The organism is Mesorhizobium japonicum MAFF 303099 (assembly GCF_000009625.1).
Taxonomy (GTDB): domain Bacteria; phylum Pseudomonadota; class Alphaproteobacteria; order Rhizobiales; family Rhizobiaceae; genus Mesorhizobium; species Mesorhizobium japonicum.
Window position 1 is genome coordinate 4,554,198 of record NC_002678.2, and the last position, 57,159, is coordinate 4,611,356.

The following is a 57,159-nucleotide window of genomic DNA, read 5'->3' on the forward strand; positions in this document are numbered from 1 at the left end:
TCATTGTCGCCCCCGCGACCTACAACTAAATTGTCGGTACCCTATACTTCCATAGCTATTCTAAGCGGCCCACCAATTGGGCAGCAATAGCAGCATAGATATGAGAGCACCAGTCAAGCCCCGTACGATTTCACCCACCTTCCTCCGACATGCACAAAAGCTGTGAGGAAGAGCCATGGATCGCAATTTCGCCTGATGCGTGTCCCGTCTTCGTCGATGATCAGTTGCGAGCGGTAGCCGTCGAACTTGACTTCGTGAATCCAGCCGTCGCCTTCCGGCGGATGGTCGACCAGGGTCGGCATCAAGGGCGCGACAAACCTCAAACGCATGCACGGAACTCGGACAGACCGCCATTAAATAAGATTGAGCTAAAATAGTTCCAGAACCGCGGCGGCTTGTTCGGCCGAGAATGAAGAACGACCCCCAAGCGCGTGCAGCGTTGCGCCTGATCAGAGCCACGGTAGAAGAACACTGCCCGCCCGGCGTGCTGCCCAGTGAGGAGCCGTCAATGCCATCTATGGCCCGGGCCCGATGGACGAGGCAGAGGCGATCGCAGACGCGATCGTCGGCACGGTCAATGGATTGCAGATTCAGACGGCAATCAAGCCGCCGGCGCCGAGCATCAAGGCATAGCTGAAAAGACGAGGGCGTCACGGTACCGCGCCTGAAACGAAAATGCCCGCCACTGAGGAAGCAGTGACGGGCTCTTGTTCATGCCAGCCCGGTTGATGAGACATTACCGAGCAACACCCGATCGAACTGCACGTTAACGCCGAGCGATCAGCAGGCAGAGCTGGCGCAGATCCCGGTCATAGGTGCCCTCGCTGCTCAGAACGTCGACGCAACGCTTCTTCATGCGCGCCACTTTGCTGTCGGACATCTGAGCCACGATACCCGGCAGGCCGAGACTGCTCGGGTTCGGGGGATTGCTCAGGTTGGACGGATTTGACGGATTGCTGGGATTGATTCCGTCCACGCCGGCACCTACGCCGATGCCGCTTGTGCCGGAAGCACCGAGGAAGCCGGCGGTGATGCCGCCTGAGCCGCCTACATTGGCGCCAGCGCCAGCATTGATGCCGCTTCTATCGCCCACGGAAGCGCCGAGCCTGGCGGTGATGACGCCTGAGCCGCCCACATTGGCGCCGGCGCCAGCATTGATGCCGCTGCTGTCGCCCACGGAAGCGCCGAGCCCGGCGCTGACGCCATTGGAGCCGCCTATATTGGCGCCGGCGCCGGCATTGATGCCGCCGGAGCCGCCGACCGAAGCACCGAGGCCGGCGTTGATGCCGCCGCTGCCACCGGCTGAAGCGCCAACGCCGGCATTAACGCCGCCACTACCTCCAATAGAGGCGCCAGCTCCTACGCCGATCCCGGCAGCTGTCACCGGCAGCGACAATGAGATAAGGAATGCGCTGCTAGCCAGAGCCCTGGCGAAAGTTGTCACGAACGACTTCATGATACTCTCCTGTTGCGTTGCCTCACCAGCCAATATTAGCTGTGCCTCAAGTAACGCACCGACCTGCTTATCGGGTTCTTAACAGGATGATTTCGTTGGCGAAATGGCTTCCGATTTGTCAAAGCCATCTAGACGACTTTAAACAAATGGGAGCGGCATGCTCATCGGACAAGCGTCCGCCTTTTGTAGCGGCTCCAACCTAGGCGAAGGCTCTTTCTTGCCGCTTCAAGGCCGCCGAGGTCCGGACGGCGGTCCAGGAAGCATGTTGTTTTCGGCTAGACCGTCCAGCAGCCAGATGACAGCCTTGGCATCTTCCGACTTGCAGGAATAGTACCGCCAAGTGCCTTCCGCGCGGCATTCGACGATCCCTTGTTCAACCAGAAGGGTTAGATGCTGGCACATGGCCGAATGGCTGAGATCCAGCAGGTCGGCTAGGTCGCTCACCGTTCTTTCACCGTCTATCAGATGAACGGTGGCCAACAGGCGCTTGGCATTCCCCAAGGCAGTGAGAAATCGTGTCGCGATCGCGACCTGTTCTCGAAAAGTGAGGCGCTTAGCCGGCCGCCGTAGAGCCAGGTCGGCCTGAATTTCCGCCAGTCGTTGTCTGAGATAAGAAGCCATGGCGATGGTTCCGGTGTGCAGGCGGCGCAAAATGGCTGTGGTGAGTTTTTTAGTCAAGCAGATGCTAAAAAAGCCTCCACTCTGAGGGGGAGCAGCGAGCCCTTACGTTCGTCCGACCTGGTCAACGCGCTGGCAGCGCTGAAGCAGTCCGGCGTGCACCCATGTACGCTCGACGTACTGCCGGACGGCACGCACTGCCGGCACTTTATGCTGTATAGAGCCACCCGGGAGTGACTTGGCAATGCCTTCCTGAAGATCGTGCCAAGCGACAGCGAAAGGATGTGTCTTGGCTAAACGTCGGAAATGCTCCGGGAGACCTTTGGCTGTCGCGTAATCAACATAGCCTCGGGTGAGCCTGGCGAATATCGGCTCTGACACGAGGCTTCTTAGCGACGCGGCGCATGAGGCTAGATTATCGAATGTGATTCGGTTTGATTGGATCTCTACGATGGTCATTTGGACCCAAACCGTGAGCGCGAGCTGTAAAAACCTCTGTAAAAACGCTGATTATCAGCATTCTCCAAATCAGGCGCAAACGCTTGGGCACAAGCTGGAGCGGGTAGCGGGAATCGAACCCGCGCGTTCAGCTTGGGAAGCTGACAGGCTACCATTACATCATACCCGCGCGTGTCCTCGTTACCATGAGGTCCGGCCTTCGGGCAATCGCAAAGCGATCCCTCGAACAAACGCTTTCGCGCCTCCCTCGGCGCTGGCCGCGATTGCTATTTTGCCTTGGCGACTTTGTTGCTGGCGGCAAAGCTTGGCCAGTATTTCGAGATGGCGAGCGTCGCGCCGGCGGACGAGAAATGGCCGTAGTCGAAGTAGAGGAACTGCCTGGTGCCGGCGTCAGCATAGGAGCAGCCGGCCGCGTCGCACAGGTAGGCCAGCGGGTCGATGAAAGTTGCCCCTTGGACGAATGGCAGCACCTGCTTGTTGATGTCCGGATCCATGGCCATCGGCCAGGATGTGTTCGCGACGTGCTCCCGTTTTGCGAAGAAAGCGATTTTCTGGACGTCGGCGATGAACTCCGGAGACTGGCCGATGACATAGACCTTGACGCCCATGTCGCGCAGCCGGTCGACTGTCTTCTGCAGGCCGTCGAAACCCCTTGCCTGGTAGTCGGTCCACCGGCCGCTCAGGATCACCGCCTGGATGTTGGCATCGTGGATGATCGACAACGCCCGCTCGTTGAAACGCGTGCAGGCCGGCCGGGCGTATGAGAAGTAGCTCAGATTGGGCGGGCAGCCGGCATAGGTATACTGGATGACGTTGGCCTGGATTTTCTGCGCATTGGCTTCCAGCCCCGACACGTAGTGCGCGGCGAAGGAATCGCCCCACAGCAGGACATTGGTGGGAAAGCCATGCGTTCGGGTGCAGTCGGCGAGGTTCCAGTTCTCGATCCGGCTCGCGCCCTCGTTGAAACAGACGCCGTTGCGCCAGTCACCCACCAGGACCCGTTCCGTCGAGAAGTCCGGGAACCGTTGCGGAAACCCCTTGCCCAGCGCGCCGGCCAAGCCGCCGACGCACAGCAGGGCGATCGCCGTCGCCGAGAAGGCGAAGATGGGCAAAGGGGCGGTGAAGGCCCGCTTCTGGCGAAAGGGCTGCTCGACATATTTCCACGAGAACGTCGCCAGCGCGACGCTGGCCACGATCATCGCCAGGATCGTCGGCACGCCGATGGCCTTGAGCGAGAGATAGTGGACGAACGAATTGATCGGCCAGTGAACGAGGTAGAGCGAATAGGAGATAAGGCCGATCCACACCAGCGGTGTCAGCCGCAACACCTGCGTGGCGACGGGGACCGGCCTGTCCGCATGGGGCTGGCCAGCATAGATGAGCAGCGCCGTTCCGATGCAGGGAAACAGGGCATTGTAGCCCGGAAAGGGATCGCTCTCCGAAATCGTCACGAAGCCGAAGGCGATCAGGCCAAAACCGGCCAGCCCGATCAGTTCAGTCAGCGGACGGCTGGCAAGCGCCGGCGGCTTTCTCAGCATCAGCATTGCGCCCAGCGCCAGTTCCCAGATGCGCGTCGGCAAAAGGTAGAAGCCGGCGGTCGGCGCCAGCGTGGTTGCCATGACCGCCAGCGCAAAACTGCCTATGGCAATTGGCAGCAATATCGTCAGCCAGCGCTTCGAGGCGTATCGGTAGATCAGATACACGAGGACCGGTGCGAAGATATAATACTGCTCCTCGACCGAAAGCGACCATGTGTGCAGCAGCGGTCGCAGTTCCGCGTCGATGGAGAAATAGTTGGTCGTTTTCCAGAAATAGATGTTCGACCAGAAGGTCGAGGCCGCAATTACGCTCAGGCTGTACTCGTGGAGATCCGACGGCAGGAGGATGAACCAGGCGGCGATACTGGCGAGCAGGATGACGAAGGTCAGCGCCGGCAGGATGCGCCGCGCTCGGCGCCAGTAAAAGCGGCCGATCGAGAACTGGCCGCGCTCGAGATCGTCGAGCAGGCTGCCGCTGATCAGATAGCCCGATATGACGAAGAAGATATCGACACCGGTGAAACCGCCGGGAATGGCCGATACGCCGAAGTGGAAGAGCACGACGGGCAGCACCGCAACGGCCCGCAAGCCATCAATATCGCGCCTGTAGTTCATTCGGCGGGTCCGTGGGCCGTGGCCCTTAGCAGCCGTGCGGCGGAACCTGACATGCTCCTCATGCGGCGATGTCCCCGTCGTTCGAAAAATCGTGGCTCGTGGGTTTCACGAGTGCTCTGCAACACAAGTTTGCTGCACTGCAACATCCGTGTCAAGCCGGATGCCAGACCTTCGAACACTGATGAAACCGGTTTCGTCCGGACGCTGTAAATCAGGCGCCGGGAGGCAGGTAGATCACGGCGTCGTCGTCCGCATAGGCTCGCTTCCAGCCCAACTCCGCGAAGAAGGGGATGCGGGTATCGTCGGCCGTCAGGAGTGCCCAGCCGATGGCGTATTTCTTCAACTGGGCCTCGAGCAGCGGTTTTCCGTCGCTGCGTCCCGTCGCGTCTTCGGCCTTCGTGAAGCCGCCCAGGAACAACTGGTCCGTCCTGCCGTCGACATAGGTCTTGATGCCGTGGAAAATCAGCGTGCCGCCGAAATTATAGGAATTCAGCACATTGCCGGAAAGCTGGTGATCCCTTGCGTATGCGAGGGCGCCGCTGGCCGCCGTCTTCGGGCTCGGCGCAACCTGGTAGGCACTTCCGAGGATGAAGACCGCACCGACCAGCAGGACAGCCATTGCGCCGCAGATCGCGTAAAACCGGCTGGCGAAGAGTTTTTCCAGTCCGTCACGCTTTTCCGCCAGCCACGTCGTGGTTGAGACCGAGGGGTATTGCCGGGCGACCTCGACCGCGACCACCAGGGGGATCAGCAGGAAAGGCAGATATACAAACCGCAGATGGGTGAGATAGACATGCAAGGCGAAGATGATGAACACCGCCTTGGCCCAGCCGATCCGCAGCCTTGATACCAAAAGTCCAAATAGCGCCAACAGCATTACCGCTTCCTGGAAGATCTGCTCCTGCGCGTTGAACGCCCGCCACTCCAGGATGAGCGGCACCGCCTCGTTGCCATAGGCCACTGTGAACGTCGCCAGGATGGCTTTCACCCCATAGGGATGCATCAGGCTGACCACCGGGCAGAGCAGGCCGAAAGCAACCCATTTTGCCAGGAGAGCGGGTTTCGACAGACCCGAGCGCGCCAGGAGGTCGAGCCCGGCAAAGGCAGCGATGACGAAGCTCAGGGTGAATGTGGCATGAAGGTTGGCCCACAAGACCACAAGCACCAGCAGCCACAAAGGCGGGGCTCTCTCGTCTTGCGCGGCGCGAAACAGCATTGCCGTCCAGACGACGACGATCGGCAAGGTGAAGACGTGTGGACGAGCCGTATAGATCGGGGCGATCAGCAAAGCCGCGGCGAAGGCCAGCGCTATCGCCAGTGTTGGCTTCAGCCATGCGCTGAGGAACCATCCCGTCAGGAAGACCGTCAGGCTGACCGTGGCGATGATCAGTGTGACGACGCCATTCCAGCCGCCGGCACGGTAGGCGAGGGCCAGAAAGACCTGCCCCAGCCATTCCTTGGCGATCCAGGGCTGACCGGCGAACGTATAGGAATAGGGGTCGACGACGGGAAACGTCCGGTTTTCCAGAAAGTCCAGTCCGACCTTCACTTGCCACCAACTGTCGGGATCCTGAAGCATCGCGCTGGCACTGGTGGCAAGCCAATAGGCCATCAGGCAGGCGCAGAGAAGGCAAAGTATCAGCCTGCTGCGCTGCGCCTCCCCGAGCGACGGCGTCGCCGTCGCGATTGCAGCGGCCTGGTTCATGTCACGGCTCCAGGTGACGGTGTCGCCTTCGCGATTGCGATTGCGATTAGGCCGGCAGACATGGCGGCGCCAAAGCGCAGCATCCGCGAGAGATCAGACGGAAGAGCCGACCGCATCCTGCCCATGCCGTTCCCGTTGCATCCGCCCGACCTCAACCACGCGCGGCTCTCTTTGCCATCTCCTGCAGGCGATGGACGGGCAGGTCGCTGTCCTTGGCCGGCTGGTCGCGCGAAACGATTTCGTTGACGAAGTAGAGCGGCCGCCGCTTCGTCTCCATGTACATGCGGCCGAGATACTCGCCGAAGATGCCGAGCACCAGAAGCTGGACACTGCCCAGGATCAGCATGATCGCGGCAAGGCTCGTCCAGCCGGGCACCACGTTGCCCCTGGACCATTCAAGCAGCGTATAGCCGAGCACGACCAGGCCGAGCAGACCGAACATCATCCCCAGCAGCGAGGCAAACCGCAGCGGCACGATCGAAAAGCTGGTCATCGCGTCGACCGCCAGAAGAATCATCTTCCTCAGCGGATAGTGGGTGGTGCCGGCAAAGCGCCGGTGCCTCTCATAGGGGAAGGCGACCTGCCTGAGCCCGATCCAGCTCACCATGCCGCGAATGAACCTGTAGCGTTCGGGCATCGCGTTCAGATGGTCGAGGGCCCGGCGACTCATCAGCCGGAAGTCTCCGGAGTCCGGTGCGATCTCGACATCGACCATCCGGCCGAGCAGGCGGTAGAACATCGAGGCGGAAGCCAGCTTGAACCAGCCTTCGCCGTCGCGCTTGACCCTCTGTCCGTAGACGACATCGAAGCCTTCATCCATCTTTGCCATCATCGCGCCGAGCAGTTCGGGCGGATCCTGGAGGTCGGCGTCGAGAATGAGGATGCGCTCGCCGCGGCAGAACTCCAGCCCCGCGCTCAAGGCGATCTGGTGGCCATAGTTGCGGGCAAGGTCGATGGCGACCACATGGTCGTCCTTTTCGGCCAGTTCGAAAATGGCCTCGCGGGTGCCGTCGGTCGCCCCGTCGATGACAAGCACGATCTCGTAGAAAGGGCTTTGCTCGAGGCATACGGCGCTGACGCGTCGATGAAGCTCGGCCACGCCGTCGCGCTCATTGTAGCATGGCACGACGACCGACAGCTTGACCGCGCGGTGCGCGCCGATTTTTCCCGTTCCCACCAAAGCCTGGCTCCCGCTCTTGCAATGGCAATAGCGGCAATTGGTTAGAAAACAGATAAGCCGGGGATCGACATGGGCTTCGGCCGGCCGACGCCATGGGCTCGGCAGGTCAAGAACGCACCGGCAACTCCATGCGGATGCGGGCACCGCGCCATGAACCCGTCAGGATCCGGATGGTGCCGTCATGCAGCAACGCGATCTGCCGGGCGAGATTCAGTCCCAGCCCCGCGCCGCGCGACTGCGGCTGCAAGCGGTAGAAGGGCTCGAAGACGTTCTCGCGCTCTTCCGCGGGAATGCCCGGCCCTTCGTCGCGTACCTCGATGCCACCGGTCCCGTCGATGGCGATCGTGATCGTGCCGCTGCCGCCGCCGTGCTCGATCGCGTTGCGCACGAGGTTGGCGAGCGCCCGCTCGATCTGCAGGACATTGATCTCTACTCGGGCCTTGTTTGGCGACGGCTCGAAGGCAAGGTCATAGCCAGCCTCGATGGCGAGCGGTGCGAAGTCGGCCGCCACCCGGCTGACGAGATCGCCGAGATCGACGAGCTGGCGCTGGTCCGACGGGCGGTCGAGCAACTGATGGTCGAGCAGTTGCTGGGCAAGATGCGACAGGCGTTCGATGTCTTGCAGCAGCCGCGCGCTCTGCGGCTCCTGCGTCAAGAGTTCGGCGCGCGTACGAAGGATGGCGATCGGCGTGCGCAGTTCATGCGCCGCGTCGGTAAGGAAGCGGTTGTGGCGGTCATAGCCCTGGGCGAGGCGGGCAAGCGCCTCGTTGAAGGCATGCACGAGCGGCGCGATTTCCTGCGGCACCTGCTTGACCGGCAGTTGCATGGCGCGGGTGCCGATGTCGATACGCGCCGCCTGGCGGACCGTTTCGACAAGGCCGGCGAAGGAGCGGCGCACCACGGCTGGCGTCGTCACCAGCGTCGTCGTGCCCATGACGAGAATGATGGGCAAAAGCAGGATCGCGATGACGAGCGCGAGCGCTGGCAGGGCGCGCTCCCAGTTCCTGCTGCCGTCCGGGTTGCGGGCGACTTCGACGGTGGCCGAGATGTTGATCTCGAGGCCATCTGTCTGTTGGCGCGACGACTGTGTCGCGGCGATGATCTGCACCGTGCCGGCCTTGGTCGAGGCGTTTTCGATATAGGCTTCCGGCCGCATGTCCTTGTCGGAGAATCCGATCGTGGCGTGATCGGCCCCGTCAAGCAGCTCGCCGAAGCTCTTGGTGTAGATGTCGGGTATGTTGCCGGCATGGACGCTCTCGCCCCTGCCATCGCGAACAATGTACCAGACATTGGGGAAGCTCTCGCGAAACGCGGTGAGTTCTTCCGTTTCACGCACGATCAGCCTGCCGTCCTTGTCCCGGTCGACCGCATCCTTGACGGCCGCGACGGCGGCCTCATTGTCGATCAGCAGGCGCGGATTGGCGATCCAAAGGGCTGCCGCGCAAAGCACGATGAAGATGAGCAGCGTCGCCGCCTGCAGCAGGATCAGCCGCCGGACCAGGATCCATTGCAGCGAGCCTGTGCGGACCTTCTTCTTCACGAGACCGCCCGCAGGAGATAGCCGAGGTTGCGGATCGCCCGGATCTCGATGCCGGCGGCGACATCGTCGAGCTTGCGACGCAGCCGCGAAATATGCGCATCGAGCGCATTGGAGCCGATCTCGTCGTCGAGGGCATAGACGGCCTCTTCCAGCGCGCTGCGCATGATGGTTCGGCCCGGCCGGCGGATCAGCGTTTCAAGCACCAGCCTTTCGCGCCGCGGCAAATCGAGCGCCTGGTCCTCGATCAGCGCCTCGCGATGGCGGAAATCATAGGTGAGGCGACCAACCATCGTCTGGTTGGCGCGCGAGGTGAACGAGCGCCGGTGCAAGGCATGGAGCCGCGCGACGAGTTCCACCGTGGCGAAGGGCTTGACCATGTAGTCGTCGGCGCCGGCATCGAGCCCGGCGACCCGGTCGTCCAACCCGCTCATCGCCGTCAGTGCGATGACAGGCACATCCAGATGCAAGGCACGCAGGCGCGGTATGAGGCTGAGACCGTCGCCATCCGGCAGCCGGCGGTCCAGCACCACCGCGTCGTGATAGCCCAGGCGGGCCATCGCCTCGGCATCGGCCAATGTCGCGGCATGGTCGACGATGATGTCCATACGCTCGAGCGCGGCCTTCAGCACGGAGGCCATTTCCGGTTCGTCCTCGATCAACAGGACGCGCATGAATAGTCTCCTTTATCCGCGGCCGGTCGGGGTCTGCGGCCGCGGCAATTCATTCGCATTCCAGCTTTGGCTGGCGGAAATTGGTGATGAACCACCGACCGCCGGAAGCGTGGGCATAGAATGTGTAGAAGCATTCCTGACGCTCGATATAGCCGGGCGTCTCGTTCTCTTCATAGACGGTTCCGTGTTTTGTCTCGCGAACCTCGCCGCTCGATGTCCCGGAAACCGCCGACGTCGACACCTTGCGCCACTGATAGGCGCGCTCGCCCTGGCCAAGATCGACGATCGCTGTGGGCGGACCATAATCGAGAACGACCGATTCGACCGGCTGCCCGACATAATTCTTCATGATGTCGGAGGCACAGCCCGTGAGCGCGATTGCGATGAAAACGACCTTCGAGGCCCGTGTCAGGAGGCTGGCGCCATGCGTGGACATATCGGAACAGATTCCCATGATGAAAAATTCACGCGCGGACCTAGATCGCGAAGGCGGACCTAGATCGCGAAGATTGCATCGACATTGCAGCGCGGCGGGGAAAGCGGGCCATTGCGGAAAAGCTGGCAATCCTGTGCGGTGCAAATCGAGACACCGGATTGCGCGATGCCCAGCGGCGTCGCGCAATCCGGGTTCGCCCATTCTAGAACCGGTAATTGATGCCGGCCTTCAGTTCATGGCTGCCGATCGTCGTCTTCGACGTGCCAAGAGCCGATGTCGTCTCGACGCCGAGGGTGCGGACATAGTCGTACTCGACCTTGGCGGACAGCCCGCCGGCAAAGCCCTGCTCGATGCCGGCGCCCAGGAGGTAGCCGACCTTCCATCCGTCGGCGCTGCTGACGTTGTCGCCCTTGTCGAACTTGGTAAGGGCGACGCCGCCGGTGCCAAACAGCAGCGTCTGGTCGAAGCTCAATCCTGCCTTGGCCTTGGCGGCACCGCGCCATTTCTCCTTGATCTTGCCGCCTTGGACGTCGTGTTCGGCGCCGCCCAGATAGGAGCCTTCGATCTCGGCGCCGAGAACGGTGGGACCCATCTGCTGGTTGTAGCCGGCCTGGACGCCGCCGCTGAAGCCATTGCGGCCTGCAAACGGGTTCGGCATTCCGGTGAACGCCGTGCCGCCATGGACGCCGACATAGGCGCCGCTCCACTGGAAGGCGGGCGGGTCGTTGTAGGTGGGTGAGAGGTCGGCGGCCATCGCCGGCCCGAGAAGGCAAAAGGCGAGGCCAGCCGCCGTCACGACGATCTTTACTCGAGAGGACACAGCATTACTCCAACACAAACGCGCATCCAGCAATCGACACGCAGGTTAACTCTCGGGGAGCTTGGCCGTTAGGGCGGCCGGGCTCCGGTTTGGTGTCTTTCAGGGACGACTGCACGGTCCTGGAACTGGCGTTCGCGAGCTGTGGTAGGGGTTGGAGCGGCGCGCAACCAGCCACCTGAAAGACGCCGACTGGCTCGCAGGTGAAAATTGCACGCACATTGCGCAAAATTGGAGAATGACGATTTTGTGCTTTATTTTCAACAAATTAAAATGATCTTGTTTACCCATATTTAAGAATTGCAAGCCGTCTGAAGCTTGGCGTCTCGATCACCTGTTCCAGGCTTTCCCGGGCACAACCGCGCTTGATGGATGGCCGCCAAGCACGTATCTCTGGGCCATGCCTGTGTGTCCGGGCATCTCAATCGGGAGACGACCTTGTCCGCACTGACGCGCTTTCTCGGCGACTCGCCGCTCAGGGTGATCCTGAAGCTGCTGGTGGTGTCGTTCCTCGTCGGCCTTGTCATGAATGCCTTCGGCTGGTCGCCGATGGATGTCTTCTACGGCATCCAGAAGTTCTTCATCGACCTCTGGAACCTGGGCTTCCACGCCATCGACCGATTCCTCGGCTACATTCTGCTAGGTGCCGCGATCGTCGTGCCGGCTTTCATCCTGCTCAGGATCGCCAACTATCGGAAGTGACTTTTAGAGCAATCTAGGCGTAGGTCGAGGCGACCTCGAACAGGATGGCGTGGCGCGACGCAAGCGCCGGTACGTCCGTGGAGTAGCCGCCGCCGATGACGCCGCAGACTGGAATGCCCAGCGCACGAAAATGGCCGATGACCATTTCGTCGCGGGCGCGCAGACCGCCATTGGAAAGCGCCAGCCTGCCAAGCCGGTCCTCGGCATGGACGTCGACGCCGGCATTGTAGAAGACGATGTCCCAGCGCGCCCGGGCCGACAGTTCCGGCAGGATCGTGGCCAGCCTCCGGAGATAGGCGGCATCGCCCGTGCCGTCGGGAAGCGCGATGTCGAGATCGGAGGCGATCTTGCGCACGGGATAGTTGCGCTCGCCATGCATGGAGAAGGTGAACACACCTGGCTCGTCGCTTAGAATGTCCGCGGTACCGTCGCCCTGATGCACGTCGAGATCGACGACCAGGATGTTTTGCGCGGCACCCTCGTCGAGCAGCACCAGCGAGGCGACGGCAACGTCGTTGAAGGTGCAGAAGCCGGCGCCTTGCGCGCGCCGCGCATGATGGCTGCCGCCGGCGGTGTTGCAGGCGATACCATGGCGCAAGGCGAGCCGCGCCGCCAGTATCGTGCCGCCGGTGGCAAGCTGCGCACGCAGCGAAACGCGCGGGCCGACCGGAAAGCCGATCTCGCGTTCGATTTTTTCAGGCACCGAACAACTGATGACCTGATCGACATAGTCGGCCGCATGGGCAAGCTTCAGCCATGATGCCGGTGCCGGCTCCGTAGTGTTGAGCGCGTCAGGACTGGCCAGGCCGCGTGCGCGCAACGCCTCCATCAGCAGCGGGTATTTGCTCATCGGGAAGCGATGGTTGGTGGCAAAGCCGGCGTCGTAGTCGGGGTGGTGGACGATCTGCAGGGGCATGAACGGGATCCGGCGGCTTCGCGCCAGACCGGGATTTCGGTTGGCCATCGCGGGAAGAATGATTGCACGGTGGCCGGAAAATGGGGCACATCGGCTGTACGATCAAGCCGCAAATCAGCAAGGCAGCAATCCCTTGGACAAGGGTGCAACTCCAGTCGACGCCAGATCTTTTGTCGTCACCAACCGCTCCGTGCTCGCCATAGCGGTGCCGATGACGCTCGCCTATCTGACCACGCCGATGCTCGGCCTGGTCGACACGGCTGTTGTCGGCCAGTTCGGCGACGCGGCTCTTCTCGGCGGCCTTGCGGCGGGCGCGCTTGTTTTCGACGTCGTCTTCACCAGCTTCAATTTCCTGCGTTCGGGCACCACCGGCCTCGTCGCCCAGGCTTTCGGGCGTGGCGACACGCTCGAGGAACAGGCGGTGTTCTGGCGCGCCGTGCTGATCGCGGTCGTTGCCGGTATCGTGCTGGCCGCACTTTCGCCGCTGATCGCCATCGGCGGCCAGTGGTTCATGGGCGCCGAACCGCGTGTCAGCGAGGCGATGGGCGTCTACATCAGGATCAGGCTACTTGCCGCACCGTTCTCGCTGATCAACTACGCCATTCTCGGCTACGTCCTGGGCCGTGGCGAGGGCGGGCTCGGCCTTGTGCTGCAACTGGTGCTCAACGGCATCAACATCGCGCTCTGCTTCCTGCTTGGCCTTGAGCTTGGCTGGGGCGTTGCCGGCGTCGCCTGGGCGACCGTCACGGGCGAATTCCTGGCCATGCTGCTGGGTCTCGCCATCGTGGTTCGCCGCTTCCGCGCGACCCCGCCCTTGCCGCGCCATCGGCTGCTCGACATGGCCGCCTTCCTGCGCATGCTGTCGCTCAATCGCGACATCATGATCCGCTCGTTCTCGCTGCTTGCCGCTTTCGCACTGTTCACCCGCCAGGGCGCGCAGTTCGGCACGGTGACGCTGGCTGCCAATGCGGTGTTGATGAACTTCTTCCTGGTCGCCGGCTATTTCCTCGACGGTTTTGCCACCGCGGCCGAACAGCTCGCGGGCCGCGCCGTCGGCGCGCGCGCCGAACAGCCCTTCCGGCAGGCGGTGCGGCTGACCCTGTTCTGGGGATTAGGGCTGGCCGGCGCCGCGACCCTGGTGCTCTTGTCGGCAGGCGCCAATCTGGTCGCCATCGTCACGACGTCGCAAGAGGTGCGCTCCGTGGCCGACATCTATTTGCCTTGGGCGGCGTTCACCGCGCTGAGCGGCGTGCTGGCGTTCCAGATGGATGGCGTCTTCATCGGCGCGACCTGGTCGCGCGACATGCGCAACATGATGTTGCTGTCGTTCCTGGTCTTTGCCGTCGCGCTGCTGACGTTGGCGCCTGCCTTCGGCAATCACGGCCTGTGGGCGGCGCTGCACGTTTTCCTGCTGGCGCGCGGCTTCAGCCTGCTGACGATTTTGCGGCTGCGGGTGCGGACGGCGTTCAGCTGAGTGGCTTGGACGCCCACCGATCGAGGTGGCTGTCGCGCAATTCGCCAATGGACTTCAGTCGCTCCGTCTCGCAAAAGCGTGCCATGCCGGCGACGATACGGCCCGGCAGCGCAGGCCCGGCATAGATCATGCCGGTGTAGAGCTGCACCAGATCGGCCCCGGCGCGGATTTTCTCCAGCGCGGTCTCCGCGGAGTCGACGCCGCCGACCCCGATAATGGCTATGCCCGGGCCAAGCAGCTTGCGCATCTTCGCCAACACGATGGTCGAGCGTTCGAACAGCGGTTTTCCCGAAAGCCCGCCGGTCTCACGTCCGACGTCGCCGCTGCGCAGCGGTGGCCGCGAAATGGTGGTGTTGGAGACGATGATGCCGTCGATCCGCTTTTCAACGACCTCGGCGGCGATGTCCTCCAGCTCGGCCTCGACCAGATCCGGCGCGATCTTGAGGAAGATGGGCGGCTGGGTTGCGGCTGACGCACGCGCAGCCATGACACGCGACAAAAGTTCGCCGAGCTGCTCGCGCGCCTGCATGTTGCGCAGGCCAGGCGTGTTGGGCGAGGAGATGTTGACGGTCAAATAGCTGGCGTGGCGCGCGAAGCGGCCGACACCGCGCTCATAGTCGCCGATGCGATCGGCGCTGTCCTTGTTGGCACCGATGTTGACGCCGACAATGCCGGGGCGCCCCTTGCGCGCGGCAAGGCGTTTTTCAGCCGCCGCATGGCCTTCATTGTTGAAACCCAGCCGGTTGATCACCGCTTCATCCGCCGTTAGCCGGAAGATGCGCGGCTTCGGGTTGCCGGCCTGCGGCAGCGGCGTGACCGTGCCGACCTCGGCAAAGCCGAAGCCGAGGCCGAGCAGTGCGTCGGGCACCTCGGCGTCCTTGTCATAGCCGGCCGCCATGCCGAGCGGGTTGGGGAAATCGAGACCGCAGAGGCTGACCTTCAGCCTGATGTCGCGCACCGCCCGCGTGCCGGCCGGCAGGCCGCAGCGCAGCGCCGCGATCGACAGGCCGTGCGCGGTTTCCGGATCGAAGGCAAACAGCAGCTTCTGGCCGAGTCGGTCGAGCACGCTCATTGCCCCTCCAGCGGCGGGAACTGATGTGCGCCATCGGCACCGAGCGGCAGCGGCCGCACCCACTTCACGGCTTTCAAGTCCAGCACCCCGTAAAGATGCGGAAACAGCGCGTCGCCGCGCGAGATCTCGTATTTCAGGCCATCACCCAGGCTGGCGTCGTCGATGGCGACCAGCAGAAGATCCGTCTGGCCGGAAAAATGCTTTGCCGCGGTTTCTCGGACCTGCGCTGCCGTGGAGAAATGGATGAAGCCGTCGGCGACGTCGATCGGCGCGTCGGTGAAGCGGCCGCTGGCTTCGGCCTCGCGCCAAAGCGCCTGCGGGGTTATCTTGTAGATAAACTGAGACATGGTTGCGCTATAGTCCGAACCAGTCGTGCGGGGAAGGCCACGCCAAGGGTGTTCCCCATTTCCGGCGTAAACATGCGATATTTCAGGCCTTGGCCATGGAGGACAACATGCGTCTGCAACACATCTTGCTCCCCGCCGCGCTGGTTTCACTGGTTGCGGTATCAGCTTATTCGGAAGAAACCGATCGCTACCGGCTGGAAAAATCCACCAACGGCTATGTCCGCATGGACACGCAGACCGGTGCGATGTCGATCTGCGAGGAACGCTCGGGCCAGCTCGTCTGCAAGGTGGCGGCCGACGAACGCGCCGCTTTCCAGGACGAAATCGACCGCCTGCAAACCTCGATGAAGGCAATGGACGAGCGCGTCACCAAGCTGGAGAATTCGCTCTCCGCCCGCCTCGAATCGAAACTGCCGAGCGAAGAGGATTTCAACAAGACGATGAGCTACATGGAGCGCTTCCTCAGGGGCTTCATGGGAATCGTCAAGGATATGGACAAGGATAATGGCGGCGGCGCCCAGCTCAATTCGCAGAAGACCTGAGCTTCCTACAGCGCCGCGCGTCTTTTTGGACGCGCAAAGGACGCTGTAGCACTTTGATCTTGCGAAGTAGCGAAAACGCGGTGCGCTGGTTTTGCCGCTTGAAAACAGCGCGCGGCCTCTCATAATCGTCCGGCTGGTCCCGAAAAGCTTAAAAATCATCGACGGGATTCGGGGAGGAACATTTGCCGTCAGGCTATTCTTTCGTCATCGCCGACGATCACCCGCTGTTTCGCGGTGCGCTGCGCGAGGCGCTTGCCGGCATAGGCAATGTCGCCGCCATCCACGAGGCCGGCGATTTCGAAAGCGCCAAGGCGCTGGTCGTGGCCAATGAGGATGTCGATCTGGTACTGCTCGATTTGTCGATGCCGGGTGCCAGCGGCCTCTCCGGCCTGATCTCGCTGCGCGGCATCCATCCTGCGGTGCCGCTCATCGTGGTCTCGGCGCATGACGATCCGGCGACCATCCGGCGCGCCCTCGATCTCGGCGCATCCGGTTTCATCTCCAAATCGGCCAGCATGGAGGAGATCCGCAACGCCGTGCAATTGGTGCTGGCCGGCGACATCGCGGCGCCCGTCGGCGTCGATCTCGGCGTCGAGCGCGATCCTGAAATATCGGACCTGATCAAGCGGCTGCAGGCACTGACGCCGCAGCAGACGCGCGTACTCGGCATGCTGGCCGAAGGTCTGCTCAACAAGCAGATCGCCTATGAGCTCGGCGTCTCCGAGGCGACCATCAAGGCGCATGTCTCGGCCATCCTGCAGAAGCTCGGCGTCGACAGCCGCACCCAGGCGGTGATCCTTCTGTCCAAGATCGGCACCGACCCGTTGCAGGCCAACGGCTGAGTGCCTGCGTCGCCCGTTCAATCGGGACACTGAACCTCTGTCTGCACCCTCCGGGCGTTGAAGCTCACAAAGCTGATGGCGGCCATGATCCAGACGCCGATGCCGCCGTAGAGCATCACCCAGCCAAAGCCGTTGCGCAGCGCATTGTGGACAACGGAATCAGCAAGACGGGGGCTGGGATTTCCGGCCGCGATCCCGTCGGCGAAGAGACGCAGCTGGCTGGCGTCGAGGTCGGGCAGCGCTGTGCTCAGATGCGCCAGCACGCCGCCTGCCAAGATGAAGCCCATCACCGCTATGTTCACCGCCAGCGAAACCATGCGGGCGCTCATGTCGATGCCCGACGCCATGCCTGCCCGGTCACTCGAAACGGAGCCTGTCGTCGTGTTGGTGACGGGCGTGTTGGTGATGCCAAGGCCGGCTCCGGCGATCAGGCAGCCGGGCAACATCGTCAGCCAGTCCGGCCGCGCGGCGGCGCTGCCGAACTTCATCAGGATGAAACCGACACCGATGACGGCGAGCCCGGCCGGAATGATGATGCCGGGCTGGTAGCGCAGCGAAAGCCGCTCCGCGAGGGGCGGCATGACGAGCGTCGGCAGCGTGTAGGCAAGCAAGGCAAGACCGGTGGAGATGCTGTCATAGCCCAGTCCGGCATGGAACCAGATCGGCAGGTAGATCATGAACGGCCAATAGGAGAGGTTCATCGCCGCCGAGCCGACGATGGCGCCGGAAAAGGGCCGGATCCGGAAGACCGAGAAGTCGAACATTGGCCGCTTGCTGATCCGCTCGGCGATGAGGAAGGCGATGAAGCTCGCGATCGACACGCCGAGGATCGTCAGCGCGACCGGGCTGGCGAAGCCGAGATCCGGTCCCTGTGTGATGTAGAAGACCAGGCAGAATACCGACGGCGACAGCGTCACGATGCCCGCCAGGTCGAGCTTGCCCGCCTCCGGGTCCTTCGATTCATGGACGCCGGTCCACGCCAGCACGAACGCCACGGCCGCCGCCGGCCCGTGGATGAGGAACACCCATTCCCAGCTCGATGCCGCGACTATGCCACCGCCGATGATGGGTCCGAAGCCGAGGCCGACACCGAAGATGACGCCCCACCAGCCCCAGGCGACGGCGCGCTCACGCCCTTCCCTGAATTCGTGTGACAGTACGGCGAGCTGGCAGATCAGCACCGCGCCGCCGCTCAAACCCTGCAGGAACCTGGCGACGATCAAGGTCGATACATCGTCAGCCAAGCCGCAGATCAGCGATGTCAGGCCGAAGGCGGCGATGGAGATCAGGAAGACGCGCTTGCGTCCGTAGCGGTCCGCGATGGTGCCGACTGCCATCAGCACTGTGGTGACCGCGATCGTGTAGGCGTTCATCACCCATTGCAATTGCCTGAAGTCGGCGTGCAGCTCTTGCTCCAATGTCGGCAGGATGGTGGGAACGCTCGAAATCTCCAGCCCGAACATCAGGCATGCCAGGCAGGCGGCAGACAGAACGACGATGCCTCGACGGGTCAGGGCAGTGGGCATGATTCAACCTTTCGATCTGTAGACGGCACCGGCAGGCCCGCAAGGGCGGCTCGCTTGTGCTGACGTGACCACGGTAGGTGAGGCTTGATCATTTTGGAATTGCATGGTTGGCTATTTCAGAGACAACAAAACGAGATAACTGACATGACGCTGGACGTAGATGCGGTGAAAGCTTTCGTCGCCGTCGCCGAGTTGCGCAGTTTTACGCGCGCGGCTGAGGCGCTTGGCAGCACGCAAGGGGCAATCAGCGTCAAGCTGAAGCGGCTGGAGGATCGGATGGGGCAGAGGCTGATCGAGCGGACGCCGCGACTGGTGCGCCTTTCAGCGCGTGGTGCGGTGTTCCTCGACCCGGCGCGCGAGCTGCTCGCTGCGCACGACCGTGCCGTCGCCAGTCTCGCCGCTGTTCGCCGCCACTTTCGGCTGGGCATTGCCACCCATGTCGGCGGCGCCGAAGTGCCGACCTTGCTGGCGCGCCTCAATGCGCATGATCCGGCCTTGACCATCGAGGTGCGGCTCGACGATACGCGCGAGTTGATCGCTGCGTTCGATCGCGGCGACCTCGATGCCGCGATCGTCCGGCGCGAGGACGACCGCCGCGACGGCGAGGTACTGGCGCCCGAACATTTCGGCTGGTACGCCACGCCGGATTTCGTCTACCGCGCCGGCGAGCCACTGCGGCTGGCGGCATCCGCGCCTTCCTGCAGCATCCGCGACGTCATCACCGGCACGCTCGATGCGGTTGGAATACCGTGGACGCAGGTTTTCCTGGGCTGCGGCTCCTTTGCCGTTGCCGAGGCCGTTTCCGCCGGCCTGGCCGTCGGGGCCTTCTCGTCTCGCCTGGTTCCGCCCGGCACCATGGAGGTCAGCCGTAAATTCGGCCTGCCGCCGCTGCCGGCGTCGGAGATCATGCTCTTGTCGACGCTCTCGGACGCTCAATCGCGCGATGCATTGCGCACCCTTACCATGGCGTTTCGCGAGCATCGTCCGTTGGCGGGGGCCAACGGCGCGAAACCCCGGTTCCGCAATTCGCAGATGGTGGACAGCCCCGTCTGAGGCTGTCGACCCGCGTCTGTGCGATGACGCCGAATCTCAGCGATAGTTTTCGACGGCTGAGCGCAGTTGCGGCGTGGCATCATTCTCGGTCGGCCGCAAAGGGCGCCGCGCCCGGCCGATAGCGACGCCAAGGCCGAGCGATGCGATCGCCACCAGTGGAATGCCGGCGATCCAGGGCAGGCGCGGTGCTAGAGCGTAGAGCGCTGTGCCGATCGATGGCCCCAGTGAGTCCTTGAGGTCGACCGCCACCGACGAGGCCGCCATGTAGGAAGCGCGCCGTGCGGGCGGCGCCAGCGCATTGACGGCGGTCGGCACCAGCGGTCCGACCAGCATCTGCGCGATCGAGCACAGGCTGACCGCTCCGATCAGCGCCACCATCGCCGGCGAGGCGGCAAGCAGCGCAAAGGCGAAGATCGTCGCTAGGCCGGCACCGACTGTCAGCCACAGCGCCGATCGTGACTCGACCATGCGGCTGACCAGCATCTGCAAGCCGACCGTCAAGGCGGCGGCGTAGGCGAACAACGCGCCGACGCCGGATGGCGTCAGCGTCCCGGCATCCTGCGCGTAAAGTGGGATCACCGCCTCGATCCAGTTGCCGGCGACCTCGAACAGCACGACCCAGAGCAGCAGCTTCGCCAGCCGGCCGTCGCGGAACGCCGGCAGCAGCGCGGACAGGCCTTCCTCTTCGTCGTCCTCACCGTCGGGAAGATCGTCGCCGGCGGCGCGGCCAATGCCGATCGTCTCGTTCAGGGCGAAGAGCATCACGATGCCGCCCAGCACGAGCATCGTACCGCCGGCAAGAAACGCGCTGCGCAGCGACACGAGCGCAAGCAGGGCGCCGCAGGCCGGTCCGAGAATCTGCCCGGCGCTTGAACTCACGCGCGCCAGGCTGAACCAGCGCGGATGGGCGGATGGCGGGGTCACGTCGGCGATCGCGGTCAAAATCGTCGGATGAAGCACCGATTCGCACATGCCGGTCGCAAGCAGAACGATCGCGGTAATGGCGACGCCATGCACGAAGAACAGGCCCAGGAAGCCGGCGCCGACGCCGATCGACGAGACAATCAGCACCGGCCGCCGGCCGATCCGGTCGGCGATGCCGCCGATCAGCGGCGCCGCCAGCAGTTCACCGCCGGCATAGCAGCCGAACAGCAGGCCGATCGCGCCGACGGGAATGCCCGCCTCGCTGCTCGCCCAGAGCGGAAAGAAAGGCATCAGCGCGCCATCGGCGAAACCGGCGCAGAAGAAGAGCAGAAGCCCCAACAGGGCTGGGCGCGGGGCTGCGCGCCAGGAGGAAAGAAGCGTGTTGATCATGGCGTCACCTACGCATGGAGGCCCGACTGTCGTCGACGGCCCGGAGATTGCGCGTTGGTTGACGTAAACGCCTACGGTCGCCCGGAGCGACATGGAGATTTCAGCCGCATGGTTGAATCCCATGCGGCGATGGGACTGTTCAGCCGAGCCGCACGGACAGTTCGACGTCCTCGCCAAAGGGCGTCGACATGTAGCCCGACGCCGGCGAGCGCACCCGTTCCAGATATTCGGGCGAGAAATCGGCATTGTCGGCGATGACCAGCGCGCCTGGCCTGAGCCGGCTCTCGACCAGGCTGAGGATCTCCGGATAGATCGCCTTGGCGCCGTCGAGCAGCAAGAGGTCGATCGTTTCGGGCAGGTCGGCGCTCAGCGTTTCAAGTGCGTCTCCCTCGCGGATCCCCACCAGGTCGATGAGGCCGCCCTCGGTCAGATTGGCCTTGGCCCGCGTCACCTTTGAAGGCTCGAATTCGGTGGTGATCAGGCGGCCGCCGCCATTGTCCCTGAGTGCGGCGGCAAGATAGAGCGTCGAGATGCCGAACGAGGTGCCGAATTCGATGATGATGCGCGCGCCGCTGCTGCGCGCCAGCATGTAGAGCAGTGTGCCGGTCTCCGGCGAGATCGCCAGCCAGAGGTCCTTCAGCCGTCCATAGAAATCGACATATTCGGTCTTGCTGTTGAGCAGGCGCGCCCGCTCCTCGTGCGAGAGTGCGGCCACCGCCGGACTGGTCGCGGCATTGGCTTCTTCGTACAGGCGGGCGAGCAGGGGGGCCAGCGGGGCATCGGTCAGCGTCGTCATGAAGTCTCCGGTCGAAATGGCTGCGTGCTTGTGTTGTGCCGAAAAATACGAATAATCCTTCAGGTTTCCAATTCGCATTACCGAGACGGGACATGACCGGACGCTCAAGCCCTTTGATTTCCTCACGAAAACAGCCCAAACAGGCTCGTGCCACGGACCTTGTCGCGGCGATTTTGCAAGCGGCTGTTCAGGTTTTGGAGACGGAGGGCGCACAGCGTTTCACCACCACGCGCGTGGCGGAAAAGGCCGGGGTCAGCGTCGGCTCGCTCTACCAGTATTTCCCCAACAAGGCGGCACTGCTGTTCCGGTTGCAGAGCGACGAATGGCAGCAGACGACCGACCTGCTGTGCCGTATTCTCCAGGAGGTCGAGAAGCCACCCCTCGAACGGCTGCGCATCCTGGTGCATGCCTTTGTCCGCTCCGAATGTGAAGAAGCGGCAGTGCGTGGCGCGCTCGACGACGCTGCGCCGCTTTATCGGGACGCGCCCGAGGCGCAAGAGGCGAGGGCTTCGGCGGAGCGAACGGTCGAGATATTCATGCGCGAGACACTGCCCCAGGCCGAGGATGCCACCCGAGCCTTGGCCGGCGAACTCGTCATGACGATGCTTAGTGCGGCGGGACGGGATTTTTCGGCAAGTCCGCGAATACCGGCGGAGATCGAGACCTATTCCGACGCGATAGCAGACATGTTCTGTGCCTACCTCAGGAGCCTGGGGCACAGGGCCTGAGATCGCCAGCTGTGGCCGGCCGGCCCGTTGGTGTCACTCGGCGGCAGATGCGAGCGGCCTGACCCTGGCCATCATCGAGCGCAGCACCGCCGGTTTCAGCGGCTTGTTGATCACCGCAATATCGAGCCCAGCTGCTGCCGCCCGCACCTCGTTGGACCGGTCGGCGGTGACCAGCACGGCGGCCAGGTCGTCGCCATGGGTCGCACGCAGTCGCGCGATGATGTCGAGACCGGTTTCGCCGTCGAGATGGTAGTCGGCAAGCACGATGTCCGGGCGATGTAACGCGGCGTTCTCCAGATCCCGTGAGCCGGATACAGTGTCGACCTTGCATCCCCAGCCTTCGAGCAACAGCCGCATGCCCTCGAGGATGCGGGCATCATTGTCGATACAGAGCACATGCAGCCCGGCGAGCGAAGCCACGGCACGCGCGGGAGCCTTGGTTTCGACCTCGCGTCGCGGCTCCTGCACCGCCGCGACGGGCAGGATGACGGAAAAGCGCGTGCCCTTGCCCGGATTAGAGAAGATGCGGATTTCCAGGCGCAGCACCCGGGCGATGCGGTCGACGATGGAGAGCCCGAGGCCGAGCCCTTCGGCTTCGCGCGCGCCTTCATCCAGCCGGGTGAATTCATGGAAGACCGTGTTCAGCTTCTCGCCGGCAATGCCGATGCCGGTATCGATGACCTGGATCTCCGCCAGTTCGCCGCGCCGCCGCACACCGACCAGGATGCGGCCCCTGCGCGTGTACTTGATGGCGTTGGAAACGAGGTTCTGGATCAGCCGGCGCAGCAGATTGCGGTCGGTCACGACCGTCAGCGAGGACGGCATGATCGTCAGGCCGAGCTTTTTCTCGGCGGCCATCGGGCGAAAATCATTGCCGATCTGGCGCAGCAATCCGTCGAGGTTGAAGGCGGTATCGTCCGGCTTCATCGCCCCGGCATCGAGGCGCGAGATGTCGAGCACGGCGCCGAGGATCGTCTCGACCGATTCCAGCGAGGATTCGATGTTGACCGCCGCCTTGCCGGCCGGCCCCTTGCCGGCCTTCTCGATCAGCGACGAGCAATAGAGCCGGGCAGCGTTCAGCGGTTGCAGGATGTCGTGGCCGGCTGCGGCGAGGAAGCGCGTCTTGCCGAGATTGGCCTCCTCGGCCAGCATCTGCGCCTGCGCCAACTCCTCGTTGACCCGGGTCAACTCCTCGTTGACGCTAGTCAACTCGATGGTGCGGGTTTTGACGCGCTGCTCTAGCGATTCATTGGCGCGCTTTAGCGCCAGATCCTGCTCGACGCGTCCGGAAATGTCGGCATAGGTGGCGACGATGCCGCCATCCGGCATCGGATTGGAGCGCAGCTCCAGGATGCGGCCGCTGGTCTTCAGTTCCATCTGCCAGGGACTGACGAAGCTGGTCAGCCGGTTGAGCATCGTCACCCGCTGGTCGGCGGGGATGTCGCCGCGCTCGGCGAGATGGCGCAGGATCTGATCGAGCGAGACGCCGACCTGGCCCATCTCGTCGGGCAGGTCGAACAGCGCCCGGTACTGGCGGTTCCAGCAGATCAGCCGGAAATCGCGGTCGAAGACGGTGATGCCTTGCTCCATCTGATCGAGCGCGATCTGCAGCAGGTCGCGGTTGTGCTGCAGCGCCTCGGTGGCGTCGTCGAGCAGGCGGAAGGCATCGCGGGATTCGCGGTCATGGCGCCGGAACAGCAGCGACAGGATCAGCCGCGCCGAGGAGGAGCCGACGGCGCTGGCCAAAAGCTGCTCGGAGAAGCGGATGACGTCCATGCTCGCCTGCTCCTTGCCGTGCAGCGAGGCGCCGTTGGTCTTCTCGAACGATTGGAAGGAGCGCTCGGTGCGCTCGACGCCGAGGTAGCGCGCGATCGTGTCCTTGAGGTCGTTGACGGTGATGGCGGTGCGGAAGCGGCGCAGGCTCGGCATCGGACCGGCGTCGCGTGGCACGAAGATCGACGCCTGGATGCGCTCCAGCGGCACCGACGCGCGCGACAGCGAGCCAAGCACGAAAAACAGCGTGTTGATCGACAGGCTCCACAACACGCCGTGGTTCAGCGGTTCGGCCACCGTGCCGAATAGGGCTTGCGGGCGCAGCGCCTCGAAGCCGAAGAGCCCGTGCACGACGATGTCGGTGTCGGGCGCGACAAGCGAGGGCAGGAGCAGCGTGTAGCTCCAGACGAGGATGCCGGCGACCATGCCGAGTGCGGCACCCCGGCCATTGGCGCCGCGCCAGATCAGCCCGCCGATCAGCGCCGGCGCGAACTGCGCGATGGCGGCGAAGGACATCAGGCCGATCGACGACAACCGCGCGCTGTTGGTGCTTTCGCGATAGTAGAGGAAGGCGATGAACAACAGGATGAAGATCGCCCCGCGCCGCACATTGAGAATGAGCGTCGACCAGTCCTCGTTCTCTGAGGTCGAGGTCTTGAGCAGGCGGCGCACGAACAGCGGAATGACGAGGTCGTTGGAGATCATGATCGAGAGCGCCACACTTTCCACGATCACCATGGCGGTAGCCGCCGACAGCCCGCCGATGAAGGCCGCCATGGCGAGCAAATCGTGGCCGCTGAACAGAGGCAGCGACAGCACGTAGAGATCGCTGCTGGTGCCGGTGCCGACCAGCGACAGGCCGGCAAAGGCGATCGGCAGCACGAACAGGTTGATGGCCACGAGATAGAGCGGAAACACCCAGGTCGCGGTGCGCAGTTCGGCCTCGCCGCGGTTCTCGACGATGGTGACGTAGAACTGCCGCGGCAGCATGATGATGGCAAAGCCGCTCAGGCAAGTCAGCACCAGCCAGGTGGCAAGCGAGGTGTTGTAGCCCATCGCTTGGCGCACCTGTGCGTTCTCGGCCAGCTTTGCGAACATGTCGCCCGGACCGCCGAAGATCAGGAAGGTGACCATCAGGCCGATCGCCAAGAAGGCGGCGAGCTTGACCACGGTTTCGACCGCCACTGCCAGAACCAGCCCGTCCTGATGTTCGGTGGCGTCGGCATGGCGGGTGCCGAACAGCACCGCAAACAAGGCCAGCAGCATAGCGACGACCAGCGAGATGTCGCTGACGAACGGATCGAAGGACGGCGGCGATCCCGTATAGTGCTCGACCATCAGGCTGACCGAGCCGGATATCGCCTTCAGCTGCAGCGCGATATAGGGCACCGCCCCGATCGTGGCGATCAGCGTGGCGATCGCCGCGACGGTGAAGCTTTTGCCGTAGCGCGCGCCGAGGAAGTCGGCGATCGAGGTGATCTTCTCGGTCTTGGCCAGCCGCACGATGCGGTTGAGCAGCGGAAAGCCGAACACGAACACCAGCACCGGGCCGGTATAGATGCCGAGGAATTCGAGGCCGCGCTCGGAGGAGAGCCCGACCGAGCCGAAGAAGGTCCACGAGGTGCAGTAGATGGCCAGGCTCAGCGCATAGATGAACGGCCGCGCACGACCGGGCCCGGAGACGGCCGAGCGGCGGTCGCCCAGGCTGGCGATGGCGAACAGCAGCGTCACATAGGCGATCGCGATGATGACGATGAACAAGCCTTGCACGCCTGGAATTTCCTCCTTTGCCGTCTTTTTATCCGGCTTATCCGAACGCAATCACAGCTTGAGCCCCATGTCCATTGCGGCTTTGGCAGCATGTGCGGTGCAAGATTCAGGAGGAAGTTCGCATTGCCGTACCGGAAGGAGAAAGCGGTTGCTTTCTCCTTTTTGCCCATGTTGCAACTTCAGGTTTTTGTTATGTTGTCGCCGCATCGATGCCGCAAGGACGGAACGGCAGCGCGGCGGGTCATGACAAGGAGGGTCGAATGCTGAAAGAATTCCAGGAATTCATTTCCAAGGGTAACGTGATGGACCTTGCGGTCGGCGTCATCATCGGCGCGGCCTTCGGCAAGATCGTCACTTCGCTGGTCGACGACGTCATCATGCCAATCTTCGGTGCGATTTTCGGCGGTCTGGATTTCAATAACTATTACATAGGGCTGTCCTCGGCCGTCAACGCTACCTCCCTCGCTGAGGCCAAGAAACAAGGCGCTGTTTTTGCCTATGGCAGCTTTATCACCGCAGTGCTGAACTTCCTCATTCTCGCTTTCATCATCTTCCTGATGGTCAAGGCGGTGAACAATCTGCGCCGGCGGCTTGAGCGCGAGAAGCCGGCTGCCCCGGCCGCACCACCCCCCGCCGATGTCGCGCTCCTCACCGAAATCCGCGATCTGCTCGCCAAGCGATAATTCAGCCAGCCATTGCTGGACCAAAACCCCGGTCGTTCGCGGCTGGGGTTTTCTGTTTTCGTATCTGGTAAGAGCGGCAAGCCTAGAGCAATTCCAGGAAAAGTGTGAAACGGTTTTCCGTCCGGAATTGCGTTAAAATAGAGAGTTAGAGCGGTTTGCCGTTTCCGTGAAACGGTGAACTGCTCTAAGGGAAAACGGATTTGTCCATGAGCCTGATCGATAGCTTTCGCGCCGAAGCCCGTGCCGCACCGGAAAGCGGCATTGTCGCCGTCGTCAACTACGGCCGCCTGCGCGAGGGCCTGATCCCGCTCTGGGCCGGCGAGGGCGACCTGCCGACACCCGCCTTCATCACCGATGCCGCGTCGAAGGCGCTGGCCGGCGGCGAGACGTTCTACACCTGGCAGAGGGGCATCCCCGACCTCAGGCAGGCGCTGGCACGCTACTACGCCAGGCACTTTGGTAAGACCTTCCCGGAGGAACAATTCATCGTCACCGGATCCGGCATGCATGCCATCCAGATGTCGCTTACCGCGCTGGCCGGCGCCGGCGACGAGGTGATCTATCTGTCGCCGGCCTGGCCGAATTTCGACGCCGCCGCCGCCCTCTCAGGAGCCGTTCCGGTGCCGGTCACGCTCGATCATTCCGGCAATGGCTGGTCCTGCGACGTCGAGAAGATCGCCGCGGCGATCACGCCGCGCACCAGGGCACTGTTCATCAACACGCCGTCGAACCCGACCGGCTGGACCGCCGATCACGAGACCTTGCAAGCGATCCTCGACCTCGCGCGGGCCAAAAACGTCTGGATCATCGCCGACGAGATCTATTCGCTGTTCCACTATGGCCATGGCCGCGCGCCGTCCTTCCTCGACATCGCGACGGAGGAAGACCGCATCCTGTTCGTCAACTCCTTTTCCAAGAACTGGGCGATGACCGGCTGGCGCGTCGGCTGGATCAAGACGCATCCGAGCCTGCAGCAGGTGTTCGAGAACCTGATCCAATATTCGAATTCCGGCGTTGCCCAGTTCATGCAGCGCGGCGCGGTCGCGGCCCTTGACGAGGGCGATGGGTTCGTCGCCGAGCAGGTGGAGCGGGCGAGAAAAGCGCGCGATCTGGTTTGCGGCATTCTCGGCGCCACTGGCCGCGCGCGCTTTACCGTGCCGCAGGGCGCCTTCTATCTGTTCTTCACCGTCGACGGTATCACCGATTCCCGTACCGCCGCCTTCGACATCGTCGACAAGGCCAATGTCGGCCTGGCGCCCGGCACCGCCTTCGGCCCCGGCGGCGAAGCCTTCCTGCGGCTGTGCTTCCACCGCCGCCTCGATCAGCTCGAAGAAGCGGCGCACCGGCTGGCGAAATGGATGAAGAGCATTTGAGCCGCCGAAGCCCGATTTGAAAATCGCTCCGGCGAGTCAGCTGGCGTGGGTGTCGAGAACCGGAGCGCAGCGGACATTCAAGTCCGTGAGCACGCGCATGACCCCGAAGATCGGGTTCGATCTTCGGAAAGGATCATGCGCCAAATGGAAATTGCTACAGCGTCCTTTGCGCGTCCGATGGACGCGCGGCGCTGTAGAAGCGCAGATACTCGCGTCAGATGGCCGCTGGAGTAGAGTTTCAAACGGGCTTCAGCCGCCTGACTTGGGCACCAGCAATGGAACGATCCGATCGCTCTTGGCCACTGCGGGCCGTCCTGCCGCGCCATAGGGGATGCCGAGGGCGTCCCATGTCTCGACCAGCGCATCCTGTAGTCCCGCGATCAGCGCATCGGAATGGAACGGCGTCGGCGTGATGCGCAGACGCTCGGTGCCGCGCGGCACGGTCGGGTAGTTGATCGGCTGGATGTAGATGCCGTGCACGCCAAGCAGGCGGTCGCTGGCCATCTTGCAAAGCTCCGGGTCACCCACCAGCACCGGCACGATATGGGTTGGCGACTCCATCACCGGCAGGCCGGCCGCCGACAGGATCTGCTTGGTCCGCGCTGCCTGCTGCTGCTGGGCATCGCGCTCGGCCTGCGAGCGCTTGAGATGGCGGATCGAGGTGGTCGCCGCGGCGGCAATCGCCGGCGGCAGCGCCGTGGTGAAGATGAAGCCCGGCGCATAGGAGCGCACCGCGTCGATCACCGCGCTGGTGCCGGTGATGTAGCCGCCCAGCGTGCCGAATGCCTTGGCCAGCGTGCCCTCAATGATGTCGATGCGGTCGGCCAGGCCCTCGCGCTCGGTGATGCCGCCGCCGCGCGGTCCGTACATGCCGACCGCATGGACCTCGTCGATATAGGTCATGGCGTTGTAGCGCTCGGCGAGTTCGACGATCTCCCGGATCGGCGCGATATCGCCGTCCATCGAATAGACGCTTTCGAAGACGATCAGCTTGGCGCGTTCGCGCCCGGCCGCCTGCAGCAGGCTTTCCAGATGCGCGACGTCATTGTGCCGGAAGATCTTCTTCTCGGCGCCCGAGCGGCGCACGCCTTCGATCATCGAGGCGTGGTTCAGTTCGTCCGAGATGATCAGGCAATTGGGCAACAGCCGGGCGATGGTCGAGATCGAGGCTTCGTTGGAGACAAAGCCAGAGGTGAAGACCAGGGCCGCGTCCTTGCCGTGCAGGTCGGCAAGCTCATGTTCGAGCTCGACCAGCGGGTTGGACGTGCCGGAAATGTTGCGAGTGCCGCCGGCGCCCGAGCCCATCTTGCCGGCTGCGTTCTGGAACGCGGCGATGACATCGGGGTGCTGGCCCATGCCGAGATAGTCGTTGGAGCACCAGACGGTGATTTCCTCGGCGCGGCCGTTGGAGCGCCAGATGGCGCGCGGAAACTTGCCCGCGATGCGCTCGAGGTCGGCGAAGACACGATAGCGACGCTCCGCGTGGAGCTGGTCGATCGCTTCTTCGAAGAACCGCTGGTAGTTCATGTCGGCTTCCCAATTTTGCGCGGGATCATAATCATTGGCCTATTGGTCGTCCACCGGGCCGTTTTGGTCAAAATGCCACGCCCCGCACCTGTTCCTAACGATGGCGGATCGTGGCCTATTCCCATTCCACGACACGCACTGTGGATCACTTTTGTTTCAGCACGATGCCACATTTGGTGAACGCCGGTTACCAAGGGTTCTAATGGCCATGCGGCAGGCTTTCCAGTAAGGCGGTGTTTGAGACAGTTTCCGATAAATCTTGAGATGCGAGGATGCGGATGACGGTTTTGGTGACAGGCGGCGCCGGCTATATCGGCAGCCACATGGTCTGGGAATTGCTGGATGCGGGTGAGAGAGTGGTCGTGCTCGACCGCCTTTCCACCGGCTTCGAATGGGCGGTGGCGCCGGAGGCAAAGCTGGTCGTTGGCGATGTCGCCGACAAGGAATTGGTCGGTTCGATCATCAGGGACAATCATGTCGACGCGATCATCCATTTCGCCGGTTCCATCGTGGTCCCCGAATCGGTCGCCGACCCGCTCGCCTACTACGAGAACAACACCTCAAAGACCCGCACGTTGATCGAAACCGCGGTGCGCGAGGGTGTGCCGCATTTCATCTTTTCCTCGACCGCCGCCGTCTATGGCGGCGCTGGGCTGGAGCCGGTGCGCGAGGATGCCCGCCTGGCGCCGGAATCGCCCTATGGCCTGTCCAAGCTGATGAGCGAGTGGATGTTGCGCGATGCCGGCCTCGCGCACGACATCCGCTACACGGCGCTGCGCTATTTCAACGTCGCCGGCGCCGACCCGAAGGGCCGCACCGGCCAGTCGACGCCGGGCGCCACCCATCTCATCAAGGTCGCCTGCGAGACCGCGCTCGGCAAGCGTCCCTTCATGCAGGTGTTCGGTACCGACTATCCGACGCCGGACGGCACCTGCATGCGCGACTACATCCATGTCAGCGACCTGGCAGCCGCGCATCGCCTGGCGCTGCAGCGGCTGCGCGCCGGGGGTACGAGCCTCGTCGCCAATTGCGGCTATAGCCATGGCTATTCGGTGCTTGAGGTGATCGACAGCGTTCGGCGCGCTTTTGGCCGCGATTTCGAGGTGAAGATGGGCGACCGGCGTCCCGGCGATGCGGCAGCGGTGGTCGCCAATTCGGACCTTGCCCGGGCGGAACTCGGTTGGACGCCGCAGCGCGACGATCTCGACCAGATCGTTGCCGACGCACTCGCCTGGGAACGCATCCTGACCAGCAAGAACTCCGCCCGCGGCTGAGCCAAGCCCCGAGGGCTCGCAAGGCACGCGCCGACGCGCTATGGAAGGCATTCGCGGCAGGGCGCTGCGCCGCGAAGAGCTTTTGGGGGATGGCATGAAGATAACGGTGCTCGGCGCCGGCGTTGTCGGTACGGCAGCGGCCTATTACCTGGCCGCCGACGGGCACGAGGTCACCGTGATCGAGCGCCATGCGGCGCCCGCGCGGGGCACCAGCCAATCCAATGCCGGCTTGGTTTCGCCAGGCGACGCCACCGCTTGGGCTTCGCCGGCGGCACTGAAGACGTTCCTGCGCGGGCTCTACAATCATGATCTCGGCATCAAGGTGCGGCTGCGCTTCGATCCCTATTTCCTCGCCTGGAGCCTGCGCTTCCTGCGCCAATGCACGGTGGCCCGCCTGCGCGCCAACAGCCAGGTCAAGCTGCGCCTGGCGCTCTATTCGCGCGACTGCATCAACGCCATCTCGGCCGACACCGGCATCCACTATGACGAGCGCAAGAAAGGCATCCTGTATTTCTTCCGCTCGCAGCACAGCCTCAACACCGGCACCGACAATTACCGCTATCTGGCCGAGCACGGCCTGCCGATCGAGATCGTCGGCCGCGACCGGCTGGTCGAACTCGAGCCGGGCCTTGCCGGGGTGAAGGAAAAGATCGCCGGCGGCGTCTATTCGCCAATCGATCAGACCGGCGATTCCAGACTGTTCGTCGACAATCTCGCCGCCTATGCCAGCGAAAAGCTCGGCGTCAAATTCCTGTTCGGCACCACGGTCGAGGGCCTCGATATCCAAGGCGACCGAGTGCGGGCGGTTATGACCTCGGCCGGACCGGTGACGGGTGACGCCGTCGTCATCTCGATGGGGCCGGAAAGCGGCCTGCTTGGCCGCCGCTACGGCATCGACCTGCCGGTCTATCCGGTGAAGGGCTATACCGCGACCATTCCGCTGGAAGACGAGAGCAAGGGGCCGACCATAGGCGGCGCCGACGAGGACCAGCTGATGGCCTATTCGAGGCTTGGCAACCGGTTGCGGCTGGCTTCGACCGCCGAATTCACCGGCTTCGACCGCACCCATAAGCCAAGCGACTTTACCACCATGTTCAGGACCGCCAGGGATCTTTTCCCCGGCGCCTTCGACGAGAAGAAGGCGGAGCTCTGGGCGGGGCTGCGGCCAATGATGCCGGGCTCCGTGCCGGTCATCGGCCAAGCGCGCTACAAAAACCTCTATCTCGACACCGGCCACGGCCATGTCGGCTGGACCATGGCCTGCGGCTCGGGAAAATTCCTGGCCGACCTCGTTGCCGGCCGCAAGCCCGAGATCGACCCGCAGGGGCTTGTGTACGGGGGGTAGGATGTCAGGACCGCAAGTCGCCATCGACCTTGGCCGCATCGAGCGCAACGCCCGCACCATCGTCGACCGCTGCGCTTTGTCAGGCATCAAGGTGTTCGGCGTCACCAAGGGCATGTGCGGCATGCCGCAAGTGGCGCGCGCCATGTTGCGCGGCGGCGTCGCCGGCATTGCCGAATCGCGTTTCGAAAACATCCGCCGGTTGCGCGACAGCGGCATCAACGCGCCGATCATGCTGCTGCGCAGCCCGCCCATGGCGCGCATCGAGGAGGTGGTGCGCACGGTCGACATCAGCCTGCAGTCGGAGCTCGCCACCATCCGCGAAATCTCTCGCATCGCCGAGCGCATGGGCCGCGTCCACGACATCATGCTGATGATCGACCTTGGCGATCTGCGCGAAGGCATCTGGCCGAACGATCTTATTCCCACGGTCGAGCAGATCCTGCAGTTCAAGGGCGTGCGTATCGCCGGTATCGGCACCAATCTCGGCTGCTTCGGCGCCATCATGCCGACGCCGGAAAATCTCGGGCAACTTGTCGCCCATGCCTACAAGACCGAGCGCCTGTCAGGCAAAAGCCTCGACTGGATCTCGGGCGGTGCCTCGTCGTCGCTGACCTTGCTGCTTGAAGGCAGACTTCCGGCCGGCATCAACAATCTCAGGGTCGGCGAGGCGATCCTGCAAGGCGGTGTGGAGACCTTCCGCGATGTGCCATGGGCCGAACTCGAGCCCGATGCCTGCCGCCTGACCAGCGACATCATCGAGGTCAAGCTGAAGCCGTCGCGGCCGATCGGCGAGTCCGGTTACGACGCCTTCGGCAACCAGCCGGTCTTTCCCGACGAGGGCGACAGGCTGCGTGCCATCGCCAATATCGGCCGCGAGGATGTGCTGGTCGAAGGACTGACGCCGATCGCCAAGGGGATTCGCGTGCTCGGCGCCTCCAGTGACCATCTGCTGCTCGACGTGCAGGACGCCGATCCGCGGCCCGCTGTGGGAGATCGCGTCGCCTTCCGCATGAACTATGGCGCCATGCTGCTGGCGATGACCTCGGAATATGTCGAAAAGGCCCCAATGCACGATGTCGAGGACTTTTACGGCCGCAAGATGGTGTCGATCTCGGCGGAACAGGGGGCTGCCGGCATCCTTGCCCGGGAAGGCACCGGCGCCCGGCTGGAAGCGATGAATTTCGATGTCGTCGAGTTGGCCGATTTCGAGCGGCCGCCATCCGGGTTGATCCGGCTGACTGCTGGCGCCGATCGCCGCGTCGCCCACAATGCGCTGACGGCGACGGCGCGCGCGACGCACTCCTTCGGCCTGATCTGGATCGATTCCATCGCCGCGCTGATGCCGGAAGGCGAACAGGGTATCGACCTGCCGGAAGGCTCCGTGCTGGCCCGGACCCTCGGCCTCGATCACAAGGCCGGCGCGCTGCAGCCGCAGCTGTCGCCGGAAAATGTCGTTATCGTCGGCCTGCGCCATGCCGATCCGGCCGAGGCGCGGGTGCTGAAGGATTCGCGGGTGTCGGCCTTCACCATGACGGATATCGACGCCATGGGCATGCGCGACCTTATGCATGAGGCGATCCGCATCGCCCCGTCGGGCACGCAAGGCTTTCACGTCAGCTATTCACCGACAGCGACCGAATTCGCCGGCTGGGCGGCCGGCTCCGGTGGGCTGACCGTGCGCGAGACGCATCAGGCGATGGAGGCTATCGCACTGTCCGGCGGGCTTTTGTCGATGGACGTTTCGGGGCTGACCGCTGATCTCGAACCGAGGATCGCCACCGACGCCGTCAGCTTCGTCATGTCGGCCTTCGGCAAGCGGATCCTCTGATCAGCCCCGTGCTTCGACCGCCACGCGCCAGGCGTTGGCATAGTCGGCCCAGGCCCGATCGGTCGGCGGCTCTATTCTTTCGCCTTTGCCATACGCCATGACCTGATCGGACGCTAGCAGTGCCGCGCCGATGCTGGTGCCGGTAGTGGCTTCGGAGGCGACGACGGCGCGGCCTGTGCTTGCGGCCAGCATGCCGACAAACAGCTGGTTGCGGGCAAAGGGTCCTTCCACGGTGGTCGGGCCATCGGCGCCTATCAGGTCAAGGCAGGTCGCCGTCATCAGTGCCAGATAGAACGAGACGGCGGCGAAACGCTGGCCATCGTTGATGCTCTCAGCGTCGAGCCATGTCGCGGCCTGATGCGGGAACGGCCCGGACCCTTGCTGTGTCGATGGCAGCAACAATGTCTTTCGCGCCAGTACGGCGCCGATATCGTCTTCGCTCCAAGTCTCCGGCTGGCCTTCCGTCAGCACGGAAAATTCGCGGCCGCCCATGAAACGGGCCGAGGGGAGGGGGTCGCCCAGCGCATTGACATTGACCAGCGTGTCGCGCGCCGCATCCAACGCAATCTCTCTGCCTCCGACCGCCATCGACACGACCCAGGTGCCGGTCGAGACGACCGAGAAGGGTGGCGCGTCCGACAGGAGATGCGGCAGCAGCGAGGCGTTGGAATCGTGCAGGCCGCAGAACACAGGTGTTCGCGCATCAAGGCCTGTTCGCGCGGCAAGCGCGGGCAGGATCGGGCCGAGGCGATTCCTGGCCGGCCGCACCGGTGCCATCAGGCCGCGCCAATCCAACCGATCGACCAGCGACGAAAAGCCAGCAGTCCACGGGTTCCACAGATCGGTGTGGCAACCAAGCGAGGTCACTTCGTTGGCGGCGACGCCGGTCAGGCGCAGCGCCCAGTATTGTGGGTACATCAGGATCGCGGTCGCATGCGCGAACGCGGCCGGAAAGCGCTTCTGCTGCCAGAAGAACTGCGCGCCGAGATTGAGGCCGAGCGGCAGGCGCGGTGTGCCCGTCTCGGCGAAAGGCGGGCGGATTGCGTCATAGTCCGCCGCCAGTCCGTTGGGGCCGTCGAACTCATAGTCGAGCACGGGCAGCACCAGTTCGCCAGAGGCGTCGACCAGCGCACCTGTCGCGCCATGGGTAGTGATCGAGATGGCGTCGATGCGCTGTTCGCAGTTGAGGCCGGCAAGGCTGTCGAGGATGAATGTCCACAGCGACTCGACATCGTGATGTGGGTAGGGCGCTTGCCGCACCGGCGCGTTCGCCATCCGGCGCAACGCCACCTCGCTCGAAGTGGCGAGATCGACCAACGCCACCTTGGCGTTGGTCTTGCCGATGTCGATGACGGCGATGTGGCGCAGAGCACTCATGCCATATGGAACATTGTTTCCAGCGGCACGGCCACCGGCTCATTGTCCGGCCCGGTTTCCATGATGTCGGCCATGTCTGCCCACCAGCGCTGCATCACCGGTTGCTTCGGCAATTCGGCCATGCCGTGATGATCGCGCCGCCACAGCACGCCGAACAGGATGTTGGTCTCTTCGTCGAGATGGATCGAGTAGTCGGACACGCCGGCCTGCTTCAAGAGCGAGACCAGCGACGGCCAGATCTCGTCATGGCGCTTCTTGTACTCGGCCTTCATACCCGGCTTGAGCTTCATCTTGAACGCGTATTTCTCAGGCATCAACGTCCTCCGCGCAGCCGCCGCCAGACGATCGGCAGGGCGATGACGATGATCAGCAGCAGGCCGATGAAGATCGACATGACGATGCCCGGCACGTTGAGCAGGCCAAGGCCGAAGGTCACCAGCCCCATGATGAAGGCTGCCAGCACGACGCCGACAATGCTGCCGGCGCCGCCCAGAATGCTGACGCCGCCGAGCACCACCATGGTGATGACTTCCAGCTCATAGCCCTGCGCGATCGACGGCCTCGTCGAGCCGAGCCGTGAGGTGATCAGCACCGAAGCTATGCCTGACATCAGTCCGGTCAGGCAGAAAAGGATGAATTTGATGCGGCCGACGCGCACGCCGGAAAACTGCGCAGCGACCGGATTGTTGCCGATGGCAAAGACGCGGCGGCCGAAACTCGTGCGATGCAGCAGGAACCAGTAGACGACGGCGGCGATGAGGAAGAGCACCAGCTCGAACGAGACCACCCACCAGACATAGCCCTGGCCGAAGAAGGCGAAGCTTTCGGGATAGCCCTTATAGGCCTGGTCGCCAAGGATGATGAAGGCGATGCCGCGGAACAGGCTCATCGTGCCGATGGTGACGACGATCGACGGCAGGCCAAGCCTTGTCACCAAGAGCCCGTTGAAGGCGCCGCAGCCGAGGCCCACCACGATGCCGATCAGCACCAGCACCGGCGTGCCGGCTCCCGCCTGCACCGCCATGCCCATCATGGTCGATGCCAGTGCGATGATGGCGGCCACCGACAGGTCGATCTCGCCCGAAATGATCAGCAGCGCCATGGCAAAGGCGATCAGGCCCTTCTCCGTGAAATTGAAGGTCAGATCCGACAGCGAATAGGGGTCGAGGAAATAGGGCGAGGCGAAGCTGTTGATGGCGAAGATGGCAACGGCCACCACGACCAGCAGCGCCTCCCAGGAAAAGATCGCCGAGCGAAACGGCTTGTCGAGCCGGTCGGGAATGTGGCGCGGGGCAGGGATATCGCTCATGCCGCCTCCGCCTTTCTCAGGATGATGCGACCCTGCTGGCGTTCGCCGCGCGCGTTGAGCACGACGGCCAGGATGATGGCGCTACCCGAAATCGCCATCTGCCAGAAGGGCGAGATGTTGATGACCGGGAGCGCGTTGGAGATGATGCCGAGGAACAGCGCGCCCAGCACCGCGCCGCCGACCGAGCCGATGCCGCCGGCGATCGAAATGCCGCCGATGACGCAGGCGGCGATGATGTTGAGCTCATAGCCGTTGGCGACTTCGACCGAGGCGATGACGTAACGCGAGATCCAGAGATAGCCGGCAAGCCCGCCGATCATGCCGGAGATGCAGAAGACGATGAATTTCGTGCGGCCGACATCGATGCCGGTATAGATTGACGCGGTCGGGTTGACGCCGATGGCATAGATCGAGCGGCCGAGCGCGGTGCGCGTCATCAGCACGAAGAACAGCGCGATGACCAGGATGGCAATCCAGGACAGCACCGGAATGCCGAGGAAGGCGGCGCGCTGGAAGCCGATGAACTCCGGGCTCATCTTGTCGGCATTGACCCAGGCGCCGCCGGACAGGACGAAAGTGGCGCCGCGATAGATGGTCAGCGTGCCCAAAGTCACCACGATCGAAGGAATGTTCAGCCGCCACACCAGAAGGCCGTTGATGGCGCCCAGCGCAAGCCCGACAGCGAGCGCGATGACGATCAACACCGGGATCGGGATCGCCGGGTGTGCCGCGTTCAGCATCGCCACCACCATACCGGTGAAGCAGAGATTAGAGGCCATCGACAGGTCGATCGACCGCGTCAGGATCACCACCATCTGGCCGAGCGCCAGGATCATCAGGATCGAGGTGTCGTTGAACACCTGGCCCAGGTTGCCGGGGTCGGCAAAAGCCGGGAAGCGGGTCGAGATCAGCCCGATCAGCACGATGATAGCCGCGGCCAGCCAGATCTCGCGGTATTTGAGAAAGGCCTTCATGCCGCGATCCCCGCTGCCGTCCGCACCAACGTCTCGGCGTCCAGCCCCTTATTGTCATATGTCGCCGCGACAAGGCCTTCGCGCATAACCACCACCCGGTCGGACATGCCGAGTATCTCCGGCAGTTCCGACGACACCATGATCACCGACAGGCCTTGCGCCACCAGCTCGGCCATGAAGCCGTGCACGGCGGCTTTCGAGCCGATGTCGATGCCCTTGGTCGGCTCGTCCAGGATGATCACCTTGGGCGCGGTCGCCAGCCACTTGGCGATAACGATCTTCTGCTGGTTGCCGCCCGACAGCGTGCCGACATCCTGGCTGAGCGAGGAGGCCCTGAGGTCAAGCCGCTCGGTGTAGGAGCGGGCGAGCGAAAACTCTTCGGCCAGCCGCAGCAAGCCAGACTTGGAGGTACGCTTGAGCGAGGGCAGCGAGACGTTCTGGAAGATCGGCAGGCCGATCACCACGCCCTGCTTGCCGCGCTCTTCCGGCACGTAGACGATGCCGGCTTCGATCGAATCCGCCGCCGATTTCGGCGCTATCGCCTTGCCTTCCAGCGTGATCGTGCCGCCAGAGGTTCGGGTGATGCCCGATATCGCTTGCATCACCTCGCTGCGGCCGGCGCCGACAAGGCCGTAGAAGCCGAGGATCTCGCCCTTGTGCAGCTCGAAGCCGATGTCGTTGAACTCGGTCGGGTGCGACAGGCCGGCGACCGACAGCACCGGCGCGCCGATCTCGGCCTTGCGCTGCGGGAAGATATGATCGACCGAGCGGCCGACCATCATGCGCACGATCTGGCTCTGGCCGGCATCCTTGATCAGGCCTTCGCCAACCACCTCGCCGTCGCGGAACACCGTGTAGCGGTCGGCGATGCGGTAGATCTCGTCGAACTTGTGGCTGATGAACAGGATCGCCTTGCCTTCCTCCTTGAGGAATTCGATGAGCAGGAAAAGCTCCTCGATCTCCTTCATCGAAAGCGCGGCGGTCGGCTCGTCCATGATGACGATCTGGGCGTCGATCGACATGGCGCGGGCGACGGCGACGAGATGCTTGTTGGCGATGCCGAGGTCCTTCAGCCGCGCATCGGCGTCGATATGGCCGGCATGCATGGTGTCGAGCACTTCGCGGGCATTTCCGCGCATCGTGCGCCAGTCGATGGTGCCTAGCCGTGTGCGCGGCGCATGGCCGAGAAAGATATTTTCGGCGACTGTGAGATCGTCGAACAGCACGGTTTCCTGATGGATGGCGGTAACGCCATGGCCGAAGGCGGCATGCGCGCTGGGCAAGGTGACAGCCTGGCCGTCGATGCTGATCGTGCCGGCGTCGGGCTGGTAGATGCCGGTCATGATCTTGACCAGCGTCGACTTGCCGGCGCCGTTCTCGCCGATCAGTGCCGTCACCTGGCCGGGATAGAGCGACAGGCTGACATTGTGCAGCGCGCGCACACCCGGGAAACTCTTGGAGATGCCGGACAGCGTCAGGCGTGGCGTGGAGTCCTGAGGCCCCTCCTTCACCGTGCCGTGCTGGGCTGTCGTGTCCATGGTTCGTATCAAGCCCTGAAACAAGGTCCGTTTAAAGTCGCGGCGGGACGTGAGCCCCGCCGCGACAGCTTGAAAGGTCTCCAGATCAATAGATCTTGGAGAACTTCTCGATGTTGGTCTTGTCGAACTGGAAGGGCGGAGCCATCGCGGCCGAGTTCGAGTCGTCGAGCGTGACCTTGCCGACGCGGCCGATCGACAGCGTCGCACCGGGCTTGGCCTCTTCCTTCTTCACCGCCAGGTCGTGGGCGAGGTAGACGGCCGAGTAGCCGAGGTCGATCGGGTTCCACAGCGCGACCGCCTGGCTGGCGCCGTTGTCGATGAACTTCTTGAACTCGGACGGCAGCGCCAGACCGGTGACATTGACCTTGCCGATCAGCTTCTCGTCGGTGACGACCTGGGCGGCGGCGACGACGCCGACGGTGGTCGGCGCGATGATCGCCTTGAGGTTCGGATAGGACTTCAGCAGGCCCTTGGCTTCGTCGGTGCTCTTGGCCGAATCGTCATCGCCATAGACGGTGGCGACGAGCTTGATCTTGGGGAACTTCTCCGGCAGCACCTTCTTGGCCGCGTCGATCCAGGCGTTTTGGTTGGTCGCGGTCGAGGAGGCCGACAGGATGGCGACATCGCCGCCTTCCGGCAGATAGTCGGCGGCAAGCTTGATGATGGTCTCGCCGATCAGGCCGGTGTCGGACGGGTTGAGATGCAGCTGGCGACCTTCCTTGGCGACACCGGAATCCCAGGAGATGACGGTGATGCCGCGCTCCATGGCCTTCTTCAGCACCGGCACCAGCGCGTCGGCGTCATTGGCCGAAATGGCGATGGCGTTGACCTTTTGCGCGATCAGCGAGTTGACCACTTCGATCTGCGCTTCGGCGGTCGCCTTGGTCGGGCCGGTGTAGATGATGTCGACATCGCCGAGTTCCTTGGCCGCCTCTTCGGCGCCCTTGTTGGCGGCGTCGAAGAAGCCGTTGCCGAGCGACTTCACCACCAGTGCGATCTTGACGTTCTCGGCATAGGCGGCATTCACGAACATGGCGGCCGAGAATGCGGCCGTCACCATCAATTTCTTCAAAAAGCTCATCGCATATCCTCCCTTGAGCGTTGCATTCCATCGCCGCTGCGGGCGTGAGTGTCTCAGGCCTGCAGTGAAGATTCTTCCTTTGCCGTCTTGCGGGCGACGATCAGCGTCACGCCCGCGGTCTCCAACATCTTGGCTTCACGATCCTCGATCCCGTCATCGGTGATGACGGTGGCGATGCGCGACAACCCGCACAGGATCAGGCTGGAGCGCTTGCGGAATTTCGAGGAATCGACCAGCACCACCAGCTCGTCGGCCTGGTCGATCAGCTTCTGCTCCGCCTGGATCAGCAGCGGGTCGCCTTCCATCAGGCCGAGCGGTCCCAACCCTTGCGCGCCCATGAACATGCGGCGCGCATAGAAATTGCGCGTCACGTCATTGTCGAAGGGCGACAGGATGATGTTCTGCTCGCGATAGATGGTGCCGCCCGACAGCATCACCGTGTTCTTCGAGTGCTTGAGCAGATGCTCGGCGATCGGGAACGAATTGGTGAAGATCGGCATGCGCCGCCCAGTCAGGAAATGCACCATCTGGAAAGTGGTGGTGCCACCATTGATGATGATCGGCTCGCCATCCCCGCACAATTCGACCGCTTCCCGGGCGATCGCCCGCTTCTGCGAAGCGTTGATCGTTTCGTTGACGGAAAAGGGCCGGCCGGCCAGGCCGATGAATTGCGGCGGCGAGATCGCCTCGGCGCCACCGCGCACCCGGCGCAGGCGCTTTTGCACGTGCAGAGCCGCGATATCGCGCCGGATCGTCGCCTCGGACGACTCCGTCAGGTCGACCATCTCCTGCACCGTCACCACAGGCTTTTCCTGGACGGCGGACAGAATGATCCTATGACGCTCTTTTTCGTGCATGGTTCCTCCCTGCCTGGCCATCTAGGCACTCAAAACGAGCAGTGTCAATCATTTCCGATCATATAATTTCATTGTGCAGTGCAATATGATCGATCTTGATCGTTTATGATTGACAAGCGAGGCGCTTGCGTAGACATTCCGGGCAAAATGGACTGCGGCTTCTTGCGTCCCAGGGAGGATACCTATGCTCGACAAGCGCTCCGGCTCGCGCCTCGCCAATCTGTGGGATGATGCGAAAGCCAAGGGGATGAGCGATCCCGAGCTTCTGGTCTATCGCTCGAACACGCTGGGTTCCGACAAGCGCGTCACCAACTACGGCGGCGGCAACACGTCCTCCAAGATATGGCAGAAGGATCCACTCAGCGGCGAGACTGTCGAAGTGCTGTGGGTCAAGGGTTCGGGCGGCGACAGCGCCTCGATCAAACTCGACGGCTTCGCCACGCTCTACATGGACAAATTGCGCGCGCTGAAAGGCCTTTATCGCGGCGTCGAGCATGAGGACGAGATGGTGGGATATCTGCCCCACTGCACCTTCAATCTCAATCCGCGCGCGGCCTCGATCGACACGCCGTTGCACGCCTATGTGCCGAAGCCGTTTGTCGACCACATGCATCCCGACGCCATCATCGCGATTGCCGCCGCGAAGGATTCCAGGGCGTTGACAAAAGAAATCTTCGGCGACGCCATCGGCTGGCTGCCGTGGAAGCGGCCAGGCTTCGAGCTTGGCCTATGGCTGGAGAAGTTCTGCCTCGATCACCCCGCCGCCAAGGGCGTCATCCTCGAAAGCCACGGCCTGTTCACTTGGGGCGACACGCCCAAGGAATGCTACGAGACGACGATCTCGGTGATCAACCAGGCGATCGAGTGGTTCGAGCGCCGCTCCGAGGGCCTCGCCATCTTCGGCGGCGAAGTGGTCAAGTCGCTCGATGCCAAGCAACGTCGCGCCATCGCGGCGAAACTGATGCCGAAAATCCGCGGCCTGATCTCGGAAAGGAGCCACAAGCTCGGCCATTTCGACGATTCCGCCGCCGTGCTCGAATTCGTCAACTCCAGGGATTTGCGACCGCTGGCGGCACTCGGCACCTCATGCCCCGACCATTTCCTGCGCACCAAGATACGCCCGCTGGTGATCGAGTTCGACCCGGCAAAGCCTGATGTCGATGCGGTCATTGCGCGCCTCGCCGACGACATCGCCGAATACCGCGTCGGCTACCAGGCCTACTACGACAGCTGCAAGCATCCGGACTCGCCCGCCATCCGCGATCCCAATGCCGTGGTCTATCTGATGCCTGGCGTCGGCATGTTCACCTTCGCCGGCGACAAGGCGACGGCGCGCATCTCGGGCGAGTTCTACGTCAACGCCATCAACGTCATGCGCGGCGCCTCGACTGTCTCGTCCTATGTCGGCCTGCCCGCCCAGGAAGCCTTCGATATCGAATACTGGCTGCTCGAGGATCTCAAGCTGCAGCGCATGCCGAAGCCGAAGTCGCTCGCCGGCCAGATCGCGCTGGTCACCGGCGGCGCCGGCGGCATTGGCCGGGCGACCGCCAATCGCCTGCTGCGCGAAGGCGCCTGCGTGGTGCTGGCCGACATCGACGAGGCTGCACTGGCCACCGCCAATGAGGAACTGGCCAAAACCTATGGCAAGGATTTCGTCCGCCCGGTGGTGATCAACGTCACCTCGGAAGACCAGGTGATCTCGGGCTTTGCCGAGACGGCGGTCGAGTTCGGCGGCATCGACATTCTGGTCTCCAACGCGGGTCTCGCCTCCTCGGCGCCGATCGAGGAGACGACGCTGGCGCTGTGGAACAAGAACATGGACATCTTGTCGACCGGCTATTTCCTGGTCTCGCGGGAAGCGTTCCGGCTGTTCCGGGTGCAGAAGATCGGCGGCAATGTCGTCTTCGTCGCCTCCAAGAACGGCCTTGCCGCGTCGCCGAATGCCGCCGCCTATTGCACGGCCAAGGCCGCCGAGATCCATCTCGCCCGTTGCCTGGCGCTGGAAGGCGCGGAAGCGCAGATCAGGGTCAATGTCGTCAATCCGGACGCCGTGCTGCGCGGCTCCAAGATCTGGACCGGCGAGTGGAAGGAACAGCGCGCCGCCGCCTACAAGATGTCCACGGACGACCTCGAAGAACATTATCGCTCGCGCTCGATGCTGAAGCGCTCGGTCTTCCCGGAAGACATCGCCGAAGCGATCTATTTCTTCGCCTCCGACATGTCGGCCAAGTCGACCGGCAACATCATCAACGTCGACGCCGGCAACGCGCAGAGCTTTACGCGCTGATTTGGAGCGCTTCCCTTCTCCCCGTTTCACGGGGAGAAGGTGGGCCGAAGGGCCGGATGAGGGGCGGCGCCAGCCGAACATATTCTTGGGAGGAACCTGCACTTGTCCGAAACCATCATTTCCGCCGAAGTCGTCGAAAAAAATAACGCCGCCCGCAAGCCCGACCTCGAGCGCGACTACGCCTCGCTCGGCGAGCGTCTCGACCGTCGCGGCATTGCCATCGACGCCATCCGCGCCAAGGTCGAGAAATTTGCGGTCGCCATCCCCTCCTGGGGCGTCGGCACCGGCGGCACGCGCTTTGCCCGCTTTCCCGGCGCCGGCGAGCCGCGCGATATTTTCGACAAGATCGAGGATTGCGCCGTCATCAGTCAGCTGACGCAGGCGACACCGACCGTCTCGTTGCACATTCCGTGGGACAAGGCCGACCCGAACCGGCTGAAGCAGGCGGCCTCGCGCTTCGGCCTCGGCTTCGACGCGATGAATTCCAACACCTTCTCCGATGCCCGCGACCAGAAACTCTCCTACAAATTCGGCTCGCTGTCGCATGCCGATGCCGGCACCCGCCGGCAGGCGGTCGAGCACAATCTCGAATGCATCGAGATCGGCAAGACGCTCGGCTCCAAGGCGCTGACGGTGTGGATCGGCGACGGCTCGAATTTTCCCGGCCAAGTCAATTTCGCCAGAGCGTTCGAGCGCTACCTCGACGCCATGAAGGCGGTTTATGCCGGGCTGCCCGCCGACTGGAAACTGTTCACCGAACACAAGATGTACGAGCCGGCCTTCTATTCCACGGTCGTGCAGGACTGGGGTACCAACTACCTTATCGCCAAGGAATTGGGCGACAGGGCTTTCTGCCTCGTCGATCTCGGCCACCATGCGCCGAACGTCAACATCGAGATGATCGTGTCGCGGCTGATCCAGTTCAAGAAACTCGGCGGCTTCCACTTCAACGATTCGAAATATGGCGACGACGATCTCGACGCCGGTTCGATCGATCCTTACCGGCTGTTCCTGGTCTTCAACGAACTGGTCGATGCCGAACTGTCCGGCGCCGAAGGTTTCGATCCCGCCCACATGCTCGACCAGAGCCACAACGTCACCGATCCGATCGAAAGCCTGATGCTGTCGGCGGTCGAGGTGCAGCGCGCCTATGCGCAGGCGCTGCTGGTCGACCGCAAGGCGCTCGAAGGTTTTCAGGACGGCAATGACGCGCTGATGGCGACGCAGACGCTGAAGGCGGCCTACCGCACCGATGTCGAGCCGATCCTGGCCATGGCGCGGCTGAAAACCGGGGGCGCCATCGATCCGGTCGCCACCTACCGGGCGGCGGGCTACCGCGCCAAGGTCGCGGCCGAACGCCCGGCTGTCACCGGCGGCAGCGGCGGGATTGTCTGACGCGCCTGACATCCGAATTGATCCGCCTGGCCCATCGTTGATGGTGGACACGGCCGCAGCGACGGGTTCTTCTAGGCGTCCCCGCCAGGAGAACCCGCCATGCACGTCACCCGTCGGACACTGATCGCCGCCAGTCTTTCCATCACCTTTGCCCTGGCGCCATTGACCAGCGTCTTCGCCGCGTCGCCGGCGCCGGCCAAGGGCGAGCACGGCATGGTGGTCACGGCCCAGCACCTGGCGTCGGAAGTCGGCGTCGAGGTCTTGAAGAAGGGCGGCAATGCCGTCGATGCGGCGGTCGCCGTCGGCTATGCGCTGGCCGTCGTCTACCCCAATGCCGGCAATATCGGCGGCGGCGGCTTCATGACCATCCGGTTCGCCGATGGCAAATCGACCTTCCTCGATTTTCGAGAGCGCGCGCCGCTGGCCGCGACCAAGACCATGTATCTCGACAAGGATGGCAATCCGGTGAAGGGCGCCAGCCTCGACGGCTATCTCGCCGTCGGCGTGCCGGGCTCGGTGGCCGGTTTCGAAATAGCGCGCGAGAAATATGGCACACTCTCAAGGCAAGACCTGATGGCGCCGGCGATCGGCTATGCCAAGGATGGGTTCATCCTCAATCAGGGCGATGCCGCCTCGTTCGCCGGCAGCGCGGATCGGCTGGCGAAGAACGCGGCCGCGGCCGCAGCCTTCCTGAAACCCGATGGCAAGCCCTACGGCATCGGCGAGCGGCTCACCCAACCGGACCTTGCCGCCTCGCTTTCGGCGATATCCGAGAAAGGTCCCGACGCCTTCTACAAGGGCGCCATCGCCGACGCCATCGTCAAGGCGAGTGGCGCCAAGGGCGGCATCCTGGCCAAGCAGGATTTCGAGCAATATGCGGTGCGTGAACTGAAACCGGTCACTTGCTCCTATCGCGGCTATGAGATCACTTCCTCGCCGCCGCCAAGCTCCGGTGGCGTCATCATCTGCGAAATCCTCAACGTGCTGGAAGGCTACCCGCTGTCTTATCTCGGCGCCGGTTCGGCCGAGACGGTGCATGTCATGGTCGAGGCGATGCGCCATGCCTATGTCGACCGCAACTCCGCGCTCGGCGATCCCGATTTCGTCGACAATCCGGTCTCGAAATTGCTGGATAAAGCCTACGCCAAGGGCATCCGCGACAAGATCGACCCGTTCCGGGCCGGCGTGTCGCAGGACCTGATGCCGAAGGGTTTCGGCGAGTCGAAGGAGACGACGCACTATTCGATCATCGACAAGGATGGCAACGCGGTCGCGGTCACCTACACGCTGAACGGCTCCTTCGGCGCCGGCGTCGTCGCCGACGGCACCGGCATCCTACTCAACAACGAGATGGACGATTTCACCCAGAAGCCGGGCGTGCCTAACCTCTATGGGTTGGTCCAGGGCGAGGCCAATGCCATTCAGCCGAAGAAGACGCCGCTGTCATCGATGAGCCCGACCATCGTGGCCAGGGACGGCAAGCCGTTCATGGTCATCGGCAGCCCGGGCGGCTCGCGCATCATCACCATCACGCTTGAAGCGATCGTCAACGTCATCGACCATGGCATGAACATCCAGGAAGCGATCGACGCGCCGCGCATCCACCATCAATGGCTGCCCGATAAGGTCTATGTCGAGCCGTTCGGCCTGTCGCCGGACACCGAAAGGCTGTTGGCCGGCATGGGCTACCACCTTGATCTCGGCGACCAGACCTGGGGCCAGGCGGCCGGCATCTTGGTCGGCGGCAAAAGCCTCGCGGAGATCGAGAAAGGCGGCGGCGCGCGCTACAATGGCGCCATCGACAGCCGGGCGGCCTCTGGCGAGGCGCTCGGATATTGATGCCGGCGTGGACTCCCGGACAGGCTCACGGCCCGACAAGAACCGTCAGGTAACCAGCGTGATGGTCGATGCGATCAGCATCAGGGCGGCGATGCCGACGAACAGCGCGTAGATGCGCGGCCGGTCAAGCAGAAGCGCGTTTCCGGAGATCCAGGCCGATGTGGCGCCGCCAAGCGCGAAGAGGAACCCGTTGCGATGGCCGAAGGTCATCGACGCGGCCATCAGCCCGCCGATGATCAGGGCGCCGAACACGATGATCACGGCGACCGCGTATTTCTCGAAATCATTGTTGCCGATCCCTGGCCCGATCGCATTCAGATTGGGCAGGTCGTCCGGATCGAAGGGGTTCGCCGACCCATATTCGTCTTGACCGATCGATTCTCGCATCACTCGTTCTCCGCAGACCGGCAACAAACCATCAACACTTGCCGAGCGCAACCCGATCGCATGTCCCTCTCTGGGTCCCCCGTCACCTTCAACACGTTCCGGCGACGCTTGTCACCGGTTTTCCGGCCGCCTGTCTCAAATGCAACACGTGTCCGCGTTCGGATGGCGCGCGACCATTCTATTCTATTTGGACCGAGTTCGCGGGGAAAAGATGATGCCGAGCGTCAATTTCAGCGCCGCAACGCCCTGCGCGACTGCGGCGGGGAGTCGCAGCGCTGGGCGTGAGGCGCGCAATTTTTGACTGGGAAGGCGTTCGCGGTGCGGGAAAGGAATACCGCCCTTGGTGAACGCCTGCCTCGGCAAGATGCTGGGCACCTGGCGCCCTCATTCCTGTGAAGGGGAGGCGCTCAATCGACGATAGGGGACGCCATCGAAGCTTGCCGTCACAAAATCCGTGACGGACATCTTGCGCTTGCGTCCGTCGCTGCAGGCGTAGACCGGCCAACCGGCATCGCTGCATTCGCTGGCAGCGCAGATACGCGCCAGGCAGTTGCCGACAGTCAATCGGAAGCCGCCCTTGCCGGCGAAGCCTTGCAACAAGCTGCCGTCCGCCGCGCGCCAGGTCCGCGCGCGGAATTCCGCCCGCAAAAGCAATGGTTCGAGAGAGACCGCAAGATCGGTTTCGCCGGCACGTCCTGCGAACTGCAGACGGAAGCGCGCCATTGCAGTCGTGTATGCGGTCACAAGATCCGATTCGCGAAGATAGGAGATCGGCAGGTTGGAGCGGTCAAGCAGATGAGACATGCGCTCGCTGGCCTCGACCGGCATCAGCAAGGCAACAAGGATAAAAAGGGCGAAGCAAGCTCGCGACATTTTCCAGCAGCCATATCGATCTCGGCCTGCCGGTTTGGCCCCGGTTGCCCCCAGTAACATCCCGCCAATCGTCGCCCTGTGCAAGCCGCTTGCTGAGGCAGTCCAAGGCGGCCGAGTGTGCAATTCGCAAGGCCACCGCGCCTGGAGCCGAAGAGGTGACCCGCATCGACGAATTTGCGCGGGCAATGGCGAGGCATACTCGGCGTTTGCGGCAAAGAGGAACACCTGCCGTCAGCCAGGGGTTCCTTAGCTGGCGCGGCCCGGCGGCAGCTCAAACAGGTTGGCGCCGTTCTCCTGGCCGCGCTCGACATAGCCGATAATGCCGAACCATCGGGCGACGTCAGGACCCTGCAGCCAGCTGCGCGAGTGGATGGGAAGGTTGCCGGCGAGCGCCTGGATGTGCCTGATATGCCGCTTGCAGAAGCGCACGGTCGAGGCGCGGAAGAAGTCCTCCTGCGCGGCAAACAGCGTATCGGCGGCGTCGCTGTTCTCATGCCAGGCGATGATCGCCACGGCCTTCTCGCCCTCGACCAGCGCGTGCGCCCGGCCTTCCTTCAGATTCATCATCAGATTGTCATAGGCGATCTTGCGGTCCTTGCCGGCCGCCGCGTATTCCTCCGACATCCGCTTGGACAGGCCATGAAAGACATCCTCGAGATCCCCGAGCGTTGCTGCGCGTGCTCTCATTTCACCTCCTGCAGCCCCGGCAGGGAGTTTGCCCTAAGGGTGAGGGATCACCAAGCAAATCGAATCCGCTGAATGGCCAATGAGAGCAAAGCTGTTTCGCTCGGCGAGTCGCCTGGTCGCGCAACAGGGCCAAGTCCTGAAGTTGCGCAACTGCCCACTGAGCGGTGCACATCACACTGCGACCTCCTCATTTGGGTCGGCTCGGCATTGCCTCAGGTGGGCTCGATCATATCGAGCGTTGCTGCATTGCTTCAGCGGCAGACGACCGCTGAAGCTCTGTTCGCAGGAAGAGCGAAGCTCCGTTGGAGCGGACACCGTTTCACAGAAACGGCGAACCGCTCTAACTCATTGTTTTGACGCAATTCCGGAGGGAAAACCGCTCACACTTTTCCTGGAATTGCTCTAGACGAGGGTCGTTTCAATCGTCTGCATCAGGCAATCGCCAGCCTGCGTGCCGACGATGCCCAGATCCCTTACGCTGTTCATATGGTTCCGGTCATTCAGGCGGAGGTCGCGGACACCGTGGCCCTGCGCGCGCAAGAACGTTCCGAAGTCGGCCGCTTGCTGGTGAAAAGGTGGTGTTTCTTGGTCCCCGACGAGAATGGTCACTGCCGTCTTCGGGTCATGCCGCCGCGTCATTGGCGTGAAGGCAGCTGCCTCCTCGTCGGTGATGCCGATCAACGGCTCGAGGAAGGATTTCTGCAGAGGCTTCAGGTCGTAGAGGCCGCCCAGCAGCAGCGCTGCACGGATGCGTGACGGCACTGGCGTCTTCTCGAACAGGAATGTAGCCAGGTGTGCTCCGGCCGAATGGCCGCTGACGCTCATCCGGCCGGGATCGCCGCCATGGTCGACGATGTTGTCCAGCACCCATTGTTTGGCGCGCCGGACCTGTTCCACGATCGCCGCCATCCTGAACTCGGGCATTAGCGCATAATCGACGATGACGGCGATCGCACCGGCTCTGGTGACTGTGTTCGCCACATAGGAATAGTCGCCCCTTGAAAACATGCGCCAGTAGCCGCCGTGGATGAAAACATGAACCGGAATATTCTTGCGCCCGCCCGGCGGAAAGAACAGGTCGAGCCTCTCGGCCGCGCCGTTGCCATAGGCGACATTAGCCACCATGGGCAGCGTCGCCCGGGTAGCGGTGCTGCGCGCCACGATATCGGCCACGATGTCATCGAAGTCGGCAACGTGATCGCGGGTGCGGAAGGGGTCTTTCTGCATGGATGCCCGATCAGAAGGTAACGGCGATATACTTCGCCTCCATGAACTCGGCGATGCCGTGGTGCTGGCCGCCCTCGCGACCCAGGCCGCTCTGCTTGACGCCACCGAAGGGCGCCGCAGGGTCCGACATCAGCCCCCGATTGAGGCCGATCATGCCGGCCTCGATCCTCGATGCCACCCGCAATCCTCGGCCCACATCGCGCGTATAGATATAGGCGGCAAGGCCGTATTCCGTGTTGTTGGCGTGCATGATGACTTCGGCCTCGGTCTCGAATCGCGTGACGGGCGCTACCGGCCCGAAGATCTCCTCATGCGCCATGTCAGCATCGGGCGGAACCTGCGACAGGACCGTCGGCGGATAAAAGAAGCCCTCCTCTTCCGGGATCGAGCCGCCGCAAAGCACCTTGGCTCCCCGGCCCACGGCGTCCTTGACCAGGCGGTCGATCTTGTCGACCGCCTTTCTGGTGATCATCGGCCCGCACTCCGTATCCGCACTCATGCCCGGTCCGACCTTGAGAGCTGCCATGCGCTTGCGAAGGCCGTCGGCGAACGCGTCATGGATGCCTGACTGCACATAGATGCGGTTGGCGGCTGTACAGGCCTCGCCGGCATTGCGCATCTTTGCGATCATGGCACCGTCGAGCGCGGCATCGAGGTCGGCATCGTCGAAAACGACAAACGGTGCATTGCCGCCGAGTTCCATCGAGCAGGAGACCACATGCTTGGCGGCTTCGCCAAGCAAGGTTCGTCCGACGCCCGTCGAGCCGGTGAAAGAGAGCTTCCTGACGCGCGGATCGGCCAGCATGGCCGAGGTCAGCGGACCGGGACTGGTCGTGGTGAGCACATTGACGACGCCGGCCGGAACGCCGGCTTCGCTGTAGAGCGCGGCCAGCGCATAGGCCGTCAGCGGCGTTTCGCTGGCCGGCTTCAGGATCACCGTGCAACCGGCCGCCAATGCCGGCGCGATCTTTCGTGTCGCCATCGCGGCAGGAAAATTCCAGGGCGTGATCAGCACGCAGATCCCGATCGGCTCATAGTCGACCACGATGCGGTTGGCGCCGGACGGCGCGGTGCCGAACTCGCCGGTGATGCGAACCGCTTCTTCCGCGTTCCAGCGGAAGAACTCAGCGGCGTACGCAACCTCGCCGCGCGCGTCGCGTAGAGCCTTGCCGTTCTCCAGCGAGATCAGCATGGCGAGCGTTTCCGACCGCTCGACCATGAGTTCGAAACAGCGCCTGAGGATTTCCGAGCGCTTGCGCGGCGCCGTCTCTCTCCATGCCGTCGCCGCCTTGGCCGCCGCATCGACGGCGGCCAAGGCATCCTCGAGCGTCGCATCGGGGACCGCTGCAATCACGGATCCCGACGAAGGATCGACGACGTCGATGACCCGACCATCGGAAGATGGTCGCCATCTGCCGTCGATGTAGAGTCCGTGCGAAAAGCCGCGAACATCATAGTCGTCCTGGTCGATCCACAACGCATTGGGAGGAAGGTTCATTGTCTTGTTCCGTGGATTACATGGCGCAGGCTGCGAGGTCGCCGTCATGGGCGGCCTGGACCAGGCGTCGCATGGCGGTGAGATCGAAGGGGCGCGGGTTGTTCTTGATCAGGCGGTCGATGCCGAGCGCCTGATCGGCGGTCCAGTCGAGCTTGTCGGCGGGAAGGCCGAGATCGGCCAGCGTCGGCGTGATGCCGATCGCCGTGAATAGCCGCCGGATTTCCTTGATGGTGGCGTCCGCCATCTCCTCGGCGCTCCGCCCCTTGGCCTCAAGGCCAAGCGCGTCGCCGATCTCGGCCATTTCGGCGGCGACCACGCGGCTGTTGTAGGTCATGACGTAAGGCATCATCGTCGCCACGCCCAATCCGTGCGCGGTGTGGGTGAGGGCGCCCGCGGGATATTGCACGGCATGCGCCGCCGCAGTGCCGGCGGTGCCGAATGCGCAGCCCGCCGCCAGTGCGCCCATCATCACATCGGCGCGCGCATCGGCATCCGTGCCGTCGGTGCAGGCTTTCTCCAGGCTGCGGCCCAGCAGCTTTATGGCCAGGAGGGCGAAATGGTCGGTCAGCGCGGTCTTGCCGATGAAGACATGCTGTTGCGCCAGGCTGGGGTCCTCGCCGCGCTGCTTCGCGGTGAAGGCCTCGATCGCATGGGTCAGGGCGTCGGCGCCGGCTATCGCAGTCAGGGCAGGGGGGCAGGTCATCGTCAGTTCGGGGTCGCACAAGGCAACTGCCGCGATTAGATAGGGGCTCGATATGCCGACCTTGAGCGTCCGATCCGGATCGGAGATCACCGCGACGGGCGTCACTTCGGAGCCGGTGCCCGCTGTCGTGGGCACGGCGATCAGCGGCAGCGTCGGGCCGGGCACCTTGAACTCCCCATAGTAGTCCTGAAGCTTGCCGCCATGGCTGAGCAGCAAGTCGGCGCATTTGGCGAAATCGAGGCAGCTGCCGCCGCCGATGCCGATCACCATCTCGGGCTGGAATTTCTCGGCCTCGTCGACGCAAATGCCGACGCTGTCACGTGGCACGTCGGGAAGCACGCGGTCATGCACCAGCACCTCGATCGAGGCGGCCTGGAGCGATTGGACAATTTCCGCGAACACCGCCGTGCCGGCGAAACGCTCGTCGGTACAGACCAGGGCGTGCCGGCCGAACCTGCCGGCGACTGTCGACAGTGCGTGGCGCTGGCCTTTCCCGAAAAGGATTTCACGCGGAAGCCGGAGGGCGGCGAAGAGGCTCATGATGATCTTTCGTCCTTTGAAGGCGGCTGAACTGACAAGGCTTGTCGCGACGGATCCGCCATCTGTCCGCAACGGCGCCTGGACACCCTCAGCACCTATGTAACGGTTCGAAAAAAGATATCCGCTTTAAAATCGTATAGGATATAGGATTGTATCTGCTGGAGCATCGTGTTAGCAGTCCGCACTGTCAAGAGGTAAAAAAATGCAGGCCGCGAACTCAACCGACACGACCGAAATGACCGCTGCCGGCGGTCGCATCCAGCGCTCGAACAGCCTGGTCGAGGATGTCTATGAAGCGATCTTCGCGCAGCTGATGGCGCTGAAGATCGCGCCGGGTTCGCGCATCACCGTCGACAGCCTGGTCAAGGAATTCAACGTCTCGCACACGCCGATCCGCGAGGCGCTCGGCCGCCTCGAAGGCGAAGGCCTGGTGCTCAAGACGCACCTGATCGGCTATCGCGCGGCACCGCAAATCACGCGGCGCCGCTTCGACGAATTGTACGAGATGCGCCTTCTGCTTGAGCCGCATGCCGCGGCGAAAGCCGCCGCTGCCATGGATGAAGCCAAGCTCAACATTTTGCTGGAAGCAGCCGGTGTGATGTCACGGCGCGAAGGCAAGGACGAGCGCCTGCGCTATTCGAATTTCGCCCGGCAGGACGCGATCTTCCACGACAAGATCATGGAGTTTTCCGAAAACGAACTCATTCGGCAGACGTTGAGCCACCAGCACACCCACTTCCACATCTTCCGCCTGATGTATCATGCCCGCGTGACCGAGGAAGCGCTCGACGAACACGAGGCGATCCTCGCCGCGTTCGGCGCGGCCGATCCCGATGCTGCCCAAAAGGCGATGCGCATCCACATCGAGCATTCGCGCGATCGATTGCTTCCGGCCTTCGATTGAGGTCGGAGTCGATGTCCATTGCCGCGAACATCGCTGGAGAGGGAGGAAGCACCCTGCCTTTTGCTGGCGTGCCGGGCGCCGTCGAACCGGTGCTGCGCGCCGAGCACATATTTCCCGGACCCGCCGTTCTGACCCGATGCGATTTCGAAGACCGGCGAGGCGCGATCCGCGCCTTGCCCAGCCCCAACAGGAGGAAGAGCCATGCCAGGCAAGAAAATATTGATGCTGACCGGTGAGTTCACCGAAGAATACGAGATCTTCGTCTATCAGCAGGCGATGGAGGCCGTGGGCCACACGGTTCATGTGGTGTGCCCCGACAAGAATGCCGGAGACCTGATCAAGACCTCGCTGCACGACTTCGAGGGTGACCAGACTTACACTGAAAAGCTCGGCCACTACGCGCTGATCAACAAGACGTTCTCGGAAGCCGAAAGACAGCTCGACCAGTATCATGCTGTCTACTGCGCAGGCGGCCGCGGGCCGGAATACATTCGTACCGACAAGCGCGTGCAGGCGATCGTGCGCCATTTCCATGAGACCAAAAAGCCGATCTTCACGATTTGCCATGGCGTCCAGATTCTGATCGCGGTCGATGGCGTCGTCCGCGGCAAGAAGGTTGGGGCTCTCGCGGCCTGCGAGCCCGAAGTGACGCTCGCCGGCGGCACTTACATCGACCTGTCTCCCACCGATGCCTATGTGGACGGCACGATGGTTTCCGCCAAGGGCTGGACGGCGCTTGCCGCGTTCATCCGCGAATGTCTGAAGGTGCTGGGAACCGAGATCCGCCACGCTTGACGCCAAACGGCTGGCGCGCCCCAGCGCGCCGGCCGGTAGGAACTTCCAAAGCGGAAGTTCCGACCATCTCCGACATCGGCCCGCTGCCGCCGGCGGCGGGCTTCCTGTATCTTGTGGCAGAAAAGTCACGCAGCTTGAATATGCGGAGCCTTCAACCGGAGCGAGCTTATTATCCAGCCAAGCGAGGCGTACCGTTTGACTATCCACGAGCAAATGGGGTTGCTCGTGACTCCTCCCGAACTAGCGCCCGCTGCCTCACGGTGGCGGGCTTTTTCATTGTTGAGCGTTTCGTCGTTTTCTGGGTCTACGAAGCGGGGCTAGCAGATTGCTTCGCCCCGTATAGTCGTCATTTCAGATGCAAGATGACCGAGCCCTCGCTCAGGGTTGGCGGAGCGACACCGATTCCTGACGCATTTTTCTTCACCCAGTCACGGGCCACAACGACACTCTCATCGGTGCCCGCCTTGTCCTTGCAGACGGTCACGGAAAGTCCGCCATCGCTCGTTCTCATCAATGTATAACCGGTGAACCCTTTACCTTCCGCAAAAGGGCTTCGATATCTCCCTTTTTGGCTTCGAGCAGGTCAAACAGCTCCTTCGCACCCGTACCACTAAACTTTCTGACTACGGCATGCATCTCACGGTCCTCCCTTGTCACCATCTGTGACCGGGATTGGTTCGTCCGGCATCTCGGCACAGACGGCTGAAGATCAAACAGCGTAATGCCGATCGTTGCAAGAAATGCCGGGTTGAAGGGCGAGCCTGAGAAACCGGAACCGGTTTGCTCCGGACAGTCAGCCGGTGTCGCGTCCATGTCGCGTGGACTTGCCGATAGTCGCAGGAAACCCTTGGAAATCAATGGTAGCAGTTTGCAACATGACGCGACATGAAATCGGGTATGAGTGCCCACCCATCATGGGTCAAGTTCTTGATTTTTCCTTGATAAGGTGATGGTGCCAGAGGCGGAATCGAAGTGTAAGCTATCTATTTGAATCTAAGTAGAAATCTCCATTGAGGGCATTGATCGATACCCTCAAAATTACCCAATCCAAAATCGTACCGATGGTTCGGTTCCATTATCCACAGAAAAAAGCATGGCATGATGCGATAAAGGCCATCATTTCACCAGCTCTCGAAGCGAAGGAGGCTGAGAAGCCGATGGTTCGTGCGCGTTATCGAAAGAAACTGAATTGATGCAGAGAAGGTTCAGTGACCACCAGATCGAAGAGTTCCTGCGATTGCATCTGACAAAATACCCAGATGCCATTGAACGTATGCACTTCGTTATGAAGCATCCGTTTCGGGATAACGACGAGCAAATGTCCAGAAATACGCGAGAGATCCTGGACACAGCTCAACACTTAGCGTTTTTCCATGCCCATGCGCAGGAAACGCCCAAAGATCGCCTCTTGAAAGTCGCCGACCCCTATTATCACGCGCGCTACGATATCCAATCCGATGTTATCGCTTATGTCGCTGCCATGCTTGGCCCTATGGGTTCCTATGAGGTCGAGGAATGATGCGGGCAATTTCAAACTGAGACACTGCCCCAGGATCGGGGCGGAATTTCAAACTGACCCACTACCATCGGGTTTAATCACCCTCTCGCCTCGGCCTCCAAGATACCGGATCCTCCACCCACCGATTGATATCGGATTCGCGCCAGCCCGCCCCGTTGACACTGATCTTGATCTGAGCCGGGAACGTGCCTTCGCCAATCTTGCGATAGATGGTTGAGCGGGACAGGCCGGTCCTGGCAAGGACGGTTTTGAGGCGTATGATACGATTCGGCTCGGACATAACTGCCTGCACCTCACTGGTTGTTGCTGATTTCTGTTGGGACAGACAGGACGAACCCCTGCCGGAGACAATCAGGTTTGTAGCCTCAGCCGGCTGCGGCGTGGAAACGGCGGCAAATCGGCATGCCTTAGATCCCAATGCCCCGCCCCTTGCCGATGCCATGGCTGAACGCCAGTTCCGCGCCCAAGCGACGACCCGAATCCACGTTGATGCCAAGCTCGCGTTTGCGGTTTGCCAGTAGGGATTCAAGTTGAGGGTCGCGTTCAAGGCTCTTGGCCATATCGGACATCGCCGAACGCGTTGACTTGTAGCCGGACATGTCGCCGGCTTGGTATTGGTGCTGGCTTGTCCGGTGGAGCTTCTGCCAACGTTCCACGAAACGGTCGGCGCGGCGGCCCGGATCGTTGTCCATACCGGTACGGATTTCCGTCTCAAGCTGGAGAGCAAGAACGATGCGACTGACGCGGCCGGCCCCCGCTTCACGGACAAGCTCGGGATTCTTGACGTAGGCCGCTTCGGCATCGCGCCAGCCATGAGGCCGAACCTTCTCGAAAGCGCTACGGGCATCCCTCAATTCGCGCAGCTGGTCGGGACTGCCCTGCCCGTCCGCATTTCCAGTACTGAGGATCGCGTCGAGCGCGCGCGCGTGACGCACAAGCGCCTGGGTTCGAGCGCTGCGCAACGCCGCTTCCCCGTCCACCGGCAAGTCAGTGTCGCGCGACACTCCCCTGGCAGAAGGATCTCTTTCCGGCGTGGCGCCAACACCTCCCATCCGCGCCCCAACATTTTCCCTTCCCGGCCCAGGTTCACGTTCCTGCATGGGCTCCGCTTCTCCAGGCGAGCGCAACCCGTCCAGCAGTCCGCCGATCCTGTCACGCAACTTCTCCGGAACGACCCGGCGCACGATCTCGACCAGGCGCTCGCGGAACGTGATGCCGCGCCGCTCGGCATAGCTCTGCGCCGGGTCGATCCGCTCGTATTCCGACGCCATGTCCTTGGCGCGGTCCCGTGACAGCGCACGGACCAGCCGCTCCCGCGTACTGAAGTCGTCGTCGCCGTAGTGCAGGTTCATCCCGTCGCGATGCCGCGACAGGGCGACGTAGCTGCCATGCGCATCCATCCCAGGCGTGGCGAGCACATAGGTCCGGTCGACGGTCATGCCCTGCGCC

Annotated in this window: 52 protein-coding genes, 1 tRNA gene and 1 pseudogene (2 of these 54 running past the window's edge); 19 read left to right on the forward strand and 35 right to left on the reverse strand. The window is 63.0% G+C overall.

Annotation, left to right across the window (positions count from 1 at the left end; all coding sequences use genetic code 11):
- The 12 genes and pseudogenes from MAFF_RS23180 to MAFF_RS23235 all read right to left on the reverse strand — a co-directional run.
- Positions 1-4, reverse strand: partial view of a glycosyltransferase family 25 protein gene (locus MAFF_RS23180; protein ID WP_052292094.1) — the 5' portion only. Its footprint begins 758 nt before the window's first position; the window shows 4 of its 762 coding nt (coding positions 1-4); its start codon is at positions 2-4; its stop codon lies off the left edge, out of view.
- 169 nt (positions 5-173) lie between these two features.
- Positions 174-329: pseudogene (locus tag MAFF_RS41305) on the reverse strand (ATP-dependent DNA ligase); the annotation flags it as partial.
- 437 nt (positions 330-766) lie between these two features.
- Positions 767-1,456, reverse strand: a complete 690-nt coding sequence (locus tag MAFF_RS23190) for a hypothetical protein (protein WP_010913409.1) — start codon at positions 1,454-1,456, stop codon at positions 767-769.
- Positions 1,457-1,681: 225 nt separating this feature from the next.
- Complete coding sequence (locus tag MAFF_RS23195) at positions 1,682-2,134, reverse strand: ArsR/SmtB family transcription factor (RefSeq protein WP_244420590.1); 453 nt, start codon at positions 2,132-2,134, stop codon at positions 1,682-1,684.
- A gap of 494 nt (positions 2,135-2,628) precedes the next feature.
- Positions 2,629-2,702, reverse strand: a tRNA-Gly gene (locus MAFF_RS23200).
- A 97-nt stretch (positions 2,703-2,799) separates the two neighbouring features.
- A complete protein-coding gene (locus MAFF_RS23205; RefSeq protein ID WP_010913411.1) occupies positions 2,800-4,686 on the reverse strand; it encodes an acyltransferase family protein in 1,887 nt (628 codons plus the stop codon).
- A 211-nt stretch (positions 4,687-4,897) separates the two neighbouring features.
- Positions 4,898-6,391, reverse strand: coding sequence for a hypothetical protein (locus MAFF_RS23210; RefSeq protein ID WP_010913412.1), 1,494 nt, complete (start codon positions 6,389-6,391; stop codon positions 4,898-4,900).
- Between the two features lie 151 nt (positions 6,392-6,542).
- Positions 6,543-7,568: a glycosyltransferase family 2 protein gene (locus tag MAFF_RS23215; protein WP_010913413.1), complete on the reverse strand. Its 1,026-nt coding sequence runs from the start codon at positions 7,566-7,568 to the stop codon at positions 6,543-6,545.
- Positions 7,569-7,677: 109 nt separating this feature from the next.
- The gene (locus tag MAFF_RS23220; protein ID WP_010913414.1) at positions 7,678-9,111 is read right to left on the reverse strand and encodes a sensor histidine kinase; all 1,434 of its coding nucleotides are present in this window, start codon (positions 9,109-9,111) and stop codon (positions 7,678-7,680) included.
- Positions 9,108-9,782, reverse strand: coding sequence for a response regulator transcription factor (locus tag MAFF_RS23225; RefSeq protein ID WP_010913415.1), 675 nt, complete (start codon positions 9,780-9,782; stop codon positions 9,108-9,110). Before MAFF_RS23225 ends, MAFF_RS23220 begins: the two co-directional genes overlap by 4 nt.
- Before the next feature lie 49 nt (positions 9,783-9,831).
- Positions 9,832-10,218 (reverse strand): hypothetical protein, encoded by a 387-nt coding sequence (locus tag MAFF_RS23230; RefSeq protein WP_044548908.1) that lies wholly within the window; start codon positions 10,216-10,218, stop codon positions 9,832-9,834.
- Positions 10,219-10,420: 202 nt separating this feature from the next.
- On the reverse strand, positions 10,421-11,038 hold the full coding sequence (locus tag MAFF_RS23235; protein ID WP_010913417.1) for an outer membrane protein: 618 nt from the start codon (positions 11,036-11,038) through the stop codon (positions 10,421-10,423).
- A gap of 435 nt (positions 11,039-11,473) precedes the next feature.
- Here MAFF_RS23235 and MAFF_RS23240 point away from each other — a divergent pair, with 435 nt between their 5' ends.
- Complete coding sequence (locus MAFF_RS23240) at positions 11,474-11,737, forward strand: DUF6460 domain-containing protein (protein ID WP_027047739.1); 264 nt, start codon at positions 11,474-11,476, stop codon at positions 11,735-11,737.
- A gap of 13 nt (positions 11,738-11,750) precedes the next feature.
- Here the strand turns inward: MAFF_RS23240 and MAFF_RS23245 are convergent, their stop codons facing one another.
- Positions 11,751-12,653: a histone deacetylase family protein gene (locus MAFF_RS23245; protein WP_010913419.1), complete on the reverse strand. Its 903-nt coding sequence runs from the start codon at positions 12,651-12,653 to the stop codon at positions 11,751-11,753.
- A 133-nt stretch (positions 12,654-12,786) separates the two neighbouring features.
- On the opposite strand from MAFF_RS23245, the gene MAFF_RS23250 reads away from it, so the two are divergent.
- Positions 12,787-14,127 (forward strand): MATE family efflux transporter, encoded by a 1,341-nt coding sequence (locus tag MAFF_RS23250; protein WP_044551183.1) that lies wholly within the window; start codon positions 12,787-12,789, stop codon positions 14,125-14,127.
- Here MAFF_RS23250 and MAFF_RS23255 read toward each other — a convergent pair.
- Both MAFF_RS23255 and MAFF_RS23260 read right to left on the reverse strand, forming a co-directional pair.
- Positions 14,120-15,199 carry a quinone-dependent dihydroorotate dehydrogenase gene (locus tag MAFF_RS23255; RefSeq protein ID WP_010913421.1) on the reverse strand — a complete coding sequence of 360 codons (1,080 nt, stop codon included), beginning with the start codon at positions 15,197-15,199 and terminating at the stop codon, positions 14,120-14,122. The genes MAFF_RS23250 and MAFF_RS23255 overlap by 8 nt on opposite strands.
- Positions 15,196-15,546, reverse strand: a complete 351-nt coding sequence (locus tag MAFF_RS23260; RefSeq protein WP_010913422.1) for a DUF952 domain-containing protein — start codon at positions 15,544-15,546, stop codon at positions 15,196-15,198. Before MAFF_RS23260 ends, MAFF_RS23255 begins: the two co-directional genes overlap by 4 nt.
- A gap of 107 nt (positions 15,547-15,653) precedes the next feature.
- Between MAFF_RS23260 and MAFF_RS23265 the strand changes: the two genes are divergently transcribed.
- Together MAFF_RS23265 and MAFF_RS23270 are read left to right on the forward strand one after the other, a co-directional pair.
- Positions 15,654-16,088: a hypothetical protein gene (locus tag MAFF_RS23265; protein ID WP_032934027.1), complete on the forward strand. Its 435-nt coding sequence runs from the start codon at positions 15,654-15,656 to the stop codon at positions 16,086-16,088.
- A gap of 182 nt (positions 16,089-16,270) precedes the next feature.
- Complete coding sequence (locus MAFF_RS23270; RefSeq protein ID WP_010913424.1) at positions 16,271-16,930, forward strand: response regulator transcription factor; 660 nt, start codon at positions 16,271-16,273, stop codon at positions 16,928-16,930.
- 17 nt (positions 16,931-16,947) lie between these two features.
- On the opposite strand, the gene MAFF_RS23275 is transcribed toward MAFF_RS23270, so the two are convergent.
- Entirely contained in the window at positions 16,948-18,456 is a 1,509-nt protein-coding gene (locus MAFF_RS23275) for an MFS transporter (protein ID WP_010913425.1), read from the reverse strand.
- Positions 18,457-18,600: 144 nt separating this feature from the next.
- On the opposite strand from MAFF_RS23275, the gene MAFF_RS23280 reads away from it, so the two are divergent.
- On the forward strand, positions 18,601-19,509 hold the full coding sequence (locus tag MAFF_RS23280) for a LysR family transcriptional regulator (protein ID WP_010913426.1): 909 nt from the start codon (positions 18,601-18,603) through the stop codon (positions 19,507-19,509).
- Positions 19,510-19,545: 36 nt separating this feature from the next.
- Here MAFF_RS23280 and MAFF_RS23285 read toward each other — a convergent pair whose 3' ends face one another.
- Together MAFF_RS23285 and MAFF_RS23290 are read right to left on the reverse strand one after the other, a co-directional pair.
- The gene (locus MAFF_RS23285; protein WP_244420591.1) at positions 19,546-20,823 is read right to left on the reverse strand and encodes an MDR family MFS transporter; all 1,278 of its coding nucleotides are present in this window, start codon (positions 20,821-20,823) and stop codon (positions 19,546-19,548) included.
- Positions 20,824-20,962: 139 nt separating this feature from the next.
- Positions 20,963-21,619, reverse strand: a complete 657-nt coding sequence (locus MAFF_RS23290) for an O-methyltransferase (protein ID WP_010913428.1) — start codon at positions 21,617-21,619, stop codon at positions 20,963-20,965.
- 92 nt (positions 21,620-21,711) lie between these two features.
- Between MAFF_RS23290 and MAFF_RS23295 the strand changes: the two genes are divergently transcribed.
- Positions 21,712-22,347: a TetR family transcriptional regulator gene (locus tag MAFF_RS23295; RefSeq protein WP_010913429.1), complete on the forward strand. Its 636-nt coding sequence runs from the start codon at positions 21,712-21,714 to the stop codon at positions 22,345-22,347.
- A gap of 33 nt (positions 22,348-22,380) precedes the next feature.
- On the opposite strand, the gene MAFF_RS23300 is transcribed toward MAFF_RS23295, so the two are convergent.
- Entirely contained in the window at positions 22,381-25,890 is a 3,510-nt protein-coding gene (locus MAFF_RS23300; protein WP_010913430.1) for a PAS domain-containing hybrid sensor histidine kinase/response regulator, read from the reverse strand.
- Between the two features lie 260 nt (positions 25,891-26,150).
- Between MAFF_RS23300 and mscL the strand changes: the two genes are divergently transcribed.
- Complete coding sequence (gene mscL, locus MAFF_RS23305) at positions 26,151-26,573, forward strand: large conductance mechanosensitive channel protein MscL (RefSeq protein WP_032934029.1); 423 nt, start codon at positions 26,151-26,153, stop codon at positions 26,571-26,573.
- Positions 26,574-26,779: 206 nt separating this feature from the next.
- Entirely contained in the window at positions 26,780-27,946 is a 1,167-nt protein-coding gene (locus tag MAFF_RS23310; protein ID WP_010913432.1) for a pyridoxal phosphate-dependent aminotransferase, read from the forward strand.
- A gap of 249 nt (positions 27,947-28,195) precedes the next feature.
- On the opposite strand, the gene hemA is transcribed toward MAFF_RS23310, so the two are convergent.
- Positions 28,196-29,473 (reverse strand): 5-aminolevulinate synthase, encoded by a 1,278-nt coding sequence (gene hemA / locus MAFF_RS23315; protein WP_010913433.1) that lies wholly within the window; start codon positions 29,471-29,473, stop codon positions 28,196-28,198.
- A gap of 278 nt (positions 29,474-29,751) precedes the next feature.
- On the opposite strand from hemA, the gene galE reads away from it, so the two are divergent.
- The 3 genes from galE to MAFF_RS23330 all read left to right on the forward strand — a co-directional run bounded on the left by galE (position 29,752) and on the right by MAFF_RS23330 (position 33,920).
- Complete coding sequence (galE, locus tag MAFF_RS23320; RefSeq protein WP_044548915.1) at positions 29,752-30,747, forward strand: UDP-glucose 4-epimerase GalE; 996 nt, start codon at positions 29,752-29,754, stop codon at positions 30,745-30,747.
- Positions 30,748-30,841: 94 nt separating this feature from the next.
- Positions 30,842-32,092: a D-amino acid dehydrogenase gene (locus MAFF_RS23325; RefSeq protein WP_010913435.1), complete on the forward strand. Its 1,251-nt coding sequence runs from the start codon at positions 30,842-30,844 to the stop codon at positions 32,090-32,092.
- A 1-nt stretch (position 32,093) separates the two neighbouring features.
- Positions 32,094-33,920 carry an alanine racemase gene (locus MAFF_RS23330; RefSeq protein WP_010913436.1) on the forward strand — a complete coding sequence of 609 codons (1,827 nt, stop codon included), beginning with the start codon at positions 32,094-32,096 and terminating at the stop codon, positions 33,918-33,920.
- On the opposite strand, the gene MAFF_RS23335 is transcribed toward MAFF_RS23330, so the two are convergent.
- The 7 genes from MAFF_RS23335 to MAFF_RS23365 all read right to left on the reverse strand — a co-directional run bounded on the left by MAFF_RS23335 (position 33,921) and on the right by MAFF_RS23365 (position 41,056).
- On the reverse strand, positions 33,921-35,297 hold the full coding sequence (locus MAFF_RS23335; RefSeq protein ID WP_010913437.1) for an FGGY-family carbohydrate kinase: 1,377 nt from the start codon (positions 35,295-35,297) through the stop codon (positions 33,921-33,923).
- A complete protein-coding gene (gene rhaM, locus MAFF_RS23340; protein ID WP_010913438.1) occupies positions 35,294-35,611 on the reverse strand; it encodes an L-rhamnose mutarotase in 318 nt (105 codons plus the stop codon). The genes MAFF_RS23335 and rhaM overlap by 4 nt, the downstream gene beginning before the upstream one ends.
- Positions 35,611-36,606 (reverse strand): ABC transporter permease, encoded by a 996-nt coding sequence (locus tag MAFF_RS23345; protein ID WP_010913439.1) that lies wholly within the window; start codon positions 36,604-36,606, stop codon positions 35,611-35,613. The genes rhaM and MAFF_RS23345 overlap by 1 nt, the downstream gene beginning before the upstream one ends.
- Positions 36,603-37,580: an ABC transporter permease gene (locus MAFF_RS23350; RefSeq protein WP_010913440.1), complete on the reverse strand. Its 978-nt coding sequence runs from the start codon at positions 37,578-37,580 to the stop codon at positions 36,603-36,605. Before MAFF_RS23350 ends, MAFF_RS23345 begins: the two co-directional genes overlap by 4 nt.
- Positions 37,577-39,118, reverse strand: coding sequence for a sugar ABC transporter ATP-binding protein (locus MAFF_RS23355; protein ID WP_010913441.1), 1,542 nt, complete (start codon positions 39,116-39,118; stop codon positions 37,577-37,579). Before MAFF_RS23355 ends, MAFF_RS23350 begins: the two co-directional genes overlap by 4 nt.
- Before the next feature lie 85 nt (positions 39,119-39,203).
- Positions 39,204-40,199 carry a rhamnose ABC transporter substrate-binding protein gene (gene rhaS, locus MAFF_RS23360; protein WP_010913442.1) on the reverse strand — a complete coding sequence of 332 codons (996 nt, stop codon included), beginning with the start codon at positions 40,197-40,199 and terminating at the stop codon, positions 39,204-39,206.
- Positions 40,200-40,252: 53 nt separating this feature from the next.
- On the reverse strand, positions 40,253-41,056 hold the full coding sequence (locus MAFF_RS23365; RefSeq protein WP_010913443.1) for a DeoR/GlpR family DNA-binding transcription regulator: 804 nt from the start codon (positions 41,054-41,056) through the stop codon (positions 40,253-40,255).
- 184 nt (positions 41,057-41,240) lie between these two features.
- Here MAFF_RS23365 and MAFF_RS23370 point away from each other — a divergent pair, with 184 nt between their 5' ends.
- The 3 genes from MAFF_RS23370 to ggt all read left to right on the forward strand — a co-directional run bounded on the left by MAFF_RS23370 (position 41,241) and on the right by ggt (position 46,577).
- On the forward strand, positions 41,241-43,343 hold the full coding sequence (locus tag MAFF_RS23370; RefSeq protein ID WP_010913444.1) for a bifunctional rhamnulose-1-phosphate aldolase/short-chain dehydrogenase: 2,103 nt from the start codon (positions 41,241-41,243) through the stop codon (positions 43,341-43,343).
- A 102-nt stretch (positions 43,344-43,445) separates the two neighbouring features.
- Positions 43,446-44,738 carry an L-rhamnose catabolism isomerase gene (rhaI, locus tag MAFF_RS23375; RefSeq protein ID WP_010913445.1) on the forward strand — a complete coding sequence of 431 codons (1,293 nt, stop codon included), beginning with the start codon at positions 43,446-43,448 and terminating at the stop codon, positions 44,736-44,738.
- A 99-nt stretch (positions 44,739-44,837) separates the two neighbouring features.
- A complete protein-coding gene (ggt, locus tag MAFF_RS23380) occupies positions 44,838-46,577 on the forward strand; it encodes a gamma-glutamyltransferase (protein ID WP_010913446.1) in 1,740 nt (579 codons plus the stop codon).
- Positions 46,578-46,622: 45 nt separating this feature from the next.
- On the opposite strand, the gene MAFF_RS23385 is transcribed toward ggt, so the two are convergent.
- The 6 genes from MAFF_RS23385 to MAFF_RS23410 form a co-directional block, all read right to left on the reverse strand.
- Positions 46,623-46,964 carry a hypothetical protein gene (locus MAFF_RS23385; RefSeq protein ID WP_080511918.1) on the reverse strand — a complete coding sequence of 114 codons (342 nt, stop codon included), beginning with the start codon at positions 46,962-46,964 and terminating at the stop codon, positions 46,623-46,625.
- A 384-nt stretch (positions 46,965-47,348) separates the two neighbouring features.
- On the reverse strand, positions 47,349-47,897 hold the full coding sequence (locus tag MAFF_RS23390) for a hypothetical protein (RefSeq protein WP_244420592.1): 549 nt from the start codon (positions 47,895-47,897) through the stop codon (positions 47,349-47,351).
- A 186-nt stretch (positions 47,898-48,083) separates the two neighbouring features.
- Positions 48,084-48,524 carry a hypothetical protein gene (locus MAFF_RS23395; protein WP_044548920.1) on the reverse strand — a complete coding sequence of 147 codons (441 nt, stop codon included), beginning with the start codon at positions 48,522-48,524 and terminating at the stop codon, positions 48,084-48,086.
- A gap of 402 nt (positions 48,525-48,926) precedes the next feature.
- Positions 48,927-49,751, reverse strand: a complete 825-nt coding sequence (locus MAFF_RS23400; RefSeq protein ID WP_044548921.1) for an alpha/beta hydrolase — start codon at positions 49,749-49,751, stop codon at positions 48,927-48,929.
- A gap of 10 nt (positions 49,752-49,761) precedes the next feature.
- Positions 49,762-51,249: an NAD-dependent succinate-semialdehyde dehydrogenase gene (locus MAFF_RS23405; RefSeq protein WP_010913451.1), complete on the reverse strand. Its 1,488-nt coding sequence runs from the start codon at positions 51,247-51,249 to the stop codon at positions 49,762-49,764.
- Between the two features lie 16 nt (positions 51,250-51,265).
- The gene (locus MAFF_RS23410) at positions 51,266-52,492 is read right to left on the reverse strand and encodes an iron-containing alcohol dehydrogenase (RefSeq protein WP_010913452.1); all 1,227 of its coding nucleotides are present in this window, start codon (positions 52,490-52,492) and stop codon (positions 51,266-51,268) included.
- A 202-nt stretch (positions 52,493-52,694) separates the two neighbouring features.
- On the opposite strand from MAFF_RS23410, the gene MAFF_RS23415 reads away from it, so the two are divergent.
- The 5 genes from MAFF_RS23415 to MAFF_RS23430 all read left to right on the forward strand — a co-directional run bounded on the left by MAFF_RS23415 (position 52,695) and on the right by MAFF_RS23430 (position 55,710).
- Complete coding sequence (locus MAFF_RS23415; RefSeq protein ID WP_010913453.1) at positions 52,695-53,396, forward strand: GntR family transcriptional regulator; 702 nt, start codon at positions 52,695-52,697, stop codon at positions 53,394-53,396.
- A gap of 11 nt (positions 53,397-53,407) precedes the next feature.
- Positions 53,408-53,632, forward strand: a complete 225-nt coding sequence (locus MAFF_RS39190; RefSeq protein WP_010913454.1) for a hypothetical protein — start codon at positions 53,408-53,410, stop codon at positions 53,630-53,632.
- Positions 53,598-54,191 (forward strand): DJ-1/PfpI family protein, encoded by a 594-nt coding sequence (locus MAFF_RS23420; protein ID WP_010913455.1) that lies wholly within the window; start codon positions 53,598-53,600, stop codon positions 54,189-54,191. Before MAFF_RS39190 ends, MAFF_RS23420 begins: the two co-directional genes overlap by 35 nt.
- A 1,019-nt stretch (positions 54,192-55,210) precedes the next feature.
- Positions 55,211-55,384 (forward strand): hypothetical protein, encoded by a 174-nt coding sequence (locus MAFF_RS39195; protein ID WP_157866046.1) that lies wholly within the window; start codon positions 55,211-55,213, stop codon positions 55,382-55,384.
- Positions 55,384-55,710, forward strand: coding sequence for a hypothetical protein (locus MAFF_RS23430; RefSeq protein WP_044548925.1), 327 nt, complete (start codon positions 55,384-55,386; stop codon positions 55,708-55,710). The genes MAFF_RS39195 and MAFF_RS23430 overlap by 1 nt, the downstream gene beginning before the upstream one ends.
- 73 nt (positions 55,711-55,783) lie before the next feature.
- On the opposite strand, the gene MAFF_RS23435 is transcribed toward MAFF_RS23430, so the two are convergent.
- Entirely contained in the window at positions 55,784-55,990 is a 207-nt protein-coding gene (locus MAFF_RS23435) for a helix-turn-helix transcriptional regulator (RefSeq protein WP_044548928.1), read from the reverse strand.
- A gap of 127 nt (positions 55,991-56,117) precedes the next feature.
- Positions 56,118-57,159 carry the end of a Ti-type conjugative transfer relaxase TraA gene (gene traA / locus MAFF_RS23440; RefSeq protein ID WP_010913459.1) on the reverse strand. Its footprint extends 2,006 nt past the window's final position, so 1,042 of the gene's 3,048 nt are visible here — the last part of the coding sequence; its start codon lies beyond the right edge, outside the window; its stop codon occupies positions 56,118-56,120.

Excerpts from the sequence above, each read along its gene's own strand:
- MAFF_RS23190 (WP_010913409.1), bottom strand. The coding sequence starts at position 1,456 with ATGAAGTCGTTCGTGACAACTTTCGCCAGGGCTCTGGCTAGCAGCGCA.
- MAFF_RS23205 (WP_010913411.1), bottom strand. The coding sequence starts at position 4,686 with ATGAACTACAGGCGCGATATTGATGGCTTGCGGGCCGTTGCGGTGCTG.
- MAFF_RS23210 (WP_010913412.1), bottom strand. The coding sequence starts at position 6,391 with ATGAACCAGGCCGCTGCAATCGCGACGGCGACGCCGTCGCTCGGGGAG.
- MAFF_RS23225 (WP_010913415.1), bottom strand. The coding sequence starts at position 9,782 with ATGCGCGTCCTGTTGATCGAGGACGAACCGGAAATGGCCTCCGTGCTG.
- MAFF_RS23230 (WP_044548908.1), bottom strand. The coding sequence starts at position 10,218 with ATGTCCACGCATGGCGCCAGCCTCCTGACACGGGCCTCGAAGGTCGTT.
- MAFF_RS23245 (WP_010913419.1), bottom strand. The coding sequence starts at position 12,653 with ATGCCCCTGCAGATCGTCCACCACCCCGACTACGACGCCGGCTTTGCC.
- MAFF_RS23255 (WP_010913421.1), bottom strand. The coding sequence starts at position 15,199 with ATGAGCGTGCTCGACCGACTCGGCCAGAAGCTGCTGTTTGCCTTCGAT.
- MAFF_RS23260 (WP_010913422.1), bottom strand. The coding sequence starts at position 15,546 with ATGTCTCAGTTTATCTACAAGATAACCCCGCAGGCGCTTTGGCGCGAG.
- MAFF_RS23265 (WP_032934027.1), top strand. The coding sequence starts at position 15,654 with ATGCGTCTGCAACACATCTTGCTCCCCGCCGCGCTGGTTTCACTGGTT.
- MAFF_RS23275 (WP_010913425.1), bottom strand. The coding sequence starts at position 18,456 with ATGCCCACTGCCCTGACCCGTCGAGGCATCGTCGTTCTGTCTGCCGCC.
- MAFF_RS23280 (WP_010913426.1), top strand. The coding sequence starts at position 18,601 with ATGACGCTGGACGTAGATGCGGTGAAAGCTTTCGTCGCCGTCGCCGAG.
- MAFF_RS23285 (WP_244420591.1), bottom strand. The coding sequence starts at position 20,823 with ATGATCAACACGCTTCTTTCCTCCTGGCGCGCAGCCCCGCGCCCAGCC.
- MAFF_RS23290 (WP_010913428.1), bottom strand. The coding sequence starts at position 21,619 with ATGACGACGCTGACCGATGCCCCGCTGGCCCCCCTGCTCGCCCGCCTG.
- MAFF_RS23295 (WP_010913429.1), top strand. The coding sequence starts at position 21,712 with ATGACCGGACGCTCAAGCCCTTTGATTTCCTCACGAAAACAGCCCAAA.
- mscL (WP_032934029.1), top strand. The coding sequence starts at position 26,151 with ATGCTGAAAGAATTCCAGGAATTCATTTCCAAGGGTAACGTGATGGAC.
- MAFF_RS23310 (WP_010913432.1), top strand. The coding sequence starts at position 26,780 with ATGAGCCTGATCGATAGCTTTCGCGCCGAAGCCCGTGCCGCACCGGAA.
- hemA (WP_010913433.1), bottom strand. The coding sequence starts at position 29,473 with ATGAACTACCAGCGGTTCTTCGAAGAAGCGATCGACCAGCTCCACGCG.
- galE (WP_044548915.1), top strand. The coding sequence starts at position 29,752 with ATGACGGTTTTGGTGACAGGCGGCGCCGGCTATATCGGCAGCCACATG.
- MAFF_RS23325 (WP_010913435.1), top strand. The coding sequence starts at position 30,842 with ATGAAGATAACGGTGCTCGGCGCCGGCGTTGTCGGTACGGCAGCGGCC.
- MAFF_RS23330 (WP_010913436.1), top strand. The coding sequence starts at position 32,094 with ATGTCAGGACCGCAAGTCGCCATCGACCTTGGCCGCATCGAGCGCAAC.
- MAFF_RS23335 (WP_010913437.1), bottom strand. The coding sequence starts at position 35,297 with ATGAGTGCTCTGCGCCACATCGCCGTCATCGACATCGGCAAGACCAAC.
- rhaM (WP_010913438.1), bottom strand. The coding sequence starts at position 35,611 with ATGCCTGAGAAATACGCGTTCAAGATGAAGCTCAAGCCGGGTATGAAG.
- MAFF_RS23345 (WP_010913439.1), bottom strand. The coding sequence starts at position 36,606 with ATGAGCGATATCCCTGCCCCGCGCCACATTCCCGACCGGCTCGACAAG.
- MAFF_RS23350 (WP_010913440.1), bottom strand. The coding sequence starts at position 37,580 with ATGAAGGCCTTTCTCAAATACCGCGAGATCTGGCTGGCCGCGGCTATC.
- MAFF_RS23355 (WP_010913441.1), bottom strand. The coding sequence starts at position 39,118 with ATGGACACGACAGCCCAGCACGGCACGGTGAAGGAGGGGCCTCAGGAC.
- rhaS (WP_010913442.1), bottom strand. The coding sequence starts at position 40,199 with ATGAGCTTTTTGAAGAAATTGATGGTGACGGCCGCATTCTCGGCCGCC.
- MAFF_RS23365 (WP_010913443.1), bottom strand. The coding sequence starts at position 41,056 with ATGCACGAAAAAGAGCGTCATAGGATCATTCTGTCCGCCGTCCAGGAA.
- MAFF_RS23370 (WP_010913444.1), top strand. The coding sequence starts at position 41,241 with ATGCTCGACAAGCGCTCCGGCTCGCGCCTCGCCAATCTGTGGGATGAT.
- ggt (WP_010913446.1), top strand. The coding sequence starts at position 44,838 with ATGCACGTCACCCGTCGGACACTGATCGCCGCCAGTCTTTCCATCACC.
- MAFF_RS23385 (WP_080511918.1), bottom strand. The coding sequence starts at position 46,964 with ATGCGAGAATCGATCGGTCAAGACGAATATGGGTCGGCGAACCCCTTC.
- MAFF_RS23390 (WP_244420592.1), bottom strand. The coding sequence starts at position 47,897 with ATGTTACTGGGGGCAACCGGGGCCAAACCGGCAGGCCGAGATCGATAT.
- MAFF_RS23395 (WP_044548920.1), bottom strand. The coding sequence starts at position 48,524 with ATGAGAGCACGCGCAGCAACGCTCGGGGATCTCGAGGATGTCTTTCAT.
- MAFF_RS23400 (WP_044548921.1), bottom strand. The coding sequence starts at position 49,751 with ATGCAGAAAGACCCCTTCCGCACCCGCGATCACGTTGCCGACTTCGAT.
- MAFF_RS23405 (WP_010913451.1), bottom strand. The coding sequence starts at position 51,249 with ATGAACCTTCCTCCCAATGCGTTGTGGATCGACCAGGACGACTATGAT.
- MAFF_RS23410 (WP_010913452.1), bottom strand. The coding sequence starts at position 52,492 with ATGAGCCTCTTCGCCGCCCTCCGGCTTCCGCGTGAAATCCTTTTCGGG.
- MAFF_RS23415 (WP_010913453.1), top strand. The coding sequence starts at position 52,695 with ATGCAGGCCGCGAACTCAACCGACACGACCGAAATGACCGCTGCCGGC.
- MAFF_RS39190 (WP_010913454.1), top strand. The coding sequence starts at position 53,408 with ATGTCCATTGCCGCGAACATCGCTGGAGAGGGAGGAAGCACCCTGCCT.
- MAFF_RS23420 (WP_010913455.1), top strand. The coding sequence starts at position 53,598 with ATGCCAGGCAAGAAAATATTGATGCTGACCGGTGAGTTCACCGAAGAA.
- MAFF_RS23430 (WP_044548925.1), top strand. The coding sequence starts at position 55,384 with ATGCAGAGAAGGTTCAGTGACCACCAGATCGAAGAGTTCCTGCGATTG.
- MAFF_RS23435 (WP_044548928.1), bottom strand. The coding sequence starts at position 55,990 with ATGTCCGAGCCGAATCGTATCATACGCCTCAAAACCGTCCTTGCCAGG.